The sequence below is a fragment of the Zhongshania antarctica genome (assembly GCF_014202945.1).
GTDB lineage: Bacteria > Pseudomonadota > Gammaproteobacteria > Pseudomonadales > Spongiibacteraceae > Spongiibacter > Spongiibacter antarcticus.
The window spans coordinates 287,243-344,913 of sequence record NZ_JACHHW010000006.1 but is presented as its reverse complement, the minus strand read 5'-3'; the positions used below and the strand labels follow the sequence as shown (position 1 = coordinate 344,913).

50 protein-coding genes (2 of these 50 running past the window's edge) are annotated in these 57,671 nt (G+C 51.9%); 21 read left to right on the top strand and 29 right to left on the bottom strand.

All coding sequences use genetic code 11. The annotated features are described in order from the left end of the window. Both HNQ57_RS12750 and HNQ57_RS12745 read left to right on the top strand, forming a co-directional pair. A protein-coding gene (locus HNQ57_RS12750; protein ID WP_184463521.1) for a site-specific DNA-methyltransferase crosses the window boundary here: on the top strand, positions 1-579 show its end. The gene continues 1,182 nt to the left of window position 1, outside the view; 579 of the gene's 1,761 nt are visible here — the last part of the coding sequence; the start codon falls outside the window, past its left edge; it ends in the stop codon at positions 577-579. Continuing rightward, positions 572-3,229, top strand: a complete 2,658-nt coding sequence (locus HNQ57_RS12745; RefSeq protein ID WP_184463519.1) for a DEAD/DEAH box helicase family protein — start codon at positions 572-574, stop codon at positions 3,227-3,229. Before HNQ57_RS12750 ends, HNQ57_RS12745 begins: the two co-directional genes overlap by 8 nt. A gap of 144 nt (positions 3,230-3,373) precedes the next feature. Here the strand turns inward: HNQ57_RS12745 and HNQ57_RS12740 are convergent, their stop codons facing one another. The 6 genes from HNQ57_RS12740 to HNQ57_RS12715 form a co-directional block, all read right to left on the bottom strand. Further along, the gene (locus HNQ57_RS12740) at positions 3,374-4,612 is read right to left on the bottom strand and encodes a ribonucleotide-diphosphate reductase subunit beta (RefSeq protein WP_184463517.1); all 1,239 of its coding nucleotides are present in this window, start codon (positions 4,610-4,612) and stop codon (positions 3,374-3,376) included. An 86-nt stretch (positions 4,613-4,698) separates the two neighbouring features. Beyond that, positions 4,699-7,596 (bottom strand): ribonucleoside-diphosphate reductase subunit alpha, encoded by a 2,898-nt coding sequence (locus tag HNQ57_RS12735; RefSeq protein ID WP_184463515.1) that lies wholly within the window; start codon positions 7,594-7,596, stop codon positions 4,699-4,701. Positions 7,597-7,988: 392 nt separating this feature from the next. Continuing rightward, complete coding sequence (locus HNQ57_RS12730; RefSeq protein WP_226968189.1) at positions 7,989-9,161, bottom strand: ABC transporter ATP-binding protein; 1,173 nt, start codon at positions 9,159-9,161, stop codon at positions 7,989-7,991. Between the two features lie 172 nt (positions 9,162-9,333). Further along, a complete protein-coding gene (gene argF / locus HNQ57_RS12725; protein ID WP_184463513.1) occupies positions 9,334-10,248 on the bottom strand; it encodes an ornithine carbamoyltransferase in 915 nt (304 codons plus the stop codon). A 28-nt stretch (positions 10,249-10,276) separates the two neighbouring features. Beyond that, positions 10,277-11,467, bottom strand: a complete 1,191-nt coding sequence (locus HNQ57_RS12720) for an aspartate aminotransferase family protein (protein WP_184463511.1) — start codon at positions 11,465-11,467, stop codon at positions 10,277-10,279. Between the two features lie 172 nt (positions 11,468-11,639). Continuing rightward, complete coding sequence (locus tag HNQ57_RS12715) at positions 11,640-12,800, bottom strand: iron-containing alcohol dehydrogenase (RefSeq protein WP_184463509.1); 1,161 nt, start codon at positions 12,798-12,800, stop codon at positions 11,640-11,642. Positions 12,801-13,028: 228 nt separating this feature from the next. Between HNQ57_RS12715 and HNQ57_RS12710 the strand changes: the two genes are divergently transcribed. The 7 genes from HNQ57_RS12710 to HNQ57_RS12680 all read left to right on the top strand — a co-directional run bounded on the left by HNQ57_RS12710 (position 13,029) and on the right by HNQ57_RS12680 (position 20,963). After that, positions 13,029-15,425 carry a TonB-dependent receptor gene (locus HNQ57_RS12710; RefSeq protein ID WP_184463507.1) on the top strand — a complete coding sequence of 799 codons (2,397 nt, stop codon included), beginning with the start codon at positions 13,029-13,031 and terminating at the stop codon, positions 15,423-15,425. A 116-nt stretch (positions 15,426-15,541) separates the two neighbouring features. Next, positions 15,542-17,086, top strand: a complete 1,545-nt coding sequence (locus HNQ57_RS12705) for a hydantoinase B/oxoprolinase family protein (protein ID WP_184463505.1) — start codon at positions 15,542-15,544, stop codon at positions 17,084-17,086. A gap of 189 nt (positions 17,087-17,275) precedes the next feature. Then, entirely contained in the window at positions 17,276-17,608 is a 333-nt protein-coding gene (grxD, locus tag HNQ57_RS12700) for a Grx4 family monothiol glutaredoxin (RefSeq protein WP_184463503.1), read from the top strand. Positions 17,609-17,820: 212 nt separating this feature from the next. Then, on the top strand, positions 17,821-19,008 hold the full coding sequence (locus HNQ57_RS12695) for a porin (RefSeq protein WP_184463501.1): 1,188 nt from the start codon (positions 17,821-17,823) through the stop codon (positions 19,006-19,008). A 92-nt stretch (positions 19,009-19,100) separates the two neighbouring features. After that, the gene (locus HNQ57_RS12690) at positions 19,101-19,622 is read left to right on the top strand and encodes an FMN-binding protein (protein ID WP_184463499.1); all 522 of its coding nucleotides are present in this window, start codon (positions 19,101-19,103) and stop codon (positions 19,620-19,622) included. A 3-nt stretch (positions 19,623-19,625) separates the two neighbouring features. Continuing rightward, positions 19,626-20,393 (top strand): PepSY domain-containing protein, encoded by a 768-nt coding sequence (locus HNQ57_RS18190; RefSeq protein ID WP_184463497.1) that lies wholly within the window; start codon positions 19,626-19,628, stop codon positions 20,391-20,393. A gap of 111 nt (positions 20,394-20,504) precedes the next feature. Next, complete coding sequence (locus tag HNQ57_RS12680) at positions 20,505-20,963, top strand: hotdog fold domain-containing protein (RefSeq protein WP_184463495.1); 459 nt, start codon at positions 20,505-20,507, stop codon at positions 20,961-20,963. Between the two features lie 45 nt (positions 20,964-21,008). Here HNQ57_RS12680 and bfr read toward each other — a convergent pair whose 3' ends face one another. Together bfr and HNQ57_RS12670 are read right to left on the bottom strand one after the other, a co-directional pair. Continuing rightward, positions 21,009-21,485: a bacterioferritin gene (bfr, locus tag HNQ57_RS12675; RefSeq protein ID WP_184463493.1), complete on the bottom strand. Its 477-nt coding sequence runs from the start codon at positions 21,483-21,485 to the stop codon at positions 21,009-21,011. A 232-nt stretch (positions 21,486-21,717) separates the two neighbouring features. Next, positions 21,718-21,915 (bottom strand): bacterioferritin-associated ferredoxin, encoded by a 198-nt coding sequence (locus tag HNQ57_RS12670; protein ID WP_184463491.1) that lies wholly within the window; start codon positions 21,913-21,915, stop codon positions 21,718-21,720. A gap of 236 nt (positions 21,916-22,151) precedes the next feature. Between HNQ57_RS12670 and HNQ57_RS12665 the strand changes: the two genes are divergently transcribed. Next, a complete protein-coding gene (locus tag HNQ57_RS12665; protein ID WP_184463489.1) occupies positions 22,152-22,754 on the top strand; it encodes a peroxiredoxin in 603 nt (200 codons plus the stop codon). A gap of 167 nt (positions 22,755-22,921) precedes the next feature. Here the strand turns inward: HNQ57_RS12665 and HNQ57_RS12660 are convergent, their stop codons facing one another. The 8 genes from HNQ57_RS12660 to HNQ57_RS12625 form a co-directional block, all read right to left on the bottom strand. Continuing rightward, on the bottom strand, positions 22,922-23,506 hold the full coding sequence (locus tag HNQ57_RS12660; protein WP_184463487.1) for a superoxide dismutase: 585 nt from the start codon (positions 23,504-23,506) through the stop codon (positions 22,922-22,924). A 99-nt stretch (positions 23,507-23,605) separates the two neighbouring features. Further along, positions 23,606-24,238, bottom strand: a complete 633-nt coding sequence (gene rnt, locus HNQ57_RS12655; protein WP_184463485.1) for a ribonuclease T — start codon at positions 24,236-24,238, stop codon at positions 23,606-23,608. Positions 24,239-24,245: 7 nt separating this feature from the next. Beyond that, entirely contained in the window at positions 24,246-25,280 is a 1,035-nt protein-coding gene (gene pyrC / locus HNQ57_RS12650) for a dihydroorotase (RefSeq protein ID WP_184463483.1), read from the bottom strand. A gap of 180 nt (positions 25,281-25,460) precedes the next feature. Then, positions 25,461-25,745: a ComEA family DNA-binding protein gene (locus HNQ57_RS12645; RefSeq protein ID WP_184463482.1), complete on the bottom strand. Its 285-nt coding sequence runs from the start codon at positions 25,743-25,745 to the stop codon at positions 25,461-25,463. A 113-nt stretch (positions 25,746-25,858) separates the two neighbouring features. Further along, a complete protein-coding gene (locus HNQ57_RS12640) occupies positions 25,859-26,917 on the bottom strand; it encodes a polyamine ABC transporter substrate-binding protein (protein WP_226968298.1) in 1,059 nt (352 codons plus the stop codon). A 29-nt stretch (positions 26,918-26,946) separates the two neighbouring features. Beyond that, positions 26,947-27,723 (bottom strand): ABC transporter permease, encoded by a 777-nt coding sequence (locus HNQ57_RS12635; RefSeq protein WP_184463481.1) that lies wholly within the window; start codon positions 27,721-27,723, stop codon positions 26,947-26,949. Continuing rightward, positions 27,713-28,612 carry an ABC transporter permease gene (locus tag HNQ57_RS12630; protein WP_184463480.1) on the bottom strand — a complete coding sequence of 300 codons (900 nt, stop codon included), beginning with the start codon at positions 28,610-28,612 and terminating at the stop codon, positions 27,713-27,715. The genes HNQ57_RS12635 and HNQ57_RS12630 overlap by 11 nt, the downstream gene beginning before the upstream one ends. Positions 28,613-28,628: 16 nt before the next feature. Further along, the gene (locus HNQ57_RS12625) at positions 28,629-29,711 is read right to left on the bottom strand and encodes an ABC transporter ATP-binding protein (protein ID WP_184463479.1); all 1,083 of its coding nucleotides are present in this window, start codon (positions 29,709-29,711) and stop codon (positions 28,629-28,631) included. 228 nt (positions 29,712-29,939) lie between these two features. Between HNQ57_RS12625 and HNQ57_RS12620 the strand changes: the two genes are divergently transcribed. Then, entirely contained in the window at positions 29,940-31,160 is a 1,221-nt protein-coding gene (locus HNQ57_RS12620) for an argininosuccinate synthase (RefSeq protein WP_184463478.1), read from the top strand. Positions 31,161-31,336: 176 nt separating this feature from the next. After that, positions 31,337-34,240 carry a choice-of-anchor I family protein gene (locus HNQ57_RS12615; RefSeq protein WP_184463477.1) on the top strand — a complete coding sequence of 968 codons (2,904 nt, stop codon included), beginning with the start codon at positions 31,337-31,339 and terminating at the stop codon, positions 34,238-34,240. Between the two features lie 52 nt (positions 34,241-34,292). Here HNQ57_RS12615 and HNQ57_RS12610 read toward each other — a convergent pair whose 3' ends face one another. Together HNQ57_RS12610 and HNQ57_RS12605 are read right to left on the bottom strand one after the other, a co-directional pair. Next, on the bottom strand, positions 34,293-34,838 hold the full coding sequence (locus HNQ57_RS12610; protein ID WP_184463476.1) for a response regulator transcription factor: 546 nt from the start codon (positions 34,836-34,838) through the stop codon (positions 34,293-34,295). Next, a complete protein-coding gene (locus HNQ57_RS12605) occupies positions 34,829-36,079 on the bottom strand; it encodes an ATP-binding protein (RefSeq protein ID WP_184463475.1) in 1,251 nt (416 codons plus the stop codon). Before HNQ57_RS12605 ends, HNQ57_RS12610 begins: the two co-directional genes overlap by 10 nt. Positions 36,080-36,245: 166 nt before the next feature. On the opposite strand from HNQ57_RS12605, the gene HNQ57_RS12600 reads away from it, so the two are divergent. Beyond that, positions 36,246-37,292, top strand: a complete 1,047-nt coding sequence (locus HNQ57_RS12600) for a transporter (RefSeq protein WP_184463473.1) — start codon at positions 36,246-36,248, stop codon at positions 37,290-37,292. An 84-nt stretch (positions 37,293-37,376) separates the two neighbouring features. Further along, the gene (locus HNQ57_RS12595; RefSeq protein WP_184463471.1) at positions 37,377-37,916 is read left to right on the top strand and encodes a PepSY-associated TM helix domain-containing protein; all 540 of its coding nucleotides are present in this window, start codon (positions 37,377-37,379) and stop codon (positions 37,914-37,916) included. 24 nt (positions 37,917-37,940) lie between these two features. On the opposite strand, the gene selD is transcribed toward HNQ57_RS12595, so the two are convergent. From selD to HNQ57_RS12545, 10 genes are all read right to left on the bottom strand, one after another. Then, on the bottom strand, positions 37,941-40,238 hold the full coding sequence (gene selD / locus HNQ57_RS12590; protein ID WP_184463469.1) for a selenide, water dikinase SelD: 2,298 nt from the start codon (positions 40,236-40,238) through the stop codon (positions 37,941-37,943). 30 nt (positions 40,239-40,268) lie between these two features. Further along, positions 40,269-41,759 carry a PhnE/PtxC family ABC transporter permease gene (locus tag HNQ57_RS12585; RefSeq protein ID WP_184463467.1) on the bottom strand — a complete coding sequence of 497 codons (1,491 nt, stop codon included), beginning with the start codon at positions 41,757-41,759 and terminating at the stop codon, positions 40,269-40,271. Further along, on the bottom strand, positions 41,759-42,409 hold the full coding sequence (locus HNQ57_RS12580) for an ATP-binding cassette domain-containing protein (RefSeq protein WP_184463465.1): 651 nt from the start codon (positions 42,407-42,409) through the stop codon (positions 41,759-41,761). The genes HNQ57_RS12585 and HNQ57_RS12580 overlap by 1 nt, the downstream gene beginning before the upstream one ends. Positions 42,410-42,422: 13 nt before the next feature. After that, positions 42,423-43,289 carry a putative selenate ABC transporter substrate-binding protein gene (locus tag HNQ57_RS12575; protein ID WP_184463463.1) on the bottom strand — a complete coding sequence of 289 codons (867 nt, stop codon included), beginning with the start codon at positions 43,287-43,289 and terminating at the stop codon, positions 42,423-42,425. 32 nt (positions 43,290-43,321) lie between these two features. Beyond that, positions 43,322-44,443, bottom strand: a complete 1,122-nt coding sequence (mnmH, locus tag HNQ57_RS12570) for a tRNA 2-selenouridine(34) synthase MnmH (protein WP_184463461.1) — start codon at positions 44,441-44,443, stop codon at positions 43,322-43,324. Between the two features lie 136 nt (positions 44,444-44,579). Next, a complete protein-coding gene (locus HNQ57_RS12565) occupies positions 44,580-46,865 on the bottom strand; it encodes a xanthine dehydrogenase family protein molybdopterin-binding subunit (protein WP_184463459.1) in 2,286 nt (761 codons plus the stop codon). 1 nt (position 46,866) lies between these two features. After that, the gene (locus HNQ57_RS12560; RefSeq protein WP_184463457.1) at positions 46,867-47,400 is read right to left on the bottom strand and encodes a (2Fe-2S)-binding protein; all 534 of its coding nucleotides are present in this window, start codon (positions 47,398-47,400) and stop codon (positions 46,867-46,869) included. A gap of 85 nt (positions 47,401-47,485) precedes the next feature. Then, complete coding sequence (locus HNQ57_RS12555; protein WP_184463455.1) at positions 47,486-48,754, bottom strand: DUF2254 domain-containing protein; 1,269 nt, start codon at positions 48,752-48,754, stop codon at positions 47,486-47,488. A 61-nt stretch (positions 48,755-48,815) separates the two neighbouring features. Continuing rightward, positions 48,816-49,007: a DUF3185 family protein gene (locus HNQ57_RS12550; protein WP_184463453.1), complete on the bottom strand. Its 192-nt coding sequence runs from the start codon at positions 49,005-49,007 to the stop codon at positions 48,816-48,818. Positions 49,008-49,139: 132 nt separating this feature from the next. Continuing rightward, positions 49,140-50,237, bottom strand: coding sequence for an NADH:flavin oxidoreductase (locus HNQ57_RS12545; protein ID WP_184463451.1), 1,098 nt, complete (start codon positions 50,235-50,237; stop codon positions 49,140-49,142). Positions 50,238-50,353: 116 nt separating this feature from the next. Here HNQ57_RS12545 and HNQ57_RS12540 point away from each other — a divergent pair, with 116 nt between their 5' ends. From HNQ57_RS12540 to HNQ57_RS12530, 3 genes are all read left to right on the top strand, one after another. After that, positions 50,354-51,253: a LysR family transcriptional regulator gene (locus HNQ57_RS12540; protein ID WP_184463449.1), complete on the top strand. Its 900-nt coding sequence runs from the start codon at positions 50,354-50,356 to the stop codon at positions 51,251-51,253. 96 nt (positions 51,254-51,349) lie between these two features. Beyond that, positions 51,350-51,601 (top strand): type II toxin-antitoxin system Phd/YefM family antitoxin, encoded by a 252-nt coding sequence (locus tag HNQ57_RS12535; protein WP_184463447.1) that lies wholly within the window; start codon positions 51,350-51,352, stop codon positions 51,599-51,601. Further along, the gene (locus HNQ57_RS12530) at positions 51,598-51,852 is read left to right on the top strand and encodes a Txe/YoeB family addiction module toxin (protein WP_184463445.1); all 255 of its coding nucleotides are present in this window, start codon (positions 51,598-51,600) and stop codon (positions 51,850-51,852) included. The genes HNQ57_RS12535 and HNQ57_RS12530 overlap by 4 nt, the downstream gene beginning before the upstream one ends. Before the next feature lie 68 nt (positions 51,853-51,920). Here HNQ57_RS12530 and HNQ57_RS12525 read toward each other — a convergent pair whose 3' ends face one another. Then, complete coding sequence (locus HNQ57_RS12525; RefSeq protein ID WP_184463443.1) at positions 51,921-52,823, bottom strand: alpha/beta fold hydrolase; 903 nt, start codon at positions 52,821-52,823, stop codon at positions 51,921-51,923. Positions 52,824-52,972: 149 nt separating this feature from the next. On the opposite strand from HNQ57_RS12525, the gene HNQ57_RS12520 reads away from it, so the two are divergent. The 4 genes from HNQ57_RS12520 to HNQ57_RS12505 form a co-directional block, all read left to right on the top strand. Further along, positions 52,973-53,590, top strand: coding sequence for a TetR/AcrR family transcriptional regulator (locus HNQ57_RS12520; RefSeq protein WP_184463441.1), 618 nt, complete (start codon positions 52,973-52,975; stop codon positions 53,588-53,590). Between the two features lie 18 nt (positions 53,591-53,608). Next, positions 53,609-55,486 (top strand): N-acyl-D-amino-acid deacylase family protein, encoded by a 1,878-nt coding sequence (locus HNQ57_RS12515; protein ID WP_184463440.1) that lies wholly within the window; start codon positions 53,609-53,611, stop codon positions 55,484-55,486. A 297-nt stretch (positions 55,487-55,783) separates the two neighbouring features. Next, positions 55,784-56,596 carry a formate/nitrite transporter family protein gene (locus HNQ57_RS12510; protein ID WP_184463438.1) on the top strand — a complete coding sequence of 271 codons (813 nt, stop codon included), beginning with the start codon at positions 55,784-55,786 and terminating at the stop codon, positions 56,594-56,596. Between the two features lie 54 nt (positions 56,597-56,650). After that, positions 56,651-57,671: the 5' portion of a bifunctional protein-serine/threonine kinase/phosphatase gene (locus HNQ57_RS12505; RefSeq protein ID WP_184463436.1), read on the top strand. 698 nt of this gene lie beyond the right edge of the window; the window shows 1,021 of its 1,719 coding nt (coding positions 1-1,021); the start codon lies at positions 56,651-56,653; its stop codon lies off the right edge, out of view.

Sequence of the window (57,671 nt, the reverse complement as noted above, 5' to 3'; positions counted from 1 at the left end):
GATGGGGAAAAAGATGGGTTTATGGTAAAAGTTATGCCGGTTAATAGGATTGCTACTAGGCAGGATCTTAATGACTTGATAGCTAACTTTCCCTATAAGGTGTTTGAGAAGAGGAGGGAAGATAATCCCAATAAGCCGGTCGAATCTGTGATGCTAGTGTGTATGGGGCATGAGGCAGATATTAAGGCGCATCTTGAGCAGGAATGTGGATATAAGATCAATGTTAAAGTTGTAGATATACTGCGAGATAAGTCGAATATTGAATTCAAGCGAAGTTCCGAAGCTGAGCTGTCACTTGTTGATGGGAAGCTTGAAGTTGTTAGCTTTTATCCAATGAATCTGATGCAAAAGCTGAGCCTCCAGAAACAGTCCGTTAGTGAGTGGCGAGAACTGGTTGACTCTATCGTTATAGATTGGAACTATGATGGGGCGGCCATGGAGCCAGCTGTTATTGATATTCCTGGTAAAAAAGATTTTGTCTCAGGGGTTTATTTAGTTCCTCAGGACGCAGGAACTATAAAAGTAAAAATTACTGACCTTTTGTCAGAGTCTTATGAGGAGGTTATCAAGCATGGCTGATACACCCCAGGAAAACTTTGATCTCAATAATGCCTTTTACCTGCATTTGTATTATTTTTATAAATACAATAAAGCGGCTATTAAAAAGAATTATAGGAAGCTAAGTAAGGTATTTCTCGACTATAACGATTCAGAGCGGCCTGGCAGTTTCTTGAGGGTTCCTCAATACGAAGCGCTCGAGATGTATGTGTTTCTGAAAGAATTTCTCGATAATAAACCTGTTTATCAACTATTCGATGATTGGTATAACTCATCTGGAAAATTCGGTGAAAAGGCTATCCCGGATAGGGATGTTCAAGCCGATATGTTTTGGGAATTGCCTGAGAATCAGTACAAGGGGATCTTCAAAAAAATGAAAGCGGCCAATAACGGTCGTATATACCCAAATTATATCTTTGCGCTGACGATGGGTACTGGTAAAACTATTCTGATGGCGACGTGTATTTTTTATGAGTTTTTGTTAGCTAATAAATACCCTAAGGACGAGCGCTACATACACAATGCTTTGGTTTTTGCACCGGATAAAACAGTGCTTCAATCGTTGCGTGAGCTGGAATCGTTTGATCATAGTAAAGTTGTTCCCGCTGAGTATTTGAACGCAATTACAATTAAATTTCATTATCTTGAAGATGCGGGTGTTTCCCTTAATACTTTGGATGGCTCAAGATTTAATATCGTTGTTTCGAACTCTCAAAAAATTATTTTAAAGCGTAAGAATTCCGATCAAGCTGCAATCGATAAGCTTTTTTCTTCGAGTAAGGAGATTTACAAGAAAGACGGTCTCGGTGCCGATATGGCTGCGCTGTTAAATCTCGGTGGATTGGGTGACGAGGATGAGCCGCAGGAAGAAAGCGAATTAGTTACAAATCAACGCTTTGAAAAGCTACGCCGCTTAGAAAATCTCGGGATATTTGTTGATGAGGCTCATCATGCCTTCGGTACTAAGTTAGCCAAAGACATGGGTATTCAGGCGGATAATGCACAAAATAGTTTGCGTAAGACAATAGATGAGCTGGCATTAAGTTTAAAGAAACGGGGTTCGCAGTTAGTTGCATGTCATAACTATACTGGTACACCTTATGTCGGTCGAGATGTTTTGCCTGAAGTGGTTTATGCCTATGGTCTTAAAGAGGCCATAGACAGAAACTATCTTAAGAAGGTGGTTCTTAACGGTTATAGTAATACCAAAGAACTTGAGTTCCTGGACATATCCATTACAGACTTTCTAAAGCAAACGGCTGGGAAGCGCCCTGAGGGGATGCTGCCCAAAATGGCAATTTTTGGTACTACTATTGAAGAGGTTCAGGAGGAAATACGCCCTGCCGTTGAGGCCGTCTTGGCCAAGCATGGAATTTCCGCAGACAAAATATTAGTGAATGTCGGAGATACTAGTATTACTAGTAATGACGATATTAGGGCGTTTAACGGGCTTGATTCTGTGAAATCCGAAAAACAATTTATTCTGCTGGTAAACAAAGGTCGTGAGGGCTGGAACTGTCGTTCACTATTTTCGGTGGCTTTATATCGTAGTCCCAAATCTAAAGTTTTTGTATTGCAAGCTACGATGAGATGTCTTCGGTCTATTGGGGATACCCAAGAGACAGGGCACGTGTACTTAACCAACGATAATATGGCGTTGCTAGAAAAGGAACTTCAAGCGAATTTTCGAATAAGTACCGATGAAATGCAGTCCGTTGGTAAGGATAAAGTTGCTGTACAGGTAAGGCCTATAACACCGATTGAAAAAATAAAGCTGAAGCGAATCAAGCGTAGCTTTAAAGTGAAAGAGAAGACGTTTGTGGCGGGAGAGAGGCTTGGTCTTGAGGGCTTAGATCTGTCTAGCTACAGAGTGATGCATCAACGTATGGAGGGCCTTAATCATGATGAATTCACTAATCGGCCAAAGGTTGTTAGTGAAATATCTTATATTAAGGAGCCCATGGAGTTCTCTGAATACAATCTAACAGCTGAGATTTCCCGTTATTTGAATATGCCTTGTTTACAAATCAACAAAATAATCAAATCTACTGACGAGGGGTTTGAGGGTATTCTTAAGTTAGTTAATCAATTTAACGAGGTCTTATACGACCATATTATTCCTCGTCTATTTGCACTTCTTTATGATATCGAATCAGAGCAGGAAGAGCAGGAATATGAGGTGGCTCTAGTTAAAGAGCCACCATTGTCACCTGGCTATTATGAAATGAGAGCTGCTAAAGAAATGGTTGTCGGTGTTACTGAGCCTTCGGTAGAGAAGTACATAGATAACACTTTCCATTTAGATAACTATTGCTTTGATTCAGTGCCGGAACGAGATTTCTTTTGGCACATTTTGCATTCAGGTAAGGTCGATAAAATTTGGTTTACCGGGATGCTAACTCATGGCCAGTCAGAGTTTTATATTCAATATGTAGATCCTGATACCCATAGAGTAAGAAGTTATTATCCAGACTTCTTGATTCGCAATAGGTCTGGCTCATTGGTGATGGTTGAGATAAAGGGTGAGAACATGATTGACCATCCTACGGTGAAGGCTAAGCAAGAATATGCTGAGATGATTGCTAAGGCTAGCGACATTGAGATGAGCTATATTATGATTCCGGGTATGCAAGCCAAAGATGGCACTTTTGATCGAGGCTTCTTGAATTAGGTAGTGTTGTATTCGGGTAATGTTTTGATTTTATTGGAAAAAGGCCGCTATCAGCGGCCTTTTTTAGTGCGAGAATTTCACTTTGGGGATCATCACTAGTGACAAAATGTCGCTCTCTAGTGAGAATTGCCGTGATGATTTACATCACCAAGTCAGCGCCCCACCAGTCTGATACTCAATAACTCGAGTCTCAAAGAAGTTCTTCTCTTTACGCAAATCCATGATTTCGCTCATCCATGGGAATGGGTTTTGCGCGCCGGGGAATTGTTCTTTTAAGCCGAGCTGGCTTAGGCGACGGTTGGCGATGAACTGGAGGTATTCTTCCATCATGCCGGAGTTCATGCCGAGTACGCCGCGGGGCATTGAGTCTTTGGCGTATTCAATTTCGAGCTGCATGCCTTCGACGATCATTTGGGTTACTTCGCCTTGGAATTTTTCGCTCCAGAGGTGTGGGTTTTCCAGTTTGATCTGGTTGATCATGTCGATGCCAAAGTTCAGGTGCATAGACTCGTCGCGGAGTATGTACTGGAACTGTTCGGCGATGCCGGTCATTTTGTTGCGGCGGCCCATAGACAGTATCTGGGTGAAGCCACAGTAGAAGAAGATGCCTTCAGTCACTGCGTAGAAGCCAATCAGGTTGCGGAGCAGTTCCTGGTCGGTTTCTGGGGTGCCGGTGTGGAAGTTAGGATCGCCCAGTGCTTGGGTGTGCTGCAGGCTCCACGCCGCTTTTTTAGCGATGGAGGGCAGTTCGCGATACATGTTGAACACTTCGGCTTCGTCCATGCCCAGCGACTCTACACAGTACTGGTAGGCGTGGGTGTGAATCGCTTCTTCAAAGGCTTGGCGCAGCAAGTACTGGCGGCACTCTGGGTTGGTGATGTGACGGTATACGGCCAGCACCAAGTTGTTGGCAACCAATGAATCGGCCGTTGAGAAGTAACCCAGTGAGCGCATGATGATGCGACGTTCGTCGTCAGTCAGGCCTTCTGGGTTTTTCCACATGGCGATGTCAGCAGTCATGTTTACTTCTTGGGGCATCCAGTGATTGGCGCAGCCGTCGAGGTATTTCTGCCATGCCCAGTCGTACTTAAAGGGTACGAGCTGGTTAAGATCGAGATGGCAGTTGATGATGCGTTTGTCTTCTACCCGCAAGCGGGCCGCGCCCATTTCCAGTTCTTCTAAACCGGCGGCAACGTCGAGGCTTTCGAGTGCGGCGTTGGCTTTGTCGAGAATAGCCTGGTCGACAACCGCTGCGCTGTCTTCGCTGTTCATGGTATTCAGTGCAGCAGAAACCACCGGCTCAGCTGGTTTTGGGGCTTGGGTTTTGGCGGCAGGCGCTTTGGCCGGTGCTTCTTCTTTATCGAACTCATCCCAACTTAACATTTTATAACCTCGATTCTTTTATATGTGTCTTTCGTCAGACGCCTGACGTCGGACGTCAGACGAAGGGGCCAGCGGCCCCTATGCACTTACTGACAAGCTTCGCAGTCTGGGTCATCCAGTGAGCAGGCCAGCGGTACGGGGGCGGCCTGCGGTGCAGCGGCAGACGCGGTGGCAGCAGGTTTAGGTGCAGCCGACTGTGACGAGACCTTGTTCATTGAGCCTTGAGAAACGGTAGATTTCTCGGTGGAGCTCGCAGCCAATGCGCGGAGGTAGTAAGTGGTCTTTAGGCCACGGTACCACGCCATGCGGTAGGTGATGTCGAGCTTTTTGCCGTTGGCGCCAGCGATGTACAGGTTCAATGATTGCGCCTGATCTAACCACTTTTGACGACGGCTTGCAGCGTCGACCAACCAGCGCGGTTCCACTTCAAAGGCGGTGGCGTACAGCGCTTTTAGGTCGTCTGGAATACGGTCGATTTTGCTTACCGAGCCTTCGTAGTACTTAAGATCGTTAACCATGACCGCGTCCCACAAACCGCGCGCTTTCAGGTCTTTAACCAAGTAGGGGTTCACCACGGTGAATTCGCCAGACAGGTTCGATTTAACGTACAGGTTTTGGTAAGTCGGTTCGATCGACTGCGACACACCCGTGATGTTAGCAATGGTGGCGGTTGGCGCTATCGCCATGACGTTCGAGTTACGCATGCCTTGAGTTTTAACAACTTCACGCAGGCTGTCCCAGTCCAGCGTCTGGCTGCGGTCGACTTCGATGTAGTCGGCGCCGCGCTCTTGCACAAGGATTTCTACCGAGTCGATGGGCAGAATGCCGCGGCTCCACAGAGAACCTTCGTAGCTCTGGTAGCTGCCACGCTCGGCGGCCAAATCGCTAGACGCTTTAATCGCGTAGTAGCTGATGGCTTCCATAGAGCGGTCGGCAAACTCTACCGCTTCGTCAGAAGAATAGGGCAGGTGCTGCTTGTAAAGCGCGTCTTGGAAACCCATCAAGCCCAAGCCAACAGGGCGGTGCTTGAAGTTGGAGTTCTTGGCCTGTGGCACGCTGTAGTAGTTAATGTCGATAACGTTATCGAGCATGCGCACTGCAGTTTTAACGGTCTTCTCTACTTTGGCTAAATCGAGGCCGTTGTCGCCAATGTGCTGGGCAAGGTTAACTGAGCCAAGGTTACATACCGCGATCTCGTCTTTGCTGGTGTTCAGGGTGATTTCTGTACACAGGTTAGACGAGTGCACCACGCCAACGTGCTGCTGTGGGCTGCGCAGGTTGCATGGGTCTTTAAAGGTGATCCATGGATGGCCAGTTTCAAACAGCATAGACAAAATCTTGCGCCACAAGTCAGCGGCTTTAACGCGCTTGTAGAGTTTAATCTCACCTTTGCGGGTCAGTTCTTCGTAGTGCTCAAAGCGCTCTTCGAAGGCTTTGCCGTACAAATCGTGCAGATCAGGTACATTGTTAGGCGAGAACAAGGTCCAGTCGCCGTCTTGGAAAACTCGCTTCATGAACAAGTCAGGAATCCAGTTCGCCGTATTCATATCGTGGGTACGACGACGGTCATCACCGGTGTTTTTGCGCAGCTCGAGGAATTCCTCGATGTCGATGTGCCAGCTTTCTAGGTAAGCACATACCGCGCCCTTACGCTTGCCGCCTTGGTTTACGGCAACAGCGGTGTCGTTAACCACTTTTAGGAAGGGGACAACGCCTTGAGATTTGCCGTTGGTGCCTTTGATGTAAGCGCCGAGGCCGCGAACTGGGGTCCAGTCGTTGCCCAAGCCGCCAGCGTATTTAGACAGCATGGCGTTGTCTTGAATGGCGCCGTAAATACCGTGCAGGTCGTCAGGCACAGTCGTCAGGTAGCAAGACGACAGCTGTGGACGCAGGGTGCCAGCATTAAACAGGGTTGGCGTTGAGCTCATGTAATCGAAGGAGCTGAGCAGGTCGTAGAACTCAATGGCGCGGGCATTGCGGTCTTCTTCGTTCATTGCCAAACCCATGGCAACACGCATAAAGAAGATCTGTGGCAATTCAATGCGCACTTCGTCGCTGTGAATAAAATAGCGGTCGTACAGGGTTTGCAGGCCAAGGTAATGGAACTGCATATCGCGCTCTGGCTTGATGGCTTCACCGAGGGCGGCAACGTCGTATTCGCTTTCCAGGCGTGGGTCTAGCAGCTCAAGCTCGGCACCTTTGCGCAGGTAAATTGGCAGCGCTTGCGGGTAGTAAATTGTCATGTCGTGCTGAGTCGCACTCTGGGCAACCCCTAAAAAGTTCAGGGCTTCGGCACGGAGTTTGTCGAGCAGTAGGCGGGCAGTAACCAAGCTGTAGTTGTGTTCTTTCTCAACCATGGCGCGGGCGGTGATGACCAGTGAGGTGTTGACCTCTTCCTGGGGTACGCCGTTGTATAAGCTCTTTAGGGCTTCGTCTTGTACTTCTTGAGCGGAGACATCGCTCAGGCCTTCGCAGGCTTCTTGTACGATAAATTCTAAGCGGCCTACATCCAGCGGCGACTCGGTGCCGTCGGGGTGTTTAACGCGGATGCTGGGGTGTACTTTTTCGCCAAGCGGTGCCAGCTGGCTGCGCTCTTCGGCGCGGGCGGCGCGATACAGTACATAGCCACGGGCAATTTTGTGCTCGCCGCTGCGCATCAGGGCCAGTTCAACTTGGTCCTGAATTTCTTCAATATGGATAGTGCCGCCAGAGGGCATGCGGCGTTTGAAGGTGGCGCTGACTTGTTCGGTCAGTTTAACAACGGTCTCGTGGATACGAGTAGAGGCGGCAGCATTGCCACCTTCTACGGCTAAGTAAGCCTTGGTGATCGCCACGCTGATTTTGTCGTCGGTGTAGCTCACTACGGAACCGTTGCGTTTAATAACGCGCAGTTGCCCAGGTGCAGTGGCTTTGAGTTCGGCGTCGCTAGCGTGCTGCGGGGGGGCGCCAGTGGCGCTGGTGCTGGTGTCTTGTTGGGTTTGCATGATGTCTCTGGCCCTTGCTTGATGTCTTAAAACTGCTCTGCGTCAGTCTTATAATTTCCTCGTGAATTCCCGGTGCGGGAGGCGAGGGCTTGCTGAAATACCCAAATAACACAAGTGCGGAAGTTATCCCGAAAATGTAAATAGTTGTTATAAGGCTTGGGTGGAAAACCCTATATATAGGGTTTTGGTGAATCTGGGATACAAGATAATGCGGTTTGCATGATTTCGCAAGCACAAGATGCTGTGGGTCTTCTGTGGATAAAGTGTGAGTAAGTGGTGGGTAAAAACCGCTGTTTTATTAACTGCCCGTAATGCGGGCTTTTCAGCGCCGTGCTGGGGTGGTGAGTACATTCGCAGGCGAGGTAGACGGATTACGCATAAGGAAAAGTTTTTTAACTACTTCTTGGCTTATGTTCGCCGTGGTGTAATTCCTCGCGGCCAAAGGCAATAAGGTGATCGGCCTCGGTGTTGATGTTTACTTTTTCGTTAATGGCGAAATCGCGGTGACTGGGTAGTAGTGCTTCAACTTGGCTGCCGGTAGGCAGGCGCAGGGTGTAGAGCGTGGCACTACCTGAAAACACCTTTTTTTCAATGGTGGCGCTGATGCCGCCAAAGTCGCTGAGCACAATATCGTCGGGGCGCAGTAAAATTTCTACCGGGGTGCCGGGTGGCCAAGCGTAGGCGCGGTTGCCCATTAGGGTGCCAAGTTCGGTGGTAACGGTATTCAGCTCGGTGCCGATGACGCCGGGCAAGAAGCTACCCTCGCCGATAAAGTCGGCGACGAGGCGATTGCTGGGTTCGTGATAGAGGTTAAACGGGGTGTCCCACTGTTGTAGCTTGCCGTTGTAGAGCAGGCCAATATTGTCGCTGAAGGCAAAGGCTTCGAGTTGATCGTGGGTCACGAGTATGGCGCTAATGCCTAACTCTTTAATAATGTCGCGCACCTCGAGGCTGAGGCGTTTACGAAGCTCGGCGTCGAGGTTGGAAAAGGGCTCGTCCATTAGCAGTAAGTCTGGGCTGGGTGCTAAGGCGCGAGCCAGTGCAACTCGCTGCTGTTGGCCGCCGGAGAGTTCGTGAGGAAAGCGATTCTCGACGCCTTCGAGGCGCACTAGCGCCAGTAATTGCATGACTTTTTGACGCTGTGCTTGGCGACTCTGTTTACTGAGACCAAAGCGAATATTGTCGTATACGCTTAAATGCGGGAAGAGGGCGTAATCTTGAAATACCATGCCGATGCTGCGCAGCTCGGGGGTAATCATGCTGCCGGGTTCGCTCAGGCAGTTGCCGCGCAGCGTAACCGAACCTTGGGTGAGCGGTTGAAAGCCCGCAATAGCGCGCAAAATGGTCGTTTTGCCGCAGCCACTGGGGCCAAGCAAGCTGCAAATGTCGCCGTCGTTAACATGGAAGCTGACATCGTCGACAACGGAGATGCCTTCGTATTGGCATTGGATGTTTTTTACTTGCAGCACGGTTAGGGCCTTGGTCTGATGTCGGGCGTCGGAAGTCTGACGAAAAGCCTGTCGGGTGTCAGAGGTCTGGCGTCGGACGAAAAAGCTGAAAACCATTGCCGGACGTCCGGTGTCTGGCGATAAAATTAAAAATTGGTCGTGTGTCGGAAGTCTGACGAATGAAAATCAAAGTCAGTGCTAGACGCAGCTACTTCAGTGAGTTGTCATTGCCGACATCCGACATCCGACATCCGACATCCGACATCCGACATCCGACATCCGACATCCGTTACGCCCGCGCCTCTAACAACAAAAACTCCATCAAGGCCTTCTGCGCATGTAGGCGATTTTCTGCCTCGTCCCAAATCACGGTTTTGGGGTTGTCCATTAGCTCGGCGCTAATTTCTTCGCCGCGCTTGGCGGGTAGGCAGTGCATGTAGAGCGCGTCTGGGTTGGCGTGGGCCATGAGTGCGCTATTGATCTGGTAGCCGGCAAGCTCGCGGCGGCGCTCGGTTTTTTCTTCTTCCTGGCCCATCGAGGCCCAGACGTCTGTCACGAGAAGATCCGAGCCGCGGGCGGCATCGGCGGGTTCGCGGAATATTTCAACACGACCACCGGCCTTGGCAACAATGTCGGCGCGGGGTTCAAAGCCTTCGGGGCAGGCGACTTTAAGGGTGAAGTCGAACTGCATGGCGGCGTGAATATAAGACTGGCACATATTATTGCCATCGCCGATCCATGCCACTTGCTTGCCCTTGATGCTGCCGCGATGCTCGATAAAGGTTTGGATGTCGGCGAGCAGCTGGCAGGGGTGGTGGTCGTCGGTTAGTGCGTTGATCACCGGCACGCTAGAGTACGCGGCAAAGCGTTCAATAATGCTGTGCTCAAAGGTGCGCACCATGATGATGTCGCACATTGACGAGATGACTCTGCCGCTGTCTTCTACCGGCTCACCGCGACCCAGTTGGGTGTCGCGTGGCGACAGGAAGATGGCATGACCACCTAAGTGCGCCATACCCGCTTCAAACGAGATACGAGTTCGGGTAGAGGCTTTTTCAAACACCATGCCCAATACATGATTGGGAAATTGCACGCTGGTTTTGCGGGCTTTGTGTTCGGCTTTGAGTTGTATGGCACGCTGCATTAGGGTTTCTAATTCAGCGGGGCTCAAATCCATGAGGGTTAAAAAATGTCTTAATGCCATACGGCTACCTTTTGCTGCTGAACCGGCGTTATGCCGCGCTGGACTGAGCTGGCCACTGACGAATCAGTGGGCACAGTGTGGCGAGCAGCTCGTCTATTTCCTGCTGGTTAATAATTAGCGGCGGCAGTAAGCGTACCACCCGCTCTGAAGTGACATTGATCAGCAGGCCTTTTTCTAAGGCTTGGGCAACCAGTCCGCCGCAAGGGCTGCTCAGCTCAATGCCGATCATCAGGCCTTGGCCGCGAATGTCTTTTACGTGGGCAACATTGCCCAGTTGATCTTTTAAGGCGCTGAGAATATAGCGGCCGTTGTCGGCAATGGTGTCGATCATGCCATTGGTGTTCAGCGTGTTTACGACTGCCAGTCCGGCCGCGCACACCAGCGGATTACCGCCAAAGGTGGAGCCGTGATTACCCGGTTGAAATAGTGCCGCCGCTTTGCCGCGGGCAAGGCAGGCGCCAATCGGTACACCGCCACCTAAACCTTTGGCGGTCACGACCACGTCGGGCATTGCGTCGCTGTGCTGGTAGGCAAAGTACTTGCCGGTCCGGCCATTGCCGGTCTGCACTTCGTCCAACATCATCAGCCAGTTGTGTTTGTCGCACAGCGCCCGCAGTTGAGTAAGGAAGCCGGCAGGCAGGGTGTGAATACCACCTTCGCCTTGAATCGGTTCTATGAGGACGGCGGCAATACTGTCGTTGTGCTCGGCGATATTCTCGAGTGCGGCTAGATCGCCAAAGGGCGCGCGGATAAAGCCCCGCACCAATGGTTCAAAGCCCGCTTGAATTTTGCGATTGCCTGACGCCGTGAGCGTGGCCAAGGTCCGGCCGTGAAACGCCTGCTCCATAACAATCACGTGGGGAATTTCGATATTGCGTTTGTGGCCGTGCATCCGCGCTAGCTTGATGGCGGCTTCATTGCCTTCGGCGCCGGAATTGCAAAAGAACACGTTTTCCATGCCGCTAATGGCGCACAGGGCGGCAGCGAGTTCTTCCTGCTTTTGCACTGAGTATAAATTGGAGGTGTGCAGCAGCTGGCCAGCCTGTGACTGAATAGCCTCTGTTAAGGCGGGGTGCGCGTGCCCCAAAGAGTTAACGCCAACGCCACTGATGCAGTCTAGGTAGGCTTTGCCCTGCGTATCAAACAGTCGCACACCTTCGCCCCGGGTAAATGTTACCGGAAGACGTCCATAGGTGTTCATTAAAGCCGGCTGTGTCATCAACAGATCTCCGCGTGCCAAATAAGCAGGTTTAACCGCAAATAAGGCACAAATATAGCAGTGCAATGGATTTAAAACGCAAAAAGGCAGCCAGTGCTGCCTAGTCAGACCCTCAATAATATAAGGAATGCGCAGGGATTTCTAGGCCTATGGCGGGTAAAGGCGCGATGAATTAATTGCCCCACACCTTTTGGTAGAGACCTTTAATCTCTGCGGCATTGGGGATCCGCGGATTATTATTGGGTGAGCCGGAATCCAGCGCCTGCTGTGTCATTAATTCTAGCGACTGCTGCCATGCTTGAGCGTCTATTCCAAACTCGCCGGGACGGGGAACCTTTAGGTCGCTGCAGAGCAAACGCAGGCCCGCGACGAGCTTCTGGTTGGCGGTGGCGTCGCTGTCGCTCGACTCGGCCATGCCCATGGCGCGGGCGCAGTCGGCGTAGCGGGCGGGGGCGCCGCTGATCGACCATGCGGTTACGTCAGGCAAAAGCATTGCATTGCTTAGGCCGTGGGGCACATGGTAGAGCGCGCCAATCGGACGGCTCATGCCGTGAATCAGCGTGACCGATGAATTTGAAAAAGCGATGCCGCCCTGTGTCGCTGCGAGCATCATGGCTTCCCGCGCTTCGCGGTTGTCGGGCTGTTGGCAGGCGGTGCGGATATGGGTGTTGATGGCCGTCATTGCCGCCAGCGCAATAGTATCGGTAAACGCGTTGGCTTTTTTACTGACATAGGCTTCTAGTGCATGGCAGAGACTGTCGAGTCCGGTGTCGGCGGTTAAGCGCCAGGGCATACTTAAGGTCAATTCAAAATCGACCAGCGCGGCAATGGGCATTAGGCCGAGGCCCATACACAGCATTTTTTCCTGGCTTTCGGTGTCGGTAATGACGGCGGCGCGGGTGGCTTCTGAGCCGGTGCCTGCGGTGGTCGGTATGGCAATGACGGGCAGGCCATCAGCTATTGAATTAGGCACTTTGTAGTGGCGCATGGGCTGGTCGCGATGGGCCATAACCGCAATGGCTTTGGCGGTGTCTATGGAGCTGCCGCCACCTAATGCGACTACGCAGTCGTATTTACCCTGGCGTAATACTGCAAGGCCTGCGGTAACCGCATCGCTGGTTGGGTCGGGAACAACTTCGGTAAATCGGTTGTGACTAAAACCTTTTTCGCTGAGCTGGGCTTCCAGCGTGTCTAGCCAGCCAAGACTAACGATAAAGGCGTCGGTGACTAGGAGCGGCCGCTTTAGATTCAATTCATCGAGTACCTCGGGCAATTGGCGGCTGGCACCTGCGCCAATGCGCAGTATTCGGGGCAGGTTGATATTGGCTGTCATAAAAGATTCCTATTTATTCTGCGAGCCATTTAATCCCGAGTCGCTGGGAAACACAAACGCAGTGTTGACGGTGAATACTTTTTCGCGCTAAATAAGTGCGTTTTACAATTGCTCTGCTATACAAAGAGGGAGCCATTTCGTATTGATCGCTGATACCGGTTCATAGTGCAGTGGTTTAGCACGGCAATTAACCCAAATAAGAAACACATTAAGTACGGGGATAACAATATGATAAATAAACGACGTTCTGGGCATGCCTTAATTGGGGCATCCGTGGTGATGGGGCTCGCTGCTGGCGCGCCGTTAAGCCACGCAGAGTCGACGCGCACGATCGAAGAGGTGTTGGTCACGGCGCGAAAGCAGTCGGAGACCTTGCAAGATGTGCCGTTTTCGGTAGCCGCGATGACCGAGGGAAAGTTGCAGCAGAGTGGCGCAACCGATCTGGAGTCGATGGCAAAAAATGTCGCGGGTATTTCTATACAAAATTTAGGCCCTGGCCAGAGTCAGGTTGCTATTCGCGGCATCTCTGCCGGGCAAATTGTTCGCGATCAGCCAGGTGTAAAAGAGCAGGTTGGGGTCTACATGGATGAGTCAGTGATCTCTATGTCACTGTTTACGCCGGACTTGGATTTTTACGATATGAATCGCGTGGAAGTGTTGCGCGGACCGCAGGGAACCTTGTTTGGCTCCGGTTCCTTATCTGGGACAATCCGCTATATCACCCAGCAGCCGAATTTTGATGGTGTCAGCGGTTCGATTCAGGGCGATGCAGAAACCATTAGCCATGGTAGCGATGGCGGCAGTGTGAAAGCCCATTTAAACGTGCCCTTGAGCGACAAGGTCGCCCTGCGGATGGTACGTTATTATCAGGAATTCGGCGGATTTATTGACGCCTTACAGCCCGACGGCAGCGTTAATGAAGATGTGAACGAGGGCGTGCGCGAGGGCGGACGGCTGGCGGTATTGTTTCAGCCAAGTGATGCCTTGAGCATTACCCCTAAGGTGGTATTCCAAAAAATTGATATGGACGGCTTCAACCGCGAGGACGACTACCATCTTTTAGCTAACCCTTACACGACCACTCGTCCGGCAATAACGTTGGGTGATTATGAACAGTACACTCAATTAGAGGAGAGTTTTGAGGACGATTTCGCGCTGTTCGACCTCACTGTGAATTACGATTTTAACGACCAATTGAGCTTGACCTCGGTGAGTTCTTACACCGATCGCGATGTGTTGGTGGTTAGGGACGCAACCGCGCTGAACTCCAGTATTACTGGTGGTTCCTACGGCGAGGCCCCTTCAGTTTATTTGCTGGACGCGCCCTTATACGATCGAACCTCCGCAGAGGTGCTTACCCAAGAGTTGCGTTTGAGCGGTTTCGACGGCCCGATGCAGTGGGTTGCCGGGGTGTTTTATAGTGAAGTGGAGCGGCACTATAGCCAGTCTTTACTTGTTGACGGCTTTGAAGCCAGCAATCCCCAGCACCCGGATCTCTCGGGCTCAACAGCAGGCCAGCGGGCGAGCACGGATGAGCTTTACTACTCTGATATTCCCTATCAATTGGATCAATATGCGATTTTTGGTGAAGTGTCTTATGACCTAACTGATAAAACCATGTTGGTGGTGGGCGCGCGCTATTTTGATTATGAAGAAACCCGCGTGCTTAGCTTTGACGGGATCTACACGGCGGCGATTATCGACGACCGCAGTGTGGTGAGTTCTAACGGGGTCTCGCCGCGTGTTATTGTGCGCCATGCCTTGAACGACGATGTCATGTTAAATGCTCAGGTGTCCCAGGGCTTTCGCTTAGGTGGCAATAACGACCCACTTAACGTGCCACTGTGTAGCTCGACCAATAATGACGAGCAAATATACGGCAACAACCGGGATTTTGATGACGAAACAGTCACTAACTATGAAGTCGGTGCAAAAACCAATTTCATGGGCGGCGCAGGTACGTTTAATGTTTCGGCCTTCCATGCCCAAATCAAAGATCTGCAAGTTACCGTCGATGCCGGCTCGTGTTCTTCGCGCTTAATTTACAACGCAGATGAAGCCCACAGCAGTGGCGTTGAGATGGAGCTGTTCATGCGGCCGCTGAGCAATCTGGAGTTTGGCTTGTCGGCGAGCTTTGTGGAAGCCGAGCTGGATTCTGATGTGGAATCAGAGGGTTCAGTGTTGGCAGTTGTCGGCGGTCAAGATGGCGATGATTTGCCGACTGCACCGGGCTTTGAACTCGCGGCATCGGTGACCTATTACTTCCCCGTTTTTAATACCTGGGAAGGTTTTGCCAATGCGACCTATCAAAATGTGGGTGAGCGCTATACCAAGATCTCTGACCAAAATAATAATGGTCAGGGCGTGGCGACCTTGTACCCCAATGTAGGTGGTCCGCTAACTCAGGCGACTTACGGTTATGACCGCGAGATGGATAGCTACGAAATCGTGAACCTGCGCTTGGGTGTTCGTAACGAAAACTGGGATACCGCGCTGTTTGTGCGCAATGCGACCAATGAGAAGGCAGAGCTGTCAATTGATACCGAACGCGGTGGTAATGCGCGGGTTGGTCATCATGTTAATCAGCCGCGTACCATTGGCCTGAGTGCGCGCTACAGTTTCTAACGCCACTGCTTGCTATTTTTGTTGACGGCCCTTCGGGGCCGTTTTTGTTTGTGGGTGATTGGTATGTTTGGGAATATTCGTGATAATGGGATTTTTTACCGCGCAGGACTTCCCCTATGGCCGCATCACCTCCTGAGCTCGACGCCGTTAAACTCGGTTTGTTTGTTAGCCGCATGGAGTCGGTGTGCGAGGAAATGGGTGCGGTCCTGCAGCGCGCTGCATTCTCGCCAAACATAAAAGACCGTCTCGATTTTTCCTGCGCCATATTTGATGCCAAAGGTCACCTGTGCGCCCAAGCGGCGCATATTCCAGTCCATCTTGGCAGCATGGCTTATGCCATGGCGGATATTGTCGATGCTTGCCAGTGGCGGCCCGGCGATATGGTGGTGGTGAATGACCCCTTTCTCGGTGGCACGCATTTGCCCGATGTCACCGTAATTGCGCCGTGCTTTGACGCCAGCGGTGCCCTGCAGGCTTTTGTTGCTAATCGTGCCCATCATGCCGATATCGGTGCGTCAGCGCCGGGTTCCATGCCCTTGTCTAAAACCCTTGAGGAAGAGGGTGTGGTGATCCCGCCTACCGTATTGGTTCGCGCCGGAATGTTAGCTAAAAGTTTGCTGGATGAATGGTTTGGTGCAGGGCAGCACGGCGATTTTATTGCGCAAGTTAGCGCCAATCGCACGGGTTTGCAGCGCTTAAACGAAGTGATTGCTGGCTTAGTCGTACCCTTCGGGGTGGCGGTAAATCAGTTGCAAGACTATGCCGAAGGTATTGCGCGGCGGCGTTTGGCCGAATTGCCCCGTGGCAGTTTTGCCTTTACCGATTACATGGATGACGACGGCTTTGGTCATTTGCAGTTACCTATAACAGCAAAAATTGATTTAAGTGTCGGCGGCGTGGTGGTCGACTTCAGCGGCACTGCGCCGCAGGTTGAAGGCAATATCAATTGCCCGCTGTCGGTGGCTGCCGCCGCAGTGTATTACGTGTTTCGCTGCTTGATGCCCGATGAGGTCCCGGTTTGCGCGGGCTTGTTTAGGCCTATTCGCATAAGCGCGCCGCTCGGCTGTCTGCTTAATGCCCAGCGGCCAGCGGCAGTGGCGGCGGGCAATGTTGAAACGTCGATGCGCATAAGCGATGCAGTCTTGGGGGCGTTGGCGCAAGCTGCTCCCGATCTCATTCCGGCGGCCAGTCAGGGCACCATGAATAATGTGGCTATGGGGGGGCGCGGCGCGGGCGCAGACTGGGATTACTACGAAACCATCGCTGGTGGCATGGGCGCTCACGCACGTGGTCGCGGCTTGAGTGCGGTGCAAAGTCATATGACCAACACCTTGAATACGCCGGTAGAGAGCTTGGAGATGCACTACCCCCTGCGCGTGCGACGTTATGATGTACGCAGAGACTCCGGGGGCGCCGGTCGCTATCGTGGCGGCGAGGGGCTAATTCGCGAATTTGAGTTTTTGGCGCCCACCCAGTTCACTTTGCTCACCGAGCGCCGCCGACTTGCCCCTTGGGGTTTGGCCGGTGGCGGCGACGGTGCCGTCGGCAAAGACAGTTTTAATGGCCAAGAGTTGCCCGCCAAGGTGAGTATGATGGCGGCCGCTGGTGATATCTTAAAAATAGAAACTCCCGGCGGGGGTGGATGGGGTGAGGGCGCCTGAGGTCTGATGTCGGGCGTCGGACGCAAGGGGCGCCGTTGAATTTGTCGTCTGGCGTCAGACCTCTGACATCAGACTTTTGCCCGATCCATTACTTTTGTTCGTGAAATTGCTAGAATGGCGCGAATTCTTCCCGATAAGTGCCTCGCGTCAATCAGGTCTTATTACTGTTATCAAACAAGTAGGTGGTCCATGGACACAATTGAAGCAATCAAGCAGCAGATTACAGCTAATCCTATTATTCTTTATATGAAAGGTTCGCCTAACCAGCCCCAGTGTGGATTCTCTGCGCGGGCCTCGCAGGCCCTTATGGAATGCGGCGAGCGTTTTGCCTTTGTGGATATTCTGTCTAACCCTGATATCCGTGCAAAAATGCCTGAGTTTGCCAATTGGCCGACGTTTCCGCAGCTGTGGGTTGCTGGTGAGTTGGTTGGCGGCTGTGACATTATTTGTGAAATGCACGAAAGTGGCGAACTGAAAACCTTGGTTCAAGAAACGACTGCGGCGAGCCCAGCCGCCGAATAATACTAGTTTCTGCGCAATTTCGTAAAACCCGATGATTCTATTGTCGGGTTTTTTTATGCCTCCAGTTACAAATAGTAATGGGAATGCTTTGCATTTAGATTAAGGCTTGCTATGATTTGCCGCGTTTTGCAATGATGTCATCTGTATTTGGCGTTTATTTAAAAAATAAGCGGGCCGTGAGATTCCGCGCTACTGAGACTGGAGAGTTTTCAATGAAAAAGACCGTATTAGCCGCGGCCATTGCTGCCTTACCCTTTGCTGCGTATGCAGAGACCGCGCCGAGCAATGCCGAAATGTGGCAGATGATCAAAAAGCAACAGCGCGAAATTGAACGTTTGACCGCCGAGCAAAAGCAAGCCGACAGCAAAATTAATGCAACAGCTGATGCGGTAGAAAAATCAGCAACCGTTGCCGATTGGGCTAATCGCACGACCATCGGCGGTTATGGCGAACACCACTTTAACCACTTTAAAGACAAAGATGACAAAGTTGATGCTCACCGCTTTGTTCTGTTTGTTGGTCATCAGTTCAGCGATACCGTGCGGTTTTTCTCCGAGGTCGAAATTGAACACGGCTTTGTTGAAGACACGGCTGATGGCAGCGGTCCTGGCGAGTTGGAGCTAGAGCAGGCCTACATCGCGTGGGACTTCACCCAAGGTCATACGCTGACGATGGGGCAATTCTTGGTGCCAGTGGGCATCATGAACGAAACTCACGAGCCAGACACTTTTTACGGTGTTGAGCGTAATAACGTTGAAAAAGAAATTCTGCCTGCTACGTGGTGGGAAACCGGTGTTATGGTCAGCGGCGAAATTCTGCCCGGCCTTCGCTATGACGCCGCGCTGCACAGCGGTTTGAAAATCGAGTTTAACCCAGATCCAGCTAAGCATGGCGCGGTGCGCGGCGGTCGTCAAAAGTCGGCTAATGCAACCGCAGAAGATCTGGCTTACACCGGTCGTTTGGTCTTCAACGGTATTAGTGGTTTGGAGCTGGCGGCAACCTATCAGCACCAGCAAGATGTTACCCAGGGCGCTGGCGACGATGGCGAAGCCGATTTAATCGAGCTGCAGGCTCGCTACCAGTGGCAGAATTTGACACTGACTGCGCTTGCTGCTGAGTGGGATATTGACGGTACTAGCTTTGTTGCCAATGGTAGTGACAAGCAGGAAGGTCAATATGTTGAGGCTTCTTATAAGCTTACGCCATCGCTCGGTGTGTTTGTGCGTCAGGGCGAGTGGGATAACCGCGCGAATAGCGGTACTGACACCGAGATTGAACAAGTCGATGTGGGTGTTAACTACTGGCTGACCAAAAACGTGGTTATTAAAGCGGATGTGTCTGAGCAAGACGGCGCTAAAGATGACGACTCAATCAACCTAGGTCTAGGTTGGAGCTTCTGATATTGGCCATCAGCCATTATAAAATGCCAACACGACGCAGCGGGCTTATGCCCGCTGCTGTTATTTTTGGCGTGCTCTTAGTTCTACAGTGTATGACAACACCGTTGGTACAGGCCGCCAGTGCCGGACAGTATTTAACAGTGGACGAATTTCTCGACTTGGGTTTTGGTGATGATGCCAAGCCGGAGTCTAAGGTGTTTTGGTTAACGCCGGCGTTGAAGGCGAGAATAAAGGCGATTCGCGGTAAAGACTTCCCCCTTTTGCGGGTGCGCTATTGGCAGCAGGATTTGAGGACGGCGTGGATATTGGAAGAAATCGGCAAGGAAATGCCGATTACCATCGGCGTCGTCGTTGATTCGGGTGGCGCGATCTCAAGTGTGACACAAGTCGAAATTCTGGCTTTTCGCGAGAGTCGGGGGTGGGAGGTTCGGCACAGTTTTTTCACCGAGCAGTTTCGTGGTGCAGCGCTCGCTGAGCGCGATGTATTAAGCCAGCATATCGATGGTATTACCGGCGCAACTTTATCGGTTAGAGCGGTAAAACAAGTCGCACTTATTGCATTACTCCTTGCAGATGCGGTACAAGCTTCAGCTGACACTAGCGCAGCGGAATAAGCAGTGAGCCCTTATCGTATTTTCAGAATGTTGTTATTGCGTTGGCATCGCCGAATTGGCGTGGTGGCGGCGCTCTTTGTTGTAGTGTTGGTTGTGACAGGCATTGCCATTAATCACAGTGACGACTGGGGTCTAGATAAAAAGCCCCTAAAACAAGCGTGGCTATTAAAGCACTATGGCATTCCCTCGCCGGTTCTGCGCAGCTTCCCTTTAAATGAATCCCTTAACAGCGGTGCTTGGTTAAGCCAGCTTGGTGATGGTCTCTATCTGGCGGAAACCCAAATTGGCAGCTGTGGTAGCCCGTTATTAGGTGTGGTGGTGTTGCCTGAAACGATTGCAGTTTTATGCGCTGGACGCCTACAGCTTTTTACTCCTGCGGGCGAGAAGCTCGACGATATTAGCGAGTCGCTAGGCTTACCCCGTGGCGCGGAGGCCTTGGCGCTGGATGGCGAGGCGGTATTGCTGCGCACTCCCGCTGGCGTGATTGCCTTTGACCCCCGTAGCTTTATGTTCTCAGCCATGAGTGTTGAGGGCGTGACTTGGGCTGCCCCAGCACTGGCGCCACCCACTATTCAGCGCAGCCTTTTAGATCAGTACCGCGGCAGTGGTTTGAGCTGGGAGCGCCTGCTGTTGGATTTACACAGCGGCCGCTTGTTTGGTTCTGTCGGTGTCTACATTATGGACTTAGCGGCAATTGCGCTTCTTCTGATCGCGCTGAGTGGTGTATGGGTCTGGCTGAGTAAACCTGGACGTTGGAAACGCCCCTCGTAAGTACAAATAAGCCGCCATTGGCCGGCGCTGCGCGGCAGCGCACGCTGGCGGTCAATGGCGATTTCACTCGTTCGTGCTACGGTCTAGCTTATTATCCTTGGAGTGACCGTAATGAACTCAACCCTGAATATGTGGCGCAAGCTATCGCCCTATCCCGCCGGTAAATGGACATTTTCCAAGGCGGTTTGCCTTAAAGCGCCGTACTTCGCGACAATTAAACCCTGCTTTGAAGAATTGGATGTTGGCTATGCGGTGGTTCGCATAAAAGAACACCGCGCCATTCATAATCACATTGGCAGCGTGCATGCGATTGCCATGTGTAACCTTGCCGAAATCTGTGCTGGTGTGGTCAGCATGGCCTCCCTGCCTGAGGGTATGCGCTGGATACCGGCCGGTATGACCGTGCGTTATTTGGGCCGCGCCAAAGGTGTGTTGCGAGGCTACGCCACCATGCGTGAGATCGTGCCCGGCGAAAAAGGCTCAGTGCCGGTGATTGTAGAGGTGAAGAACGAAGCGGGCGAGGTGGTGTTTGATGCCGAGATTGCAATTCATGTGTCGCCGATGAAGTAGTCAGGCGTCGGACGTCAGGCGTCTGACGTCCGACCATGAGTTTTTTTAGCTCAGGCTGCCCATCATCGACTGCTGGTAATTCTGTATACCCACTTTCTCAATCAGGCCTAGCTGAGTTTCCAGCCAGTCAACGTGCTCTTCCTCCGACTCCAAAATCTCTTCAAACAAGTCACGGCTTACATAGTCGTTAACCGACTCGCAATATTTGATGCCGTCTTTTAGATCGGGAATGGCCTTTAGCTCCAAGGCTAAATCGCATTCCAGCATTTCCTTGGTGTTCTCGCCAATCATCAGTTTGCCGAGGTCTTGCAGATTGGGTAGGCCTTCCAGAAACAATATTCGCTCAATGAGTTTGTCGGCGTGTTTCATTTCGTCGATGGATTCGTGGTATTCGTGGTCGGCTAGCTGTTTTAGGCCCCAGTCTTTGTACATGCGTGAGTGCAGAAAGTACTGGTTTATTGCGACGAGTTCGTTGCCGAGGGCTTTATTAAGATAGGCAATGACTTTGCTGTCACCTTTCATGAGCTTGATCCTTTGCATGGTTGGCGGTTTTTATAAGTGTGGACTGGGCTTGTTGAGTATTCAAGTTGAAACGCGTGATGGGCGATGCAAATGCGACTTGGCGTCGTTGCTCCGAACGCATTTCATCGTTGCGGGGATGGGCTCCTGCCACCGCAGGCGCGACGATACGTTACGCAGTTCGACGGTGCGGGTAATGTTTATGAATGTCAGAGGATGTTCTATGAAAAGAGGCTTATGCCGCTGCGTAACAGAGGCTTTCGTCGTAGCTATTCAAATAACTATCGTAAATCTCTCTGGCGACAATGCCACACTTACCGCATTGGCTGGCTAAATCGAGTTGACGGCGCACTTCGCGAAAGCTGCCAGCACCGGCATCAACGCTGTCGCGTATATGCTTATCTGTAATTCCTTTGCAAAGGCAAACGTACATACTGGTCTCGATCTCGGTCAGCACTTTATTGAATGGCAACGATAATGCAAATGAGAATGCTTGTCAATTGTATGTGGGGCATATGATGCCGATAGCCAAATCCTATGGTCGTGATTAGAAAATTCAATGGGATAGAGCGGGGGGCGGGTGTATGATTGCCGGTCTGAATAAGGCTTTTATATCTTTTTTTTCAGGTATAAAAATTAAATCAAATATAAAACCGGAGGTTTATAAACATGGGTGTTTTAGTCGGTAAGCCAGCGCCAGATTTTACGTGTGCTGCAGTACTTGGTAATGGCGAAATCGTTGACAGTTTCACGCTGAGTGAAGCCGCCAAAGGCAAATACGCTTTATTGTTCTTTTACCCACTGGATTTCACGTTTGTATGTCCTTCTGAGTTGATCGCATTGGATCACCGCATGGACAAATTCCGTGAGTTGGGTGTAGAGGTGATCAGTGTTTCTATCGATTCACAGTTCACTCATAACGCATGGCGCAACACCGCTATTAAAGACGGCGGCATTGGCCCTGTAACTTACACTATGGCTGCTGACGTACGTCACGACATCTGCCGTGCCTACGACGTTGAAGCTGAAGGCGGCGTTGCTTTCCGCGGTGCTTTCCTGATCGACAAAGAAGGCCAGGTGCGTTCACAGCTGATCAATGACCTGCCACTGGGCCGTAACATTGACGAGCTAGTGCGTTTGGTTGAAGCCCTGCAATTCCACGAAGAGCACGGCGAAGTTTGCCCAGCTGGCTGGAACAAAGGCGATAAAGGTATGAATGCCTCGCCAGACGGCGTTGCTGCTTACTTGGCAGAGAACTCAGGCAAGCTGTAATGAGATAAGTCTGACGTCGGAAGTCTGGCGTCGGACGATAGAAGAAAGTCGGATGTCTGAAGTCGGACGTCTGACGTAAAAAAGCCCGGTGCGTGTAAACGCACCGGGCTTTTTTTATGCTTTTAGCGTTAGACGTCCGACCTCAGACGCCCGACTAAGCTTCGCTGTTAAGCGAAGTTCTTAGCTGCAAATTCCCAGTTAACCAAGTTCCAGAAACCTTCTTCCAAATACTTAGGGCGGGCATTGCGGTAGTCGATGTAGTAAGCGTGTTCCCATACATCGGCAGTAATCAGCGGCGTTTGACCTTCGCGAGCGATTGGGGTGTCGGCGTCATCGGTGTTAACGATTTCAAGGCTGCCGTCGCTGTTTTTAACCAACCAAGTCCAGCCTGAGCCAAAGTTACCCATGGCTTTGGCGTTGAATGCGGTTTTGAATGCATCAAATGAGCCGAAGGCCTTGTCGATGGCTGCTGCGAGGTCACCTGTTGGTGCGCCGCCGCCGTTGGGGCTAAGGCTGTTCCAGTAGAATGTGTGGTTCCAAACCTGGGCGGCCTGGTTAAACATCACGCCGCTAGAAGCTTTGATGATCTCTTCCAGAGTTTTGCCTTCAAACTCGCTACCGGGAAGCAGTTCGTTGAGTTTAGTAACATAGGCGTTGTGGTGCTTGCCATGGTGAAAATCGAGGGTTTCTGCAGAGATATGCGGTTGCAGTGCGTCTTTCGCATAGGGCAGTGCAGGTAATTCAAAAGCCATTGGATTCTCTCCTGAGAGTGGGTTTGCGTGGTTAAATTGTGACCGTATTAAGGCGGTTATTCTCCGCCGCGATCTGCTTTTAAATATTTAAAAGCAAGATCAAGACCAACGCCAGCCGCCAAGCTGTTGCCAGCGATTGACGATCTGGCAAAATAATTCGGCAGTCTTCAGTGCGTCGTAGGCGGCGCTGTGGGCTTCGTTGTTGTCGAAGTCGATGTCCGCTAGCTGGCAGGCTCTCGCGAGCACGGTGTGGCCATAAGCTAGCCCCGAAAGGCTGGCGGTATCCATCACCGAAAAAGGGTGGAAGGGATTGCGTTTAATGCTGCTGCGTTCAATCGCGGCCAATACAAAGCCAAGATCAAAGTGCGCATTGTGCCCAACTAGCACCGCGCGGGTGCACCCACTCGCTTTTACCTGCTGGCGAATTCGCTTCATCAACTCGCCCATGACAGTCACTTCTTTTTGTGCCTGTCGTAAAGGGTTATGGGGGTCGATGCCGGTGAATTCAAGGGCGGCGGGTTCGAGATTGGCGCCTTCAAATGGTTCGACGTTGTAACTGACGGTGTCATCGGGTTCGAGTTGGCCGGAGTCGTCCATGCGCAAAAAAGTTGCGGCTATTTCCAATACGGCGTCGGTTTGGCAGTTAAAACCACCCGTTTCAACATCGATAACCACTGGTAGGAAGCCGCGAAACCGCTGCGAGATCATTGATTTTTCATCACAAAATTCCATGTCGGTCTCAGCCTATCTGCCAGTGGAGTTGCTCACCACCGCGCAGAGGGTAAATAGTATCGCTGCCCAGCGGGAGTTGCTCAGGGGCGGTCCACGATTGTTTGATCAAGGTAATGCTGTCGCTATTGCGGGGCAGTCCATAAAAGTCGGCGCCGTAAAAACTGGCGAAGGCTTCGAGTTTGTCTAGGGCGCCAGCGGCGTCAAAGGCCTCGGCGTACATTTCAATTGCCGCGTAAGCAGTGTAACAGCCTGCGCAGCCACAGCTGGTTTCTTTGCGATTTTTAGCGTGGGGCGCAGAGTCGGTGCCGAGGAAAAATTTTGGGCTGCCCGAGGTCGCGGCGCTAATTAAGGCTTGCTGATGGGTGTTGCGTTTTAATATCGGCAAACAGTAATAATGCGGCCGAATACCACCAGCGAGCATATGGTTGCGGTTGTACAGCAAATGGTGAGCGGTAATGGTGGCGGCAATATTGTCGCTGGCCGCGCTCACGAACTGGGCTGCGTCAGCGGTCGTAATGTGTTCTAACACCATTTTTAGCGCCGGAAAATTCGCGGCGATAGGCGTCAGGTGGCGATCTATAAAGCGAGCTTCACGGTCAAAAATATCGATATCGGCGTCGGTGACTTCGCCGTGAACCAGCAGTGGTAGCCCGTGTTTTTCCATGGCGGCCAGAACCGGATAGAGATTTTCGATACTGGTCACGCCAGAGTCGGAGTTGGTGGTAGCGCCAGCGGGGTAGAGTTTGGCGGCAAATACGGTGTCAGATGCCGCTGCGTCGGCAATGTCGGCGACCGTGGTTTTGTCAGTGAGGTACAAAACCATCAGCGGTGCGAGTTGGTGACCTGTTGCTGGCAATGCCTGCACAATGCGCTGACGATAGGCATTGGCTTCGGCCAGATTGCGCACGGGCGGGGTCAAATTAGGCATCACAATAACGCGGCCGAAATAGCGGCTAGCGTCGGCTACGGTATGGCGTAATACCTCACCATCGCGCAGGTGGATGTGCCAGTCGTCGGGGCGGGTAATCTTTAAGGTTTGCATGGAAGGCCTTAATCAGTGTCGGCGGCGGCGATACTGGCTAGCATCGGGCCGGTAAGCAATGGCTCTGGCGCAGAATGCTACAGGAATTCGGGGTTTGTATAAACACCCACGGCATCGCGCCGCAGGTGTTTGGGGCCGGTAAGGGGAATTATCCCCAATTTATGTGGGTAAACCTTCAGCTCAATTTGGGTCTTGGCGACCAAACTCCAGCTCCTTGCTATTGGCGGTAATAATACTGCTGCCAATGCCTGGAACGGCCAAGAGGTCCTCGTTGGATTTAAACGGGCCATTGCTATTGCGGTAGGCAATAATCGCCTCGGCCCGCTTTTCACCAATGCCCTTGAGGGTTTGTAATTCTTCAGCACTGGCGGTATTCACGTCGAGGGCGTGGCCAGAAAAAGAGATGATTAGCAGACTGCTTAAAAATATGAGTTGTGCCGACCAGCGGCGTAGATAGGTTTTCATCAGCAAATTCCCTTTGGTTGATGAGTACAGCTACGGTTTATTTTAAGCGGCGCAATTGCGCCGCTTAAAATAGTAGAACAGCCGGCTTGGTTTGCAAAGTTTTTAATGCGTCCTTAGCGAACCTTGATCTCCGTCCACAGCTTGTTGGCTAAACGGCGCTCCTTGGCATTGCGGGCGGCGACGGTTTCTAGCTTTGCCTGTAGTTCTGGGGTTGGGAAGATCGCCGTAATTTTAAGGATATCCTCGTCAATGAAGGGGGTGGCTGCGGCATTGGGGTTGCCGGTGCCGACAATCGTTGTCAGTTCCGCTGCATTTTGCGGGTCCATCATAAAGTTGATAAACATATGGGCCAGCTCGGGGCTGCGGGCTTTTTTGGGGATAACCATATTATCCAGCGCTAATACGGCGCCTTGCTTCGGTAGCACAAAGTTAACGGTGAAATCACGTTTAGCTTCGGCGGCATCGGCGCGGGCTTGAAACATATCGCTAGAATAGCCGTGAGCTACCCAGATATTACCAACCGTAAGTTCTTTGATGTAGCTAGAAGAGTTAAATGCAGCCCAATAAGGTTTAGCCTTCAGAATAACCGCTTGGGCTTCTTTGAGGTGCTTCTCATCGGTGTCGTTGATAGAGTAACCGAGGTACTTCAAGGCGGCGCCGAACAGCTCTTCCACGTCGTCCATTACGGTAACCTTGCCTTTGATCTTGGTGAGTACGGCGGGGTCAAAAATAATCGACCAGTCGGCGGGGTCGATGCCCAGTTCGGCGATTTTGTTCTCGTTATAGCCTATTAGCGTTGTGGTAAAGGCGTAGGGTAGAGAGTAAACATTACCGGGGTCGTAAGCCTTGTTCATGTAGCCCGCCGCACTATTGCCAATATTACTGAGTTTGCTTTTGTCTAATGGCATCAAAAAGCCCTGTTTGACCAGCGCTTCGACGGCGTTTTGGGTGGGAATAACCACGTCGTAATCACCGCCACCCGCGAGGAGTTTGGCCATCATTTCTTCGGTAGCTGAGAAATAATCTTGCACTACTTTACAGTCGCACAGGGCCTCAAAACGGGTGACGGTATCTTCGGCAATATAATCGTTCCAATTGAACAGATGTAAGGCTTTTTCAGCCATAGCAAATTGCGAAAGGCACAGCACAAAACAGCACAGTAACTTTTTCACGATAGCGTCCTTTTAAGGGGTTGAGTGGGTTATTGTCGCAATACAGTTGGCGAAATTTTCGATAGCACGGTAATCAAGGTCAGGGTGACTAACATCAACAGGGTTGATACGGCGTTCACTTCTGGGGTGACGGCAATTTTAACCATTGAATAGATCTCCAGTGGTAAGGTCGAGCTGCCTACTCCGGCAGTAAAGAAGGTAATAACAAAATCGTCAATAGATAATGTGAAGGCCATTAATGCCCCGGCAATAATGCCGGGCATCAGCAAGGGCAAACTGATGAGCCTAAAACTTTGCCAGGGACTGGCGCCGAGGTCGCGAGCCGCCTCAATTAAACTTTGATCCATGCCCGCCAAGCGCGATTGCACTGCCAGTGCCACAAAACCAATGCAAAAACTAACGTGAGCAAGAATAATCGATACGCTGCCAAGGCTGACATTAAGCAAAATAAACATCAGCAGCAGGCTAACGCCGATTAAAATATCAGGCATGGCAATGGGGCCAAGTACCAGTGCCGGCAGCCATTTCTGGCGGCCACGATGGATGGCCAGGCCTGCTAGGGTGCCGAGCACAGTGGCCATGGCGGCGCTGATGATGGCAATAATCAGTGAGTTGCCTGCCGCCCGCAAAATATTTTCGTTGTGGATGAGTTTTTCATACCACTTCCACGTAAAGCCCACCCACTCGGCATTGAGCTTGGAGTCGTTGAAAGAAAAAATCACGACTACCGCGAGCGGGATGTAGAGAAATAGATAAACCAAAACGCCAGCGCTGACGAGGGTTTTACTGGGGCGATTATGTACCACTGTTAGCACCCCCGGTCTTGCCGAGTTTCGCGGCAAGTAAGACTAGTAAGAGGGTGATGCCAGTGAGGACGAGCGATAACACGCTGCCAAACGGCCAGTCCCGCGATTCGACAAACTGCTGTTTAATGACGTTGCCTATCATAATGCCATTGGTGCCACCGAGCAGGTCTGGTATCGCGAAAATCCCCAGCGAGGGAATAAATACTAAAATCGCGCCAGCATAGATTCCGGGCAGTGACTGCGGCCAGGTAATTAACCAAAAGCACTGAAAGCGATTTGCGCCAAGGTCTTGGGCGGCATCGAGCAGGCGGTTATCGTGTTTCTCTAAATTGGCGTACAGCGGCAAAATCATAAAGGGTAAATGCACATAAACTAGGCAGGTAATGACGGCGGTACTGCTAAACATCAGGCTAATCGGCTCGAGGCCGAGTGCGCCAGTGACATGGTTGAGGCCGATGGTTAGCGCGCCTTGGGGGCTGAAAATAATCATCCACGCGTAGATGCGTACCAGAAAATTACTCCAAAACGGCAGAATAACTAAAAGCAGCAGCAGATCCCGAAACCGCTTTTGACTGCGGGCAATCATCAGCGCCAAGGGGTAGGCCATAATCGTGCAAATAAGGGTGGTCAGCAGCGCATAGCCCAAGGATTTAAATAATAGGCCGAGGTAAATCCCCGACTCGAACAGGCGCAGCCAATTCTCTAGGGTGAAATCGAGACTGAGCTGCCCATCTTCAATGTAATACCACGGGGCTAGGCCGCCGTATTCGCCGGGATAGCGGAATGAGGCAAAGAGCATCATTACGCTGGGCACGGCAAAGAACAGCAATAGATAGAGCGCCGGTGGCAGCGCCATTAAGTGATTGCGGAGGCGTTCGGCGCGATTCATTAAGGTCTGCACTGGCTTACGGGACCAAGTGGCCGGCGTCGATACGCCAGGCAATTTGCACGGCGTCGCCAGTGTCAAATAAACGGGTGCGACCGGGGGCATCGTTAGCCAGCATCGCCTCGATCAACACACCGTTGGCGAGTTCAATGATGTAGACGGTCACATCACCTAAATACAGCATGTCGTGAACCTTGCCGCTGAACAGGACTTCATCGGAGCCTGCCTCAAGTGTGGCGGCGAGGCGAATTTTTTCGGGGCGCAGGGTAAGTGCGCAGCTATCGCCACTATTAAAGGTGATTTCAGGGTTGGCAGTGGCGGTCAATTCGCCAAGGCCCGCTACGGCAATGCTCACCTTTTGTGCATCGCTGCTGACTACTTTGGCGTCGAGAATATTGCACTGGCCGATAAAATCAGCCACAAAGCGATTGTCGGGATAGCTATAGAGTACCGAAGGCTCGTCAATTTGACTGATCTCGCCCTTGTTCATCACCGCAATGCGGTGGGATAGGGCCAGCGCCTCGCCCTGATCGTGAGTCACGTATACAAAGGTGATGCCCACTTCCTTTTGCAGGTTGATTAGCTCAATTTGCATTTGCTCGCGCAGTTTGGCGTCCAGTGCCGATAGCGGTTCGTCCAATAGCAACAGGCGGGGCCGGTTTACCAGGGCGCGGGCGATGGCAATGCGCTGCTTTTGGCCGCCGGACAGCGCATCGGGGCAATGATTGGCCTTGTCGGGCAGGCGCACATCGTCGAGCACCTCCGCCACGCGATGGGCAATCTCGGACTTGCTCATTTTGGCCATGCGCAAGGGGAACGCGATATTCTCGGCCACGGTCATGTGGGGGAATAGCGCATAGCTTTGAAATACCGTGTGAACCGGGCGCAGCTCAGGCGGTAACGCGCACAGGGACTTGCCGTCGAGTAGAATTTGCCCGCTGTCGGCTTGGTCAAAACCGGCGATTAGCCGTAATAAGGTGGTTTTGCCGCAGCCAGAGGGGCCAAGCAGGGTGAAAAACTCCCCGGCTTGGATATGCAAACTGACATTATCGAGCGCGACAAAATCGCCGAAGCTACGGGAAACAGCGTTAATCTCTAGCACGGCGAGGGGGCTTCCGTCGGGATGTTGAATTTGCGCTATTTTTTGCCAGCAATAGCCTTGCCGTCAATAGCCCAGAGCGCATTCATTTCAATAGTTTTACCGCTTTTTGGCCGATCTGGGCAGAAGGCGCAAGCTGGCATGGCGTAGCGGGGCAAAGACCGCTAAAATGGCGGTCTTTTTTTAATCTCGCAGGCACAGCGTTTTGCGAGGGCTTCAGCGGAGTGATAAATGTCGGATATCAATAAAGTAGTCTTGGCTTATTCAGGTGGCCTAGACACCTCAGTGATTGTCAGGTGGCTGCAAGATACCTACAAATGTGAAGTGGTGACCTTTACCGCCGATATTGGTCAGGGTGAAGAAGTGGAGCCCGCCCGCGCAAAAGCCAAGGCGCTGGGTGTGCAAGAAATTTACATCGACGACCTGCGCGAAGAGTATGTGCGCGATTTCGTTTACCCCATGTTCCGCGCTAATGCGATTTACGAGGGCGAGTATTTGCTCGGCACCTCTATTGCCCGCCCGCTGATTGCCAAGCGTTTAATTGAAATAGCCAATGAAACCGGCGCCGACGCGATTTCCCATGGCGCTACCGGCAAAGGCAACGATCAAGTTCGCTTTGAACTGGGTGCATACTCGCTAAAGCCCGGTATTAAAGTCATTGCGCCCTGGCGCGAATGGGATTTGACGTCCCGTGAAACCTTGATGGCCTATTGCGCCGAGCGCAATATCCCCGTTGATTTTGCTGGCAAGAAGAAAAAATCGCCTTACTCCATGGACGCTAACCTGCTGCACATCTCTTACGAGGGCGGCAATTTGGAAGATCCGTTCTGGGAGCCAGAAGAAGACATGTGGCGTTGGTCAGTTAGCCCTGAAGCTGCGCCAGATACCCCAACCTATATCGAAATCGGCTACGAAAACGGCGATCCAGTGACCTTAAACGGCGAGGCGCTGAGCCCCGCTACTATGCTGGCGACACTGAATAAAATTGGTGGCGACAACGGTATTGGCCGTTTGGACTTGGTCGAAAACCGCTACGTGGGCATGAAATCGCGGGGCTGTTACGAAACCCCAGGCGGCACTATTATGCTGCGCGCTCACCGCGCCATTGAGTCGATTACCCTCGACCGCGAAGCGGCACACTTAAAAGATGAATTAATGCCCCGTTATGCAAAACTCATCTATAACGGCTATTGGTTCAGCCCAGAACGCCGTATGCTACAGTCCGCTATTGATGAGTCACAGGGTTTTGTTAACGGCGTGGTACGCTTGAAACTCTATAAAGGAAATGTGGTCGTAGTGGGTCGTAAGTCTGACAATTCGCTCTTTGACGAGAAAATTGCCACCTTCGAAGACGACGCCGGCGCGTACAACCAAAAAGATGCAGAAGGCTTTATTAAGCTAAATGCCCTGCGCTTGCGCATTGCCGCGAATAAAGGCCGCTCTCAGCTGTAATTTATTCGTTAGAAAAAGGGGCCATTACAGCCCCTTTTTGATTTAAAAGGCTTTTATTTTAGAGCTTCTACTTTAATGATTACTATCGTGATGGTGCCTGATTTACACATTCAGTCGCGCTGTCAAAATGCCGGTATTGTTGGCGCTGGCCCGAATTGTAAATTGGGATGCTATTGATGATTTTTGAATCGCAGATGTACGGACGTAAACTCTGGGCGCTGTCGCTCGCCATCGGCATCATTGCCACCAGTGCTTGCAGTGGTAAAAACGATAATCGGGGCTTCCGAGGCACAGAGCCTAATTCTCGACAATTTACGATCAACGAATCTCTTGGTAGTGTCGAATTTTCAAAGGGAACCACAATTGGAAATAGCAAAAGCCTCAACTTGGCTATTGGCAGTGGCGCCTTTCGACCACTAAACGCACCTAACGACGTCTTTTATACCATCACAGATCGCGGCCCGACGATTGATTGTGCCGACAGCGAAGCCGTGACGGGCATTGCTAATTTTTGTGATGGCAATCCAGGTACTGTCTTTGCTATCAGTGACTATTCGCCGCAAATTATTAAATGGAAACTCAGTGGTATTGGTACGGCTTTAAAGTTAGAACAGTCAGAAGTCATTACCCTCACCGGCAGCGGTGGCAGCCCAATCAATGGCCTGCCTAACCCCTTTTCCAGTGCCTATGTAGAGACGCCTTATGATAAACAAGGCAATGAATTAACACGCAGTGTCGACGGGATTGATCCCGAGGCATTGGTGCGTTTGGATAATGGTAATTTTTGGGTTGCCGACGAATACGGCCCCAGCTTATTGCTGGTAAGCAGTACGGGCGAAATTTTAGAGCGACAAGTGCCTGCGGACTTAGTGGGTCAGCTAGCTGGCGCAAACTACCCCGTCAGCGGCGATATTATTCCCGCCATTTTTGAACGACGTGCAATTGATCGCGGCATTGAAGCCTTAGCGCTGAGCCCAGACAACAAATACCTGTATTTCTTTATGCAGGGACCTTTGGACAATCCCACCAATGGCACAGCTGAGTCACGTGTTGTGCGGGTAGCTAAAGTTGAATTAAATGCTGATGGCACAGCGAAAGAAATGGCTGGCGAGTACCTTTATCGTTTAGATGCGCCATCGCAATTTGCGATTAAGTCGCGAAGCGAGAACAAGGGTGATCTCGACGGCGATAATTTTGTAGCGCAAAGCGACGTGACTATAAATGAAGCCATCGCCATCGATACTGATCACGTGATTGTGGTTGAGCAGGCCAAGACCGTGAGTAAGTTTTACCGCCTCAACCTTGCCAATGCGACCAATATTTTAGCTGGCCCTTGGGATCAGGAGGCAACAAGCCCAAGCTTGGAGCAGACGGGCCTTCCGACCGACGTCAAATTTATTACCAAACAGCTGGGCTTTGATTCGCTCACTATGCCACTACCCAAAGGCATTAGTCCGCTGGCTGAGAATATTGAAGGTTTTGCACTGTTGGACGCCAATTTTGCGGTGGTGCTGAACGACAATAATTACGGTATTACCGGGCTTAGCAGCATAGTAAAGGTATTGCCGATTGGCGCCTTTGTCGTGACTTCCTCCGCGCCAGTCGAGGCAAGTTTGGATTACACTAAATCAGCTTCTTTTGCTGTGAATAATGCAGTAACAGTGGCAGGTGATAGCACGAATAAGCGCTTATTTGCGGTGAACGGTCAGAACAACAGCGTAGATGTTTTAGATGTTACTGATCCGCTTGTACCGGTGTCGGCGACGCCGGCGACCCTCGATCTAGCGGCAGCGGCGACTGATGCGGGTATTACAATCGGTGCACCTAAATGGGTAACTACCGCGGGTCTTTATGTTGCAGTGGCGCTGGATAATGACGATCCGCAAGCGAAGGGCATTGTGGCGCTCTATTTATTATCTGACCTTAGCCTAGTGACCACCTTTGAGGTTGGCGCGTCGCCCAAAATGGCGATTTTTGACTTGCTTGGCAGTCGCATTCTAGTTGCCAATGAAGGCCAGCCAAGTGATGACTTCAGCAATGACCCCGAGGGCAGTATTTCAGTTATCGATCTCAGGGATGGGGTTGATGTTGCAGAAGTCGAAGAAATTAGCTTCGCCGAGTTTAATGCCAATGGTATTCGAGCGCAGGAATTGCCCGCCGGCGTCAGAGTCTACTCTGGTGCAACTGTTGCGCAAGATCTCGAGCCAGAACATATAGCCGTCGCACTAGATAACACCAAACTGTTTGTTACCCTGCAAGAAAACAACGCGGTGGCCATTATCAATTTGGCCGATAATAGTATTGATCGTATTGTTGCTTTGGGCAGTAAAGACTTCGGCGTTAAAGGCAATGAGTTAGACGTAAAAGCAGATAATGCAGTCGATATTCGCGGTTGGCCTGGGGTTTACGGCCTGTACCAGCCAGACGGTATTGGTGCCTATCGTTTCGCCAATAAAAACTATTTTATTACTGCTAACGAAGGTCGTCCACGCACCTACTCCGCCTATAGCGATCAGGTAAATGCCAGTGACCTCGCGGTTGATAATGGCAACCCAAGCGCAACGGCTGCTGCAGACCCTGCCATGCTGGGTGATCTCAAGGTGAGTAGTGAAGACGGCGATACTGACAACGACAACGATGTTGATGAAATCACTGCTTTTGGTGCGCGCTCGTTTGCGATCTGGAATGAACAGGGCGAATTGTTGTTTGATTCAGGTAGCGACCTCGCTATGGTAACGGCGGCTAGCTTAGGTGCGAACTTTAATGATGCCGACACTGCAAGCCCCTTCAATGGTGCGGCGCCCAAGAGCATTGCCCTGGTGTCTAGCCTCAGCCGGATTTATGCTTTTGTGAGTTTGCAGCGTGCCGGTGGTATTGCGATTTACGATATTACCTCACCACTGGGCGTTCAGTTTGTGCAGTACGTGAACAATCGCGACTTTGGCGCAGCAACTGGTGATAAGGGCGCGGACGGCATCACGACGTTCTTTATCGATAGTAAAGCCTATCTTGGTGTGGCGAACGCCGAGAGTGATAACGTGCGGATATTTGAGTTGAACTCGGGTGCGAGCACCAACTAAGTTTTAGAAAAAAATGTACAGATAAGGCCATCATCCGCAGCGGGTGATGGCCTTATTTTTTGGCGGGTCGCTTTTGTAATTTACGTTGTAAGGTGCGGCGGTGCATGCCGAGCTGGCGTGCAGTTTCTGAAATATTTCCCTCGTTCTCGGCTAGCACGCGCTGGATGTGCTCCCACTCTATGCGATCTAACGAGGGTGGGCTGAGCTCGGCGTTGCTCGCGCTGGGTGGGCTGGTGTGATTTTCCAGTGCCGCCAGTATCTCGGTGGTGCTCGCCGGTTTCTGCAAATAGTTATCGGCGCCGAGCTTAATCGCCTCTACCGTGGTCGCAATGCTCGAATAGCCGGTGAGCATTAGCATTTTTATGCTGGGAAAGCGCTGGCGTAGCACGGGTATTAAATTCAGGCCGGAGCGGTTCTCTAGTTTTAAATCGACAACGGCCATCTCGGGGGTGAACTGCTCGCACAGAGTCATCGCATCGTCGACACTGTGGGCGACAGTCACCATATAGCCGCGACGCTCTAAGGAGCGACACAGTGAGGCGCAGAAACTCAGGTCATCATCCACCAGCAAGATTTTTTCATTATTGTTCACGGGCATACCTTGGCAATTGGTAAACACAATTCCACACGGCTGCCGCCACCGGCGCGACGGCGCCAGCGCAGCTCGCCACCATAACGAATGGCCGTGGCATTACTCAAAAAGAGTCCTAGCCCCCGTCCTTTGCCTTTGCTGCTGACAAAGGCCTTGCTCATCATGGCCGCTTGCTCAGCGCTCAGGCCCGGGCCGCGATCACTGATGGCAAAAATAATATAGTGATCCTGCTCGAAGACGTCTAAACGCAGGTCGTCGGTGCTAGTGTCGGCGCCATTGCTGAGTAAATTTAAAATAGCCTGACTCACCGTGCCATCAAGCTTCAGCGTCATGCTGCAAAGCGCGGGGCTGAGTGAGCTGTGCATTTCGCAATCTGGTCGCAGCACCTGCCAGCGCTCTTGGAGCAGAGCCAAATAGTCGGGCGCGGGGGTGTTTAGCGTGCTGTCTGTGCTGAGATCCCTCGCCGTGCTAACGAGATTGGTGAGAATATCGCGGCAGTGATCGAGTTGCTGGCCGAGGGTGGCAAGGTCGGCGCGGGTCTCGGTATCAAAGTCTTGTTCTGTTAAATCTTCCAGCACCACTTTCATAGTCGACAGTGGCGTGCCGAACTCGTGGGCGGTGCCAGCGGCTAGGCTGGCAACGGCCAGCAGTTGCTCGTCTTGCAGGCGGTGCTCTCGGCTACTGGCCAATTCGGCTTCGCGCTGGCGCAGGCTGTGGGCCATCTTGAAAACAAAGTAAGTGATTAGCACCGTGCTCACCAAAAAATTGGCCCACATTCCTAAAATATGGGTATTCGGCGCGCCGCCGTGTTGATGTTGATCGGGCGCGACGGCCTCCAGCGGAATAAAATTAAATAGCAGTAAACTGTAGGCCCCAAAACCGATAGCGCCCAGTAGCCACGTATAAGCCCAGGGTAGGGTGGCGGCAGAAATGCACAAGGGCACCAGTAAATAAGAGATAAACGGATTATTCGCACCACCAGAAAAATACAAAACCGCGCTGAAGCCGAGGGTGTCTACGCATAAGTGGATAAATAATTCGACGTCGGTCACTGGCCAGCTTTGATAGCTGCGCCACCAGCTGAATACCGCAAAGCCAGAAAGCGCACTCAAGAGCAGTTTCAAGGTGACATAGGGTAGCAGCCAGCCGAGCTGGTTTTCGGCATAAAATACCGCGCCGAATTGACCGGCAATCACTAGGCTGCGAATTAGGCATAGGCCGCGCAAATTAGCGGTATTGGGATTCAACGTTGCTCCCCACATCAAGAAGAATAAAGACGCCAGTATAGCGCTTACGCGGCAACTGCGGGCAGACGCTGCGACAAAGTGTCGCAGGCCACAGCTACGCTCCCTTGTTAAACTGCGCCTTCGCTAAATTTGCCGTAACCCCGCCCAACCTAAATAGGACGCTATTATGCGCAAGCTTGCCTTTACGCTGTCGTTGCTGGCCGCCGCGCCAGTTCTTGCCCATCAAGGTGCAGACCAAAATCAAATTGCCCAACCGGCACTGGCCAGCGGCGCAATTCGTCACGCGCCACTCGGCGTGATGGGCGACCACGTGCATAAAACTGGGGAGTGGATGTTCTCCTACCGTTATATGCGCATGGAAATGGACGGTAATTTATACGGCAGTGATTCAATTTCCGCGGCCGAAATCACCGGCACCATGATGAACCCCGGCCGGTATATGGTGGCGCCACTTAAAATGACTATGGAGATGCATATGTTGGGTGCGATGTATGCGCCTAGTGATACCCTCACCATTATGGCAATGTTGCCGCTACTGAATAAAAATATGGATCACCGTAGCCGCATGGGCGCGGAATTTACGACCGCAACCGACGGCGTTGGTGATGCGTCGCTAGCTGCCTTGCTGAGTGTTTACCAGGCCGCAGATAAATCGGCGGGTGTGCATTTAAATCTCGGTGTCAGTCTGCCGACGGGCTCGATTGATGAGCGCGACGACACCCCCGCGATGGCCAATGCTAAACTGCCCTACGCCATGCAATTGGGTTCCGGCACCTATGATTTAAAACCGGGCGTAACGTATCAAGCTTATTCAGCACTATATAACTTGGGCGCCCAGGCGCAGGCCACTTTACGTAGCGGGGAAAATGATAATGACTACCGCTTGGGCAATCGCTATGAAGTGAGCGCTTGGCTGGCCCGGAACTGGTCGCCTGCACTGAGCAGTGGGCTGCGTATAAAACACAGTAGTTGGGCCGATATTCACGGCGCTGATCCCGACTTAAACCCCATGATGGTGCCCACCGCTGATACTCGCGCTCAGGGTGGTGAACGCAGCGAACTACTCATTAGCGCCAATTATTTATTCCGCGCCGGTGCCCTAAAAAATCATCGTTTGGCTTTGGAGTACGGCGTGCCCATCTATCAAGAATTGGATGGCCCACAAATGGAAATGCAGAATTCCATGAGCTTGGGCTGGCAGTACGCACCTTAATGAATGTTTCACCGAGGGATAGTAGGCTGGGCTGTGTCTAATACAAATCGACTTCAAGGTATTTGTAATTAAAGGATTTAGCGTATGTCTCGCCGTTTGTTAGTTTCTATTCATTTGTACCTCGCCGCTTTTTTTGCGCCGATGGTGATTATCATGGCGGTGTCCGGTGGTTTGCACTTGCTGGGCGTTAAAGAGGTAATGACCAGTACCGAATTAGGCTATGTGGCTGGACTTAAGCTCGATGCCGACAGTTCCAGTTTAAACAGCGATGTGCACACCGCCCTGCAAAGCCTAGGCGTAGAGGCGCGCTTTGAATATGTGAAAGCTAAAGGCCGCGAATTTTCTACGCGGCCGAGCAACCGGGAACACTATCGTTTAAGTCAAAAAGCCGACGGTGTGTCGATTACGACGGTATCGCCAAATTGGCAAGCGGCGCTGATGGAATTACACATGGGCCACGGCCCGCGCTGGTATAAGTGGTTTGAAACAGGGTTTGCACTGGGCCTCATTATTATCATGATTAGCGGCCTCTATTTAGGTTTGATGAGTGCAGCCTATCGGCGCCAGACCTTGGTGTTGTGCAGTGTTGGTCTGCTGCTATTTTTGGCCCTCGGGTTTTTGTAAAGTCCGCTCTTTAATGCCATTGAATTACTCTGTTAGTTCAATGGCGTTTGTCGCCGCTTCGTTCCGATAGACTTCACCGATAATGCACGCCGCTGGGTAACCCGCCTCGCGCAAGGCCTGTACGCACTCCACTGCACGGGTTTGCGGCACGCTGGCCAATAGGCCGCCTGAAGTTTGAGGGTCGAATAACAGCGGGTATACCCTGTGGTTACGCCATGCTTCTGCGTTTTTGACGACCGCGCCAATCCGCTGATTTTGAGTCTGTAAGCTGCTGCTAATGCCATTTGCTAAACACCTTAGTGCGCCGTCTAAAGCGGGGATGCAGCCGAGTTTAAGGCGTGCAGACAAGCCGCTGGGCTTTAGCATCTCGACCAAATGGCCTAACAAGCCAAAGCCGGTAACGTCGGTGCAGGCGCTGGCACCGTGGGCGTGAAAAATCGCGCCGGCGCTGCGATTGCTGCTGAGCATGGCCGCCAAGGCGCCTTCCAACCATTTGCCCTGGGCCTGCAATTGGCCGTGGGCCGCAAACAAAGTGCCGGTGCCAAGCGCTTGGCTTAGTATTAACACCTCGTGCTCGTGCAGGTCGGCCTTGGTGAGTACTGCGTCTGGCGCAGCTAATCCGTTCACCACAAAACCAATGCTGAGTTCAGCTGCTTCGCTGGTGTGGCCGCCGGTCAGGCTGCAGTGATTGTCATTAAGCACTTTCACCGCGCCGCTCATTAATTGCAGTAGATCGCGTTCGGTTATCTTCTCGCCGGCAAAGGGCAAACTGGCAATCGCCATTGCACTTTGGGCTTGGGCGTTCATGGCAAACAAATCACTTAAGGCGTGCTGGGCGGCAATTTGGCCGAGTAAATACGGCTCGTCGATAAAGGCGCGAAAGTGGTCAACGCTTTGTAATAGCAGTTGCGGCGCCGCGCATTGGTCTTGATTTACCCAGATGGCGGCGGCGTCGTCGGGGGCGTCTAAGCCCCAGGCGATATCGTCGCGCTGGACAGGGCTTAACTGCTTAATCACTTTGCTGAGGGTGCTGGCGCCGACCTTGGCGCCGCAGCCACCACAACGCATTGCCTGTGCATCGCTCGGGGTTTCGTCGCCGCTAATGAAGGGATCGACAAACTGCACCCTAGCCTGATTAGTGCCCATGCTGAGTTCGCTAAACATAGCCATAAAGCGGCGATCAATTTTGTCTTTCCAGCGCCAGACCCAGTCGCCACTCAGTGTTGGCCAAAAGGGCCGGTGGGCGATGGCAGCTTGCCTGCCCAGCGCCAAAATGCTTAAAAAATCGTGTTGCGGACGATGTTGTTTTAAGAGCTGGCCCAATAGCTTGCGCTGCAAATTAGCGAATAACACCGGCCCTTGGCGCACCGCGAATACGCCAGCTGCCGGGCGAGGGTGATTCACTTGCTGGGCGATGTCGCCGGCGGCAAACACAAAGTCGTGGCTGAGTGACTGCAGGCTGTCATTTATCGCGATAAAGCCATTGGCGTCGCAGGCAAGGCCAGAGCGCTTAGGCCAGTCCGCGGCTTTGGCGTTGGTACACCAAAAAATATGTTCGCTGTGCAATGAGTGATTTTTATCTTGGCCATGACCTGTCCCCGCAATATCAATGCGCTGGTCAGCGATATTGACGACCTTGGCCTCGGCATGCAGTTGAATGCCCTTGGCCTGTAAGGCGGCATTCACGACCTTACGGATGCGATGCGGATAGGCTTTTAGTAATTCCGCGCTGGAGTACAGCAGATGATAGCTGGGCGTAGCGATGTCTGGGTATTGGCTAATGGCGTATTGCATGGCCAGTATTAATTCAACACCCGCGGCGCCGCCACCGACCACACTGATGGCTGCGGGTGCTTTTGCTCGGCGCAGCGCTGCAAGAGTGTGTTGCCAGCGGGGATAAAAATCACTGATCGGTTTCACCGGCGTGGCGAATTGCTCGGCTCCGGCAATGCTCAAATCTGGTGTTATACCGCTGTTGATCGACAGCAGATCGAAGCCAATGGGCGGACGGTCTTTGCCGGTTAGCAGCAGCTGCTTTTGCTCAAGATCAATAGCCACCACGCTGGCCTGTATAAAGCGCGCACCGGCAAATTGGCAAAGCCGCATTAAGTCGATATGGGCGTCGTCAAATTGATAGTGACCGGCAACCAGACCCGGCAACATACCCGAGTAAGGGGTTTGCACCTGCGGCGAGATCACGGTGAGCCGCACGCCAGCCAGCGGCTGCATGCCCCACATTTTTATGACTTGGGCATGGGCGTGGCCGCCACCGATAAGCACGAGGTCGCGATAGTTCACTGCGGGGGGGATTGCCATGCTCATGTATTGTTATCGGCTTTTATTGGTGGTGGCCTACAGGGTCTCAGGGGATGGTCGCAGATGCAATCGCTGGCGTAGGTTGCGGGCGAACATATCGGCGATAATATTCAGTATAGCGGCGCAGAGAATCAAGAGCAGCGCGCGGTCAAAACGAAACTCTTCAAAGGCCGAGTCGATATAAAAGCCTAAGGTGCCAATACCGAGCATACCGAGAATGGCTGTCTCGCGCATAATGACCTCCCAGCGGTAGAGTAAAAGGGCCAGAAATTGGCGATAAACTCGCGGCAGTATTTCATAGCTGTAGCGATTGATGCCGGTGCAGGCATCCTCGCGTAACACTAACTCGCCGCTGTAGCGCCCCAGCAAATGGGCAATGATCGCCCCGTTGTGAATGCCCAGCGCGAGTATGGCGGGCAGCATCGATGGCCCCAATAACAACAGGCCGATAAAGGCCAGTAAATACTCGGGCAGGGTGCGGGCAATAATTAAAAAGCCATCGCCTAGGCTGCGTTTTAGCGGGCTAAAAAACTGCCGTGAATTAAGTGGAAACCACGCCAGACTGAGTATGGCAGTGAGCAGTAGGGCGATCTGGCTGAGGATTAAGGTGCTGGTCACGCCCGGTAGAATTTGTTGCTGCCAGAGCATCGCCAGCCAATCGAACACGGCGACATAATCAATATTGGCCTTATTGCGCAGCGGCGCGGGAATAATATCTTCGCTAAGAAAACGCGCAATATTTGCCCAGCTGAAATGCGCGTTGGGCGGCAAATAAATAAGTGCGGCAACTAAATACACTGGCAATAGCGCTTTTTTTAGCCACCAGCGCAGGCTAACCACAATGGCCAGCAGCACATAGAGCAGGGCGGCGGCGTCATTGTATTGGCCATTGCCCAGCGCAGTTTCTAAATGGTAGCCGAGGGTGGGCAGGCCAACAAAACCTAAAACAATACTCGAGCGAATTGCGCACTCAAAGCGGTAGCTGGTGTATTGCAGCAGTGGCCGCCACGCTAGTGGCAATGTGGTGTAGAAAAAGGCGCTAAGCCCTGCGCTCTGCAATAGGTTGTTGCGTGGCGCGGCCTCGGTCTCCTCAAATAATTCGCCGTAAATTTTCGCTAGGGTACCGGCATAGGGGATGGCAATGGCGAGCAAACCCGTGAGCGGCGATAGCCCAAATAATTGAATAAAAATCAGCGCCCAAAACAATTCGTGAATCGCGCGTATAAAAGCGCAAAAGCCCCGCACTGCGGGGTGGCGATACAGCAGCGCCAGTATAAAGCCCGCGGCGCTGGCCAGTGCCATACCCTGAAGGGCAAAGGCGAGGGTGTTAAAGGCGCTGCTGGCAATTTCGCGATAAGACCAGAAGTTGGGCGCCATTAGTCCTTGCGCCATGCGCAGTAATTCTTGGCCGGGGCTGGCGCGATGCATGTCGATGTCGGCAAACAGCAGGGCGATAAAGCCAGCCAGCGCCAGCCATAAACTTAATTTAAGTCGGGTATTGTTGTGGGGGCGAGTCTTAACGTTCATTACGCTTGATACAGCGCAGCTAGTTGCTCGGCCGTTACCTGCGCACTCGGCAAATCAAAGACGATGGCGCCGTCTTTTAAGCCGACAATACGCTGGCAAACGCGCAGCGCTTGTTCGGTATCGTGTAGGGCTAGCACTATGGTCTGATGGCGCTGGCTGATCAGGCTGAGTATTTTGTCGGCTTGTATGGCATCAACTGCCGACACTGGCTCGTCGCCAATAAAAATTGCCTGTTGCTGATACAGAGCGCGGCCAATGGCCACGCGTTGCTGCTGGCCGCCAGAGAGTTCGTCTGCCCTGCGGTGCAGTTCATCGCGCAATTCAACACTTTCCGCCAATACTTGTATTTCAGTCTTGGGCCCAGCGAAGGGCCGCAGTAAATTAGCGAGGTTGTAGAGCGAGGAACGACGACTGAGGCCACCCATATAAATGTTGTGGTAGGCGCTGAGCATGGGCACCAGTCCCGCGTGTTGCGGGCACCACGCGATCTTGGTCGCTTGCACACTGCGCAAATGCTTAAGCAGGGTAGACTTGCCCGCCCCAGAGGGGCCGACCAGTGCCACGCTTTCGCCTTCGCGAATAGTCAGCGACACGTCCTTGACTACCGTCTGTTCGCGGTACTTTAAACTAATATTGTGCAGCTCGAACATAGCGGGTTTAGCTCTATTCGGCATCCATCAAGCCAATGGCCATGGCGGTGTCTTTAATCGGCTGATAATCGTCGTTAGTGGCTTCAACAAAGGACTGGCGGGGAAACGCGGCCAGAATTTCGGCGTCGCTAATATTCAATAAGCTCTGTTTAACTTTGGCCTTAAAGCCTGTGCCCCAGCGCGCATCTACGTCACCGCGAATACTCCACTGATAATCTGGGTAGCTGGGGGTTTGCCAAATAACACTCACTTCGCTTGGGTCGATAATGCCCGCGGCGAGTTCGTCTTCCCACACTTTGTAATTCACTGCGCCGAGCTCATAGGCGCCGGACTGCACCAGTGCAATGGTGCGGCTGTGGTCGTCGGAAAAACCCACTCGTGTAAAAATTTGCTCGGGGGATTTTTTAAAATGCTCGCGAATATAAAATTCCGGCATTAAGCGGCCAGAGGTAGACCCCTTGGCTCCAAAGGTGAATGTCTTGTTAGCGATACCCGCTGGAAAATCGTCAGACATGCTCAGGCCGCTGCGCTTATTGGCAATTAGGTAGGTCACAAAAAACTGATCTTCGTAGCCTTGAGCAATGGCTTCACTGCCCGCCACGAGTTCCCGCGCCTGCACGCCAGACAAGCCGCCAAACCAAGCGAGCTGTACTTGGTTGTTGCGATACGCGGTTACCGCTGCGGCGTAGCTTTTGACCGGCACGTATTTTACTTTTACGCCCAGTTCTTTCTCTAAATACGCCGCAACCTTGCCAAAGCGTTCCTGCAGACGCGACTCGTCCTGATCTGGAATGGCCGTGAAACTAAAGGTCTCAGCAAGGGCGCTAAGACTAATCGAACTTGAGACGAGCAGCGCTGTTAAAACAGTCAATAACCGCACGGGATTCTCCTGTAGAGAGTGAGTAAAGGGAATTATATTGGCGTGTAATGTTGTGCCCAAGCCACGATCTCATCTTTGTTGCCGCGAAAAATTTCGCGACCATCGCGGCGGCTTTGTTGATAGTCGTACATGGGGTCGTAATAATTGCTTAGCAGCACTTCTATGCCGGGGCGAAAGCTATCGGCAATGCCGGTGTTTTCAAGCTCGCTGAGCGCGGCGCTGAATATTGTCATTAGCACTTTGTGGCGGTCACCGCCGAGGCGTTTGCGAATACGATTGAGATTGCCAAGAATTTGCTCACGGAATTTTTCGCTGCCCAGCTCTTCGCCAAAGGCTTGGATGTATTCCGGCCGCGCACTAAGCACGTACTCCTCTAGGGCGATGTCGATCCGCTCTTCAAGCGGGGTTTCCAATACGGCCAGTGGCGCCTGTTGCATGGTGGCCTGCAGCTCAAGTGGCAAGGTCACCGAGCCAATCATATGGCCCTCGTCTTCGGTGAACAATGGCGACAGGGGGTGGGCGTCGCGCAGCTTTAAAACCGCAATACTCAAGGTGTTTTCAAAATCAATCTGTGCAGGCTGAGGCATAACCTGACGGCCAAAGGCCGAGCCGCGATGATTGGCGAAACCCTCTAAATCAAAACTGCGGGCAATGCGCTGAATAACCCGCGTTTTGCCGCTGCCGGTGCGGCCTGAAACGAGTATCAGTGGCGTGTTGGCTTCGCGCAAGGCGGCGCTGTGGATGTCGAGCTCATCAATTAAAAAGCGGCGCATGGCTTTGTAGCCGCCGGTTATTAAGGGGTAATCAATACCCGCTTCTGCAATGAGTTTTTTACTGAGATTGGAGCGCAAACCGCCGCGAAAACAATATAAGTAGCCCTCGGGATATTGCTGAACATAGCGCGTCCAGTCAGCAATACGCTGGGCTTGAATGGCGGGGGTGGCAAGCGTCCAGCCCAGTGCAATGGCGGCATCTTGGCCCTGCTCTTTATAGCGGGTACCAATAACATGCCGCTGCTCATCGTCGAGCAGTGGAATATTAGTGGCGCAGGGAAAGGCGCCTTTATTGAATTCCACCGGCGCACGTACATCCAGCAAGGGAATGTCCTTGAGGAAGAGCGTGCGGAAATCATCGCTATTGCTGCGCTTGGTCATAAGCTTGTATTTAATTGAGAGGGCAGCAGTCTACGCTGAATAGCTCACGGAGAGAAGTTGGACGCGTGTGGGCCTTACAAAAGGCCCACATTGTCATCTAGCGTAGAGCAGCACAACCTGGGGAGGTGTGCTGTTTTCAGGCTTTCATCGCCGCTTTAACATCGGCTGGCTTTATCGGCAAATTGCGTAGACGGGCGCCAACGGCATTGAAAATCGCGTTGCCAATGGCTGGCGCTACCGCAATAACGCCCGGCTCGCCGAGCCCCGTCGGGAACTCGGTGTTCTGCACAAAGCTGATGTCCAGCTCGGGCACGTCGCTCATACGCAGTGGCGTGTAGGTATTGAGATTGCGGTCAGCGACCTGGCCCTCTTTAATCGCGGTGCCCTCGTGCAGTGCCATGCTCAAACCCCATAGCATCGCGCCTTCCGTTTGCGCGAGGGCGCCGTCGGGGTGAACTACAATGCCGCAGTCCATCACGCTGGTTAGCTTAATGACGCTCACCTTGCCGGAGCTAGGGTCTACTTTAACGTGGGCAATACAGGCGCTCCAGGTGGGCATGCCGCGCTCTTGGCCTGCCGCAACGGCGAGTCCTAAACCTTCATTGTTGGGCAATTTGCGGCCCCAGTTGGCTCTGGTTTTGGCCTCTTGCAGTACATGGGCTAAACGCTTGGCGCCGCCGACGGCTTCCGGCGCTTTACCGGCGTTTTTACCTTTGGCGTCTAGCAGTTTTAGACGGAAGCTGGCTGGGTCCTCACCCTGAGCATGAGCGACTTCGTCCATAAAGGATTCAACGCCCCAGCCAATCCAGCCCGGTCCCACTGCGCGCAACCAGCCGGGCACAAAGGTTTTTTGGGCTAAGGTATTATTGATGGCGCGCACGCGATGGTTGTTTAGGCTATACCAGTGGTCGGCACCACTGATAGAGAAAGTGTCGACCTTGGTTTTTTTGTCGACACTGTCGGGCATAAAGCCGGGCGCCATGGTGAGGGTTGGCCAGCCCGCCGCAGCGGCGTGTTCAATGCCCTGTAAGGCGTTGTCGGCATCCCAGTAGGCGGCAAAATGCTGTACCGAGGGCGAGCGAATACAGTCAAAACGGGAGTCGTCTTCGCGGGTGAAAACCAATTTTACCGGCTTGCCGGTGGCTTTTGCGGTGAGTGCTGCGGGCAGCATATAGTCACCCGCCAGACGTCGGCCAAAGCCGCCACCGAGGTAGTGCTGGTGAATGATTACTTTGTCTTCACTCAGGCCCACTGACTTGGCCACCACCGGCAGAAAAAGCGATTGCCACTGGTTGCCGGTATACACATGGCAGATACCGTCTTTAAACTCGACGGTGGCGTTAACCGGCTCTAGCGCAAAGTGCAAAACAGAGGACGTGCGGTAGAGGCCTTCGATGGATTTTTTCGCTTGTTTCGCGGCGATGTCGATATTGCCGTGTTCAACAAACAGCCCGCCAGAGGATTTGTCGGCAACCAGTCGCTCGCCCTCAGCGATCAGGTCTTGCTCACTGACGTCGGCGGTTTCCCCGGCTTTGTACGTTATCTTGACCGCGTCGGCGGCCTTGATCGCGCCGTGGTAGGTGTCGGCTAACACCGAGACCCAGCCCTGTAATATTTCGGCGGGATCTTCTAGCACTTTATAGCCGATATAGCCTTTCACTTGTTTCGCTGCGCTGTCGTCGACGTTTAGCACCGATGACCCATAGCGGGTAGGTGGAATCAGCGGGCGCGCGTAGATCATGCCGTCGAGTTCGGCGTCGATGCCATAACGCGCTGCACCAGTGGATTTGGCGGGAATATCCAGCGCCTTGCTCGGTTTGGCAATGAGGGTGCGCTTGGCTGCGGGCTTGGGCGAAAACGCGGCAAGCTCCTCGTCGCTATAGGTTTTATCGATCTTGCCGCGTTTAACAATCTCGGCAAAGTCCATGCGTTTGCTGCCACAAATAACTTGGCTGTTCTCCGTTCTACAGTCTTTGGCAGCAACCCCGAGTAGTGTCGCAGCGGCTTCAATTAGCGCCTCGCGACCCGCTGCACCGGCTTGGGACATGGGTACATAGGACTGGAATACTGACCACGATCCGCCGGTCACCATATAGCCCCACTTAGGATCGGTATCGACATGCTTGAAACTCACACGGTTCCAATCCGCACCAAGTTCGTCGGCAACAATACGTGCTAGCGCTGTACCCACATGCTGGCCCATTTCGGCGCGGGTTACGTTCACCAGAATAGCGCCGGTTTGGTCTATTTCAAACCAGATCGTGGGATTGAACTGTTTATTTCCTAAGCGCTCCGAGGCGGGTGTATTACCGGCTAACGCGACACTCGGGGCAAAGGCCATCATTAGACCGGCAGTTGTAGAGCCGATCAAAAACTGACGACGGCTATAATCTGTGTTTTTGTCATTCGCGATTCGCGACATCTTAGCTTACTCCCTGTTCGTCAGTTTGCGCCGAGAGGCTGTTGTCGACCACGGTCTGCCGCTTCGGGTCATATATTTGAATGACACCGTCGCTACTTTGGGCAGCACTTTTAATGGCGCGCTTAATACGCACATAAGACATGCAGCGGCATAAATTTCCCGACATATATTGAACGATCTCTTCATCTGTGGGATTGGCTTTGTCTGCCAATAGCGCTGCGGCCTGCATGATCTGGCCAGACTGACAGTAGCCGCATTGGGGCACCTGTTCCTCTACCCAAGTTTTTTGTAGCGGGTGGCGAGCCTCTAAGCCTTCAATGGTGCGGATGTCGGCGTTGCTAACGGCGGCGAGCGGCAGCGAGCAAGAGCGCATCGGATTGCCGTTCATGTGCACGGTGCAGGCGCCACACATGGCGATGCCGCAACCGAATTTGGTGCCCTTGAGGCCAAATTCATCGCGAATCACCCAGAGTAGCGGGGTGTCTCCCGGTGCACTTGAGGAGATCTTCTTGCCGTTTAGTGTGAAAGTGGTCATTCGTTCCATCCTCATTAATATTGAGCTGTGTCTTAAACGCTGTGAATCAGTGTAGTTCAGTTTGAGTTGACGTGCGTTTTACTTGCTACGCTGTCGGCTTAGCCGCGTCGTGAACCGCGATCCAATCTTCTTCGACTGTTAACGCAATTTTTGCGCGTTTTAATGCCAGTTGGCGGTGATACTCGGCAGCCGCTTGCATCTCTGCGTCGCCGATTGCCGCAAGGGAGTGAAGCGCTTTCTGTAGACGCACCGATACTTCCACTAGGCCTGCGCCGTCACGGCCAATTGCGGTAAACGCATCGTCGAACATATCGCGCACGGATATCTCGGCGACTTCGACGCGATCGTAAACGGGCCGTTGGTCTTGGTTTGCTGTTGCCGGTTCGCACCATTGGCTTAGCAGTCTTAGCAGTGTGCCCACCACATCGATTGCCGTACCCGGATCATTCACGGCCGGCGACAGGGCGCGGCTGGCAATTTCGGACAGTACAATCAGGCCAAAGCGTGGGTCGTCGTCAAAAAGGCGGCTGCTGCCGATTTGGAATGACTTGCCAATAGCCGCGGAGTCGATCTTGGGTTTATCCCCGGTAGCGGTAATGACCTGCGCGAGCGCTCGATCCGGCGATGCGAGCGTGCCTGGCAGGGCGGCCACCACAATTCGCGCTTGGTTTTCCTCAGCCCATATCTGCAGCGCGGCGATATCGATGTGTTGCACATAACCCACGCTCGTGGCGAACACCGGGTGTCCTTGACGACCGGACTGGACTGGCACGCCGCACAGCCGTGGTGCATTCCGCCGTCGCGCAAGGGCGCCAGCGGTGGCGTCTTCAATTTTGCCAATGGTTGATCCCATCCGGCCTAGGCGGGCAATGCGGTCAACCCAGCGAACAAAGGTCAGAATCACAACGCTGAAAACAAACACCGTTAGAACAAAAAGAATAAATAGGCCCGCGCTTCCGAAATAGTCATTCTTCAGCGCGGTTAACGCCACAATACTGAAAATGAAAGAGCCGACAAAGGTTGAGAGCGCGTTCTGAGATGCATCGTCTGCGACGACCAAGGGAAAAGACCTTGGCGTCGCGGTGTTTGCCGCTGAGGCGTAGGCCGACACCATTGACGCTACCGAAAAAGTCGCAATGACCAGCATACTTGCGGCCATCACGGACAGCAAAGACTCAACCGAGTCCTCCGCAATTACTGGCAGTATCTGCTTTAACGCCGTGCCGTCAGCCAATTTGGCAGCGAAGGCGATTGCGATCGAAAGCAGGCAAACCGCTAAGGGTTTTACCCAAAGGCGTTCGCGAAATCGATTGACGATAAATCGTATGCGATCAGCTGAAACAATAGAGGCCATCCCAATCTCCCGCGCGCAGCTTAGGTTCCAATTAGGTGTGTAGTACCTAGGAGTAACTGTTTTACTTTAATCTTGTGAGACCAACTAACACACTGATGGCACCGCCAACCATGCCCGCCCATGCTTCAATTGGCGTGTCGCCATTTAATGCTCGGCCAATTTGAGCGCTTGCTGAATCATAGATGTTGTAGCCCCACAGCGCCAAAGCAACACCCGCCACGACGAGCACAATACCAATAATTTTATTATTCATGTTCGCACCACGCGGTATAAAAATCGAATTAGCTTGATGCTTACATAAACACATAATGGCCGTTAAAAACACCAATAAAGAGACAGATCTTGTTACACGCTTGTGCGCGCCAAGACCTGCCCCGCAAGGTATCTAAAGGAGCTGGCCAATATGTTCTTGAGTGAAGGGCTTTAATTGATCAAGCTGACCATTTTTTACCTTGTTCACCCAATCAGCATTGGCAAGTAAGGCGCGGCCAATCGCAATGAGGTCGAACTCATTGCTGTCCATTTTTTCAAGCAAATTATCGATATTGGCTACTTCAGCGCCTTCGCCACGCATTGAAGAAATAAACTCTTGGTTGAGACCAACACTACCGACGCTAATGGTGGGCTTGCCGGTGATTTTTTTGGCCCAGCCCGCCAAGTTAAGGTCAGATCCCTCAAACTCAGGCTCCCAGAAACGGCGCTGGCTGCAGTGAAAAATATCCACGCCGGCGTCGCTTAAGGGCTTTAAGAATGCGGTCAACTCTTCTGAGGTATTGCAAAGTCGCGCCGTGTAATCTTGCTGTTTCCACTGCGACCAGCGGAACACAATCGGAAAGTCCTCGCCAACGCGTTCGCGCACGGCTTTTACAATCTCAATGGCAAATTGGCTGCGCGCCGCGAGACTGCCACCGTAGCGGTCGGTGCGGACATTGGTGTCTGCCCAAAAAAACTGATCGATCAAGTAACCGTGAGCGCCGTGAATCTCAACACCGTCAAAGCCAATTTGTTTCGCCTCAAAGGCTGCCTGTGCATAGTCGGCTACCAAGCCTTCGACTTCTTCGGTGCTGAGTGCTTCAAACACCTTTTTATCTTTAGATACGAGGCCCGAGGGGGACGCTGTGGGCGCGTCTGGAACAGGGCCGCTACCCGCGCGGCGAGTGGCGCCAATATGCCAAATTTGCGGCATAATCTTGCCGCCAACCGAGTGCACCGCCTCAACGACTTTTTTCCAGCCGGCCAGCGCCTCTTCACCGAAGAAGGACGGGTAGCTGGTGTTGTCGGTGGCTGCGGGGTGATTAATTAGCGTGCCTTCCGTAATGATCAAGCCAACGCCGCCTTCGGCGCGCTTGCGGTAGTACTCGGCAACGGCCTCGGTGGGCACGCCATTGGGTGAAAAGCCACGGGTCATAGGGGCCATCACGGTGCGGTTGGCGAGTTTAAGCTGGCCGAGTTCGAATGGCGTAAATAAAGCGCTGGTGTTCATGTGGCTACCTCGAATAAGACAATTAATGCATTTCATCACTAGCCGACTAGTATACTTTTTCAAAAATAGAAGATAATCAGCTAATATTACGAAATACTTTTGCTGGAATCACAATAATGGACAAGCTAAAAGCCATGCACCACCTGTGCTGTATCGCCGAGGTGGGGAGCTTCAGCGCAGCGGCCAAGCTCGCCAATGTGCCGGTATCCACCGTGTCGCGCAGTATTCAGGCGCTGGAGTCTGAGCTGGGGGCTGCGTTGTTAAAGCGCAGCACCCGCCATGTTGGCCTCACCGAGATCGGCAAAATTTATCTCAGCGAATCAAAAGACATACTGGCGGCGATAGACCGCGCAGAGGGCCGGGTAGGCAATTATCAAAATGCGCCGTCTGGGGTGCTGCGCATTAGCGCGCTGCCATACTACGGTGAATGCCGATTGCTGCCGCTACTGGAAGGGTTTCAAGCGCGCTACCCGCAAATCGTCATTGATCTCGAGCTGTCTAATCACACCGCCGACCTTCAGCGCGACGGCGTCGACATTGCTATTCGCGGCGGCAGTGAGCCCGACGGTCGCATTATTGCTCACCGTCTAGTCGATAACACTCACCGCCTGTGTGCTTCAAAGTCCTACATCAATAAATTCGGTATGCCGCAAACCATTGCCGAACTCAGTCTCCACCGCGCCCTGCTGTATCGCAGCCCCGCACAAGTTTGGCATTGGCATGTAGAATCCCGTGGCGCATGGCAACGGCTTGATATCAGCACCGCGCAAATTAGCAACAGCATACGCGTCATTCGCCAAGCGCTATTAACCGATCAAGGCCTGGCCATGCTGCCGAGCTGGAGCATAGAAGAAGAAATAGCCAATGGCAGCGTGGTTTGGGTGCCGCTGCCAGAAATTGTATCGACCACCGCTAGCCACCCAGCAGGCAGCGTGTATATGCTTTATCAGCAACCGCAGTACACCGTGCCCAAGATTAAGGTAGCGGTGGATTATTTTAAGGAGTTTCTGCAGTAGCGCCCGGTATGTATCTGGACTACCGAGTGGCTTGATTTAGGCGCAGCGAACGGGTATATTTCGTACATATTATTGTACATGTACAGGTTGTTGATAATGGAAAGCATAAGCTATACCTCCGCTCGGAGTAAACTTGCCAAGACCATGGAGCAGGTATGTAATGATCATGCGCCAATAGCCATCACCCGCAAGGGTGAAGGTGCTGTGGTAATGATTTCGATGGCGGACTACCAGGCCTTGGAAGAAACCGCCTATTTGTTGCGCAGCCCTAAAAATACGCGACGGTTAATAGAGTCTGTTGCCGAGCTTGAAGACGGCAAAGGACAGGCAAGGGAATTGCTTGAGTGAAATTGATTTTTGCTGAGAAGGCTTGGGAAGATTATCTCTACTGGCAAAAGACAGATAAGCAAATGCTTAAACGTATCAATGCGCTTATCAAAGAAATTCAGCGAGAGCCGTTTGAAGGGATTGGCAAGCCTGAGCCTTTGAAGCATGCCCTTTCTGGGTATTGGTCTCGGCGAATTAATGACGAGCATCGAATTGTTTATAAAATTAATCAAGAAGCCATTCTTATTGCGCAGTTGCGGTATCACTACTGAACCTAGGGTTAAGAAACTCGCGCTGGTGAGTCCCCCAGCGTTCAGGTGCATCTCGCGCTGACAAAAAATTATTTTTGCTTATTAATGAAATTGAAAAAATGCTGCGCGACACCGGCTGGATCTTCGACTTGAGGATAGTGGCCAATGGTCGCCAATTCACCTAAATAATCTAAACGACATTCCAGCTCTTTATAGCGCGCGACCATGTGCGCTCCAGAGACCGGATCTACTGAGCCATTTATTAAGGCTAATGGGATAGTCGAATTATGCAGGGCGTTCACCCAGCGTTCGCGATGTTGTTTGCGGTCCCGCATATAGGTGATTAAATTATGAAATATGTGCTTTCCGTCTTTCTCATTAATGAGCGCCCAAAAGAGCCTCAATTCTTCTTCGGTGGGTTTGGTGTGCTCACCAAATACGGAACTAAATCGCGCGCTAAATTGCGTATAGCCAGATAGCTTATTGAGCATTGGGCCCAAGGGACTCAGTAGTAATTTTTGGGTCAATATTGCGCGGTGTGTTTCAGGAAATAAGCCGCCATTTAAAAAACAGCAAGACAACCATGTGCCCGCGCCGACGCCTTGTTGCTGTCTTGCCAATAGCTCTTGGGCAACGGTGTCACCGTAGTCGTGAGCCAATACGTGGAATTCCGTTAAGGATTTGGCGGCTACCAGCGCCTCAACAATATCGGCTTGGCCATGAATGGAGTAGGTACGTACATTGGGTTTGTCTGAATAGCCAAAGCCCAGCATATCAAGTGTGACTAGGCGAAAGCGTGATTTAAGCGCATCCCAAATACTATGCCAGTCCCAGCTTGAGGTCGGGAATCCGTGGATAAGGAGCAATACCGGAAGGTCGCTCGGCCCCTCATCTTTAACAAATATTTGATGGTCCTTGAGCTCTAGCCACTCTCCGCTGGCCTTCCAGCTGGCAAGGGCTGTATTCAAGTTGCTTTTATTTTGAGTGTTCATGTTTACCCCAATATAACCATGCATTACGCAAATAGAGTGGACTAATGTTTTGCTATTAAAGCTGAACTTGACGTCTAGTTCAAGTTTTGGCTATATTGCGTAGATCAACCGTTTGATGCGCCGTACAAGTCGACAATTAGAGCCACGCAATGAAAGCCATACCAACCCAAGCGAGAGCCAAACAAAAACGCGCCGCCTTAATCGCGGCGGCAAGCGAGTGTTTTGTTAGCTACGGTTATCACAACACCACGGCAAAGACCGTGGCAAGCAAAGCGGGCGTCGCGACAGGTACTTTTTATCAGTATTTTGAAAATAAAGAAGACATGCTGCGCGTCATAGCAAAACAGCGCATGGAAGAGCTTTATCAGCAAGTGCCGTCGGCGACCGAGTTTCTTGAGCTTAGTAGCAATGTGGAAAAAGCCACTGTAAAACCGGGTGCGACAGAGCGGATCTTTCACCAAGTTCTGGAACTTATCTATGCTTTTCATGAGCAAGCGCCTGAGCTTCACCAAATATTAGAACAGCGCAAAGAGCTCGATCCTGAGCTGGCCGAAATTTTAGGCCAAGGCGAAAAAATGCTTTACGACCGCGTACTGATGTTTGTGAATCGCTTTAATATTGAAAACGCCGATGCCGTTGCCTTTAATCTTTTTGCCATGGCAGAGGGCTTGGTGCATCGCCAAGTATTTAGCCGCCCAATGCAATCGAAAGCCCTTACATTACAACTGGGTGCAGCCATGCTCGCCAGTTATTTCGATAACTTATAAAAATAGAGATAATAACTCATGAGTTCATCAGCAATAGTCGACACCCTCATTCAGAATGCAAAGATCTTTAATAACGGTGAAGCCGCTGTTGTAGAAGACATTGCCATTGCCGACGGTAAAATAGTGGCAAGAGGTAAAAATCTAGATGCGGAGGGCGCGGCTCGGGTAATCGATGGCAGTGGTAAATGGCTTATGCCGGGGCTGTTTGATATCCATACCCACTACGATCTAGAACTCGAAGTCGCACCAGGATTACCCGAGTCGGTGCGGCACGGTACTACCTCCGTTGTTATCGCGAATTGCAGTTTAGGTTTGGCGTTCGGTAATCAGCGCAGCGGTGATATCGACCCAATTGTTGATTGCTTTGCTAGAGTGGAAAATCTACCAAAGTCCTTGTTGCGCAGCTGCGCAGACAAAGTCGATTGGGATTCACCAAAAGCGTATTTGGAACATTTAGAACAACTTAATCTAGGGCCTAATGTCGTCACCCTATTCCCGCACTCAATGTTACGTATTGATGCCATGGGATTTGATGCCAGTATTAGCCGCGACCCCAGTGACAGTGAATTAAAGGCCATGCAAGCTACCTTGGGCGCTGCGCTTAAAATGGGTTACGCGGGTATTTCGACTGACGCCTTGCCCTTTCATTACTTGGCCAATCAGCCCAATTGCGAAAAAACCATACCCACGCAATTTGCCAAATACGAAGAAATCAAAGAATTGACTCAGGTCGTGCGTGACAACGGCGCGGTATGGCAGGCAACGCCGCCTAAAGATAGTGCAATTAACACGATAAAAACCTTTTTGTTGACCAGCGGACGACTGCATAAGCGACCATTGCGCACCACCGTGGTGGCTGCCTTAGATGTGGCGAATAACCGGAAAATTCTACGATTAGCGAAGTTGCTCAGCCGACTTCTAAACTCAAAGTTTCTTCGCGGTGATTTTCATCTTCAGGCCTTGGGTGCACCGTTTAAAGTATGGTCAGACGGCGCTATAACGCCATTGTCAGAAGAGATACCTGAGCTGCGAAAACTGAATGAAACCGACATGGAAGATCGCGGCGCGCGGCTACGTATCCTGAATGACGCCGATTACATTAAAGCGTTTAGGGCAATGTGGCTAAAGGGTAAGCATGGTTGGAGCGTGGCGAGGTTAAAACGTATTCTCAATATGGAAGACTATGCTTTCAATCGTAACTTAAGTGATATGACCGTGGAAGGCTGCCCAATTGATAACTGGGTAGGTTTGAATATGCAGCACCTGCTCGACCGGATAATCGCGATCAAGCGCGGCGAGACGCCGAGCGGCTGTAATGAAGCAGAAAAAGAGGTTATCAACAGTGACTTCTTTTGGATCAGCGACGAAGCAGACTTTATGCTGCAATTGTTGCGTAGTTTTGATCTTGATCTTAGCTGGAGCACGGTTACTGCCAACCGCAACCCCGAGACTATTCGCGAATTATTAATGAATCCCTTGCTTATGCCGGGCTTCAACGACTGCGGCGCGCACCTGACCAATATGGCGTTCTACGATGTGAATTTGCGCAGCCTCAAACTCGCCTCCAGCGGTGGCGATAAAGACGTCTCGTATATGGTGAAGCGACTAAGCAAAGATGCCGCCGATCTTTTTGGTGTTAAAGGCGGCACTATTAATGTAGGCGATGTTGCCGATTTGATTTTGGTCGACCCACAGGCGCTCGCGAACTACGACGGTGAAGCTCAGGTAATTCGCCAGTTCCGCGCCGAATACAATCACGATCAATTAGTAAATCGCTCTGACGGTGTGGTACCGCTGGTCATGATTGCCGGTAATGTCGCCTGGGAGCATGATGACTTCTCTAGCCAGTTTGGCAAAAAGCCGATGGGCCGTTTGCTTAGGGCGGTAGCACACTGAGGATACGGCGCTCGCCTTCGCAAGGGCGACGGTATTGTGGTGCCGCGAGCGCAGTTGCTGCCGCGCCGCACCCAAAGTACTCACCGGGCATTGTTGGCGCACTTTAATTGTGCGCGTCGCTATCGTCCGTATTTTATGTGACAGGAGTAGAGATGCATTTTTCTGGTGCTTTTGCCATGGCTTTCTATTCCCTCGTTGTTTTTCTTTCTTAAAACATTAGCTTAGCTATTTGTTTCTAAGTTGGTTCGTTATTTGCTGTGTCACTTGTAACAAAAAACTCGTGTGAGGAAGTGCTCCGTGGCTTATATCGAACCCAATGAATTTGCGAAAAAAATGGTTGACGCTGGCGAATCTAAGATCTTCATGTCGGCCAGAGATACGTTGGTACGGGCCTATATGGCAGGTGCTATTTTGGCGCTCGCGGCTTTTTTTGCAATAACCGTAACCGTTAAAACGGGGAACCCTTTGGTAGGCGCGCTGCTTTTCCCTGTTGGCTTTATCATGCTTTACCTGATGAAGTTTGACTTGCTTACTGGGGTGTTTACCCTTGTGCCTTTGGCTATTATTGATAAGCGCGCGGGCTGTACAGTAAAGCAAATGTTGCGTAATTGGGGGTTGGTGTTTATTGGCAATTTCGCTGGGGCCTTGTCGGTTGCCTTCTTTGCATCCTTTATTCTGACCTATGGTTATAACACTGACGGCGGCGCCTTGGCGGCCAAGGTCGGCAGCATTGGTGAGTCGCGGACCCTTGGTTACAAGGCCCATGGCGAGGGTGGCTGGTTTACGATCTTTATTCGCGGCATGCTGTGCAACTGGATGGTGTCGATGGGCGTCGTTGGCGCAATGATTTCCACCTCTGCCTCTAGCAAAATGGCGGCGATGTGGATGCCAATTATGCTGTTCTTTTACATGGGCTTCGAACACTCGATTGTGAATATGTTCCTGTTCCCCTTCTCGATGATTATGGGTGGCGAATTTACTATTGCTGACTACTTGTTCTGGAATGAAATTCCTACGGTATTAGGGAATCTGGCTGGTGGTTTCTTGCTGGTTGGTTTACCGCTTTACCTGACTCATGTTAGAACTAGTCCAGAGCGTAAACTGGTTTAACCACCACCATTTATTAACTGGAGCTCCCCGCGTCTAACAACGCGGGGCTTTTCTATGAAAGCTAAGTTGCTAAAAGTTTCTGCGGGCCAGTGTTCCGGTGCTGGGCGAAAGCCAGTGAATCAGGATTTTCACGGACTGCTGATTCCTGCAGAGGCGCAACTTAGTGCCAAGGGTATTGCGGTCGCGATTGCCGATGGCATCAGCAGCAGTCAAGTAAGTCAGCTTGCAAGCGAAACCGCAGTAAAAACATTTTTAAGCGATTATTACTGCACTAGCGATGCCTGGTCAGTGAAAACCTCGGCCTTAAAAGTCTTGGCGGCGAGCAATGCCTGGCTTTATGCGCAAACCCAAAACAGTCCCTATCGTCTAGATAAAGACAAAGGCTATATTTGCACCTTTAGCGCGGTGGTTTTTAAATCAAATACCGCCTATGTGTTTCACTGCGGTGATACTCGGGTGTACCGAGTGCTTGGCGACAGCTTAGAATTATTAACTCAGGATCACCGAAGGGTGGTGTCTGAGGACGTGAGTTATTTGTCCCGCGCGCTGGGCATGCAGTCGCGACTTGAAATGGATCACCTAGAACTCCCGATAGAGCCAGGCGATACCTATGTCTTGGCAACCGATGGCGTGTACGAATATGTATCCGACAAAGCGATTGCTCACGCGATAAATACCCATGAGGGAGATTTAGACGCCCTCGCCGCCCAACTGCTGGATGAGGCATTAAAAGCCAACAGCCCAGATAACTTAACGCTGCAAATTGTGCGTATAGAGGAGGTGCCAGATAAGCAGCGCGATGAGGTTCGCCAATTATTAGAAAATTTGAGTCCGCCGCCAATATTGTCACCGCGGCAGAACTTTGAGGGTTACACCATAATCCGTGAACTGCATATTAGCAGTCGAAGTCATGTGTTTTTAGCTGCAGATACCCTGAGCGGCGAGCACGTGGTTATTAAAACTCCTGCAGCTGAAACCCGGGACAATCGCGAACACCTAGAAACCATGTTGTTGGAAGATTGGATAGGGCGGCGTATTGACAGCGTTAATGTGTTGCGCTCCATAGCTCCCCATT

What these genes read in the sequence shown, in the direction of transcription:
- HNQ57_RS12690 (WP_184463499.1), top strand. Translation starts at nt 19,101, where the DNA reads ATGACAACACCGTTGGTACAGGCCGCCAGTGCCGGACAGTATTTAACA.
- HNQ57_RS12645 (WP_184463482.1), bottom strand. Translation starts at nt 25,745, where the DNA reads ATGAAAACCTATCTACGCCGCTGGTCGGCACAACTCATATTTTTAAGC.
- mnmH (WP_184463461.1), bottom strand. Translation starts at nt 44,443, where the DNA reads ATGACCAAGCGCAGCAATAGCGATGATTTCCGCACGCTCTTCCTCAAG.
- HNQ57_RS12660 (WP_184463487.1), bottom strand. Translation starts at nt 23,506, where the DNA reads ATGGCTTTTGAATTACCTGCACTGCCCTATGCGAAAGACGCACTGCAA.
- grxD (WP_184463503.1), top strand. Translation starts at nt 17,276, where the DNA reads ATGGACACAATTGAAGCAATCAAGCAGCAGATTACAGCTAATCCTATT.
- selD (WP_184463469.1), bottom strand. Translation starts at nt 40,238, where the DNA reads ATGAGCATGGCAATCCCCCCCGCAGTGAACTATCGCGACCTCGTGCTT.
- HNQ57_RS12565 (WP_184463459.1), bottom strand. Translation starts at nt 46,865, where the DNA reads ATGTCGCGAATCGCGAATGACAAAAACACAGATTATAGCCGTCGTCAG.
- HNQ57_RS12620 (WP_184463478.1), top strand. Translation starts at nt 29,940, where the DNA reads ATGTCGGATATCAATAAAGTAGTCTTGGCTTATTCAGGTGGCCTAGAC.
- HNQ57_RS12715 (WP_184463509.1), bottom strand. Translation starts at nt 12,800, where the DNA reads ATGACAGCCAATATCAACCTGCCCCGAATACTGCGCATTGGCGCAGGT.
- HNQ57_RS12595 (WP_184463471.1), top strand. Translation starts at nt 37,377, where the DNA reads ATGTCTCGCCGTTTGTTAGTTTCTATTCATTTGTACCTCGCCGCTTTT.
- HNQ57_RS12680 (WP_184463495.1), top strand. Translation starts at nt 20,505, where the DNA reads ATGAACTCAACCCTGAATATGTGGCGCAAGCTATCGCCCTATCCCGCC.
- HNQ57_RS12555 (WP_184463455.1), bottom strand. Translation starts at nt 48,754, where the DNA reads ATGGCCTCTATTGTTTCAGCTGATCGCATACGATTTATCGTCAATCGA.
- HNQ57_RS12705 (WP_184463505.1), top strand. Translation starts at nt 15,542, where the DNA reads ATGGCCGCATCACCTCCTGAGCTCGACGCCGTTAAACTCGGTTTGTTT.
- HNQ57_RS12745 (WP_184463519.1), top strand. Translation starts at nt 572, where the DNA reads ATGGCTGATACACCCCAGGAAAACTTTGATCTCAATAATGCCTTTTAC.
- HNQ57_RS12720 (WP_184463511.1), bottom strand. Translation starts at nt 11,467, where the DNA reads ATGACACAGCCGGCTTTAATGAACACCTATGGACGTCTTCCGGTAACA.
- HNQ57_RS12610 (WP_184463476.1), bottom strand. Translation starts at nt 34,838, where the DNA reads ATGCCCGTGAACAATAATGAAAAAATCTTGCTGGTGGATGATGACCTG.
- pyrC (WP_184463483.1), bottom strand. Translation starts at nt 25,280, where the DNA reads ATGCAAACCTTAAAGATTACCCGCCCCGACGACTGGCACATCCACCTG.
- HNQ57_RS12670 (WP_184463491.1), bottom strand. Translation starts at nt 21,915, where the DNA reads ATGTACGTTTGCCTTTGCAAAGGAATTACAGATAAGCATATACGCGAC.
- rnt (WP_184463485.1), bottom strand. Translation starts at nt 24,238, where the DNA reads ATGGAATTTTGTGATGAAAAATCAATGATCTCGCAGCGGTTTCGCGGC.
- HNQ57_RS12540 (WP_184463449.1), top strand. Translation starts at nt 50,354, where the DNA reads ATGGACAAGCTAAAAGCCATGCACCACCTGTGCTGTATCGCCGAGGTG.
- bfr (WP_184463493.1), bottom strand. Translation starts at nt 21,485, where the DNA reads ATGAAAGGTGACAGCAAAGTCATTGCCTATCTTAATAAAGCCCTCGGC.
- HNQ57_RS12695 (WP_184463501.1), top strand. Translation starts at nt 17,821, where the DNA reads ATGAAAAAGACCGTATTAGCCGCGGCCATTGCTGCCTTACCCTTTGCT.
- HNQ57_RS12545 (WP_184463451.1), bottom strand. Translation starts at nt 50,237, where the DNA reads ATGAACACCAGCGCTTTATTTACGCCATTCGAACTCGGCCAGCTTAAA.
- HNQ57_RS12585 (WP_184463467.1), bottom strand. Translation starts at nt 41,759, where the DNA reads ATGAACGTTAAGACTCGCCCCCACAACAATACCCGACTTAAATTAAGT.
- HNQ57_RS12515 (WP_184463440.1), top strand. Translation starts at nt 53,609, where the DNA reads ATGAGTTCATCAGCAATAGTCGACACCCTCATTCAGAATGCAAAGATC.
- HNQ57_RS12535 (WP_184463447.1), top strand. Translation starts at nt 51,350, where the DNA reads ATGGAAAGCATAAGCTATACCTCCGCTCGGAGTAAACTTGCCAAGACC.
- HNQ57_RS12600 (WP_184463473.1), top strand. Translation starts at nt 36,246, where the DNA reads ATGCGCAAGCTTGCCTTTACGCTGTCGTTGCTGGCCGCCGCGCCAGTT.
- HNQ57_RS12740 (WP_184463517.1), bottom strand. Translation starts at nt 4,612, where the DNA reads ATGTTAAGTTGGGATGAGTTCGATAAAGAAGAAGCACCGGCCAAAGCG.
- HNQ57_RS12735 (WP_184463515.1), bottom strand. Translation starts at nt 7,596, where the DNA reads ATGCAAACCCAACAAGACACCAGCACCAGCGCCACTGGCGCCCCCCCG.
- argF (WP_184463513.1), bottom strand. Translation starts at nt 10,248, where the DNA reads ATGGCATTAAGACATTTTTTAACCCTCATGGATTTGAGCCCCGCTGAA.
- HNQ57_RS12525 (WP_184463443.1), bottom strand. Translation starts at nt 52,823, where the DNA reads ATGAACACTCAAAATAAAAGCAACTTGAATACAGCCCTTGCCAGCTGG.
- HNQ57_RS12630 (WP_184463480.1), bottom strand. Translation starts at nt 28,612, where the DNA reads ATGAATCGCGCCGAACGCCTCCGCAATCACTTAATGGCGCTGCCACCG.
- HNQ57_RS12550 (WP_184463453.1), bottom strand. Translation starts at nt 49,007, where the DNA reads ATGAATAATAAAATTATTGGTATTGTGCTCGTCGTGGCGGGTGTTGCT.
- HNQ57_RS12560 (WP_184463457.1), bottom strand. Translation starts at nt 47,400, where the DNA reads ATGACCACTTTCACACTAAACGGCAAGAAGATCTCCTCAAGTGCACCG.
- HNQ57_RS12580 (WP_184463465.1), bottom strand. Translation starts at nt 42,409, where the DNA reads ATGTTCGAGCTGCACAATATTAGTTTAAAGTACCGCGAACAGACGGTA.
- HNQ57_RS12710 (WP_184463507.1), top strand. Translation starts at nt 13,029, where the DNA reads ATGATAAATAAACGACGTTCTGGGCATGCCTTAATTGGGGCATCCGTG.
- HNQ57_RS12615 (WP_184463477.1), top strand. Translation starts at nt 31,337, where the DNA reads ATGATTTTTGAATCGCAGATGTACGGACGTAAACTCTGGGCGCTGTCG.
- HNQ57_RS12665 (WP_184463489.1), top strand. Translation starts at nt 22,152, where the DNA reads ATGGGTGTTTTAGTCGGTAAGCCAGCGCCAGATTTTACGTGTGCTGCA.
- HNQ57_RS12730 (WP_226968189.1), bottom strand. Translation starts at nt 9,161, where the DNA reads ATGGTTTTCAGCTTTTTCGTCCGACGCCAGACCTCTGACACCCGACAG.
- HNQ57_RS12520 (WP_184463441.1), top strand. Translation starts at nt 52,973, where the DNA reads ATGAAAGCCATACCAACCCAAGCGAGAGCCAAACAAAAACGCGCCGCC.